The sequence below is a fragment of the Flavobacterium plurextorum genome (assembly GCF_002217395.1).
Classification (GTDB): domain Bacteria; phylum Bacteroidota; class Bacteroidia; order Flavobacteriales; family Flavobacteriaceae; genus Flavobacterium; species Flavobacterium plurextorum.
The window spans coordinates 115,343-173,013 of sequence record NZ_MUHD01000016.1 but is presented as its reverse complement, the minus strand read 5'-3'; the positions used below and the strand labels follow the sequence as shown (position 1 = coordinate 173,013).

59 protein-coding genes (1 of these 59 cut by a window edge) are annotated in these 57,671 nt (G+C 32.1%); 38 read left to right on the top strand and 21 right to left on the bottom strand.

The window, feature by feature from the left end:
• The first annotated feature begins 147 nt into the window (after window positions 1-147).
• Both B0A81_RS09455 and B0A81_RS09450 read left to right on the top strand, forming a co-directional pair.
• The gene (locus B0A81_RS09455) at window positions 148-1,059 is read left to right on the top strand and encodes an OmpA family protein (protein ID WP_089057795.1); all 912 of its coding nucleotides are present in this window, start codon (window positions 148-150) and stop codon (window positions 1,057-1,059) included.
• Window positions 1,060-1,078: 19 nt separating this feature from the next.
• A complete protein-coding gene (locus B0A81_RS09450) occupies window positions 1,079-1,630 on the top strand; it encodes a hypothetical protein (protein WP_089057794.1) in 552 nt (183 codons plus the stop codon).
• Between the two features lie 78 nt (window positions 1,631-1,708).
• On the opposite strand, the gene B0A81_RS09445 is transcribed toward B0A81_RS09450, so the two are convergent.
• The 8 genes from B0A81_RS09445 to B0A81_RS09410 all read right to left on the bottom strand — a co-directional run bounded on the left by B0A81_RS09445 (window position 1,709) and on the right by B0A81_RS09410 (window position 10,551).
• On the bottom strand, window positions 1,709-2,746 hold the full coding sequence (locus tag B0A81_RS09445) for an o-succinylbenzoate synthase (protein WP_089057923.1): 1,038 nt from the start codon (window positions 2,744-2,746) through the stop codon (window positions 1,709-1,711).
• Between the two features lie 95 nt (window positions 2,747-2,841).
• On the bottom strand, window positions 2,842-4,044 hold the full coding sequence (locus tag B0A81_RS09440) for a tetratricopeptide repeat protein (RefSeq protein WP_089057922.1): 1,203 nt from the start codon (window positions 4,042-4,044) through the stop codon (window positions 2,842-2,844).
• A gap of 16 nt (window positions 4,045-4,060) precedes the next feature.
• Window positions 4,061-5,512: a S41 family peptidase gene (locus B0A81_RS09435; RefSeq protein WP_089057793.1), complete on the bottom strand. Its 1,452-nt coding sequence runs from the start codon at window positions 5,510-5,512 to the stop codon at window positions 4,061-4,063.
• 40 nt (window positions 5,513-5,552) lie between these two features.
• Window positions 5,553-6,062 (bottom strand): DUF2199 domain-containing protein, encoded by a 510-nt coding sequence (locus B0A81_RS09430; protein WP_089057792.1) that lies wholly within the window; start codon window positions 6,060-6,062, stop codon window positions 5,553-5,555.
• 230 nt (window positions 6,063-6,292) lie between these two features.
• Window positions 6,293-6,970 (bottom strand): metal-dependent hydrolase, encoded by a 678-nt coding sequence (locus B0A81_RS09425; RefSeq protein ID WP_089057791.1) that lies wholly within the window; start codon window positions 6,968-6,970, stop codon window positions 6,293-6,295.
• 30 nt (window positions 6,971-7,000) lie between these two features.
• Entirely contained in the window at window positions 7,001-7,963 is a 963-nt protein-coding gene (menA, locus tag B0A81_RS09420; protein WP_089057790.1) for a 1,4-dihydroxy-2-naphthoate octaprenyltransferase, read from the bottom strand.
• 94 nt (window positions 7,964-8,057) lie between these two features.
• The gene (locus B0A81_RS09415; protein ID WP_017498510.1) at window positions 8,058-8,891 is read right to left on the bottom strand and encodes a 1,4-dihydroxy-2-naphthoyl-CoA synthase; all 834 of its coding nucleotides are present in this window, start codon (window positions 8,889-8,891) and stop codon (window positions 8,058-8,060) included.
• An 802-nt stretch (window positions 8,892-9,693) separates the two neighbouring features.
• Complete coding sequence (locus B0A81_RS09410) at window positions 9,694-10,551, bottom strand: CvfB family protein (RefSeq protein WP_089057789.1); 858 nt, start codon at window positions 10,549-10,551, stop codon at window positions 9,694-9,696.
• A gap of 142 nt (window positions 10,552-10,693) precedes the next feature.
• On the opposite strand from B0A81_RS09410, the gene B0A81_RS09405 reads away from it, so the two are divergent.
• Window positions 10,694-12,043 (top strand): M28 family metallopeptidase, encoded by a 1,350-nt coding sequence (locus tag B0A81_RS09405; protein WP_089057788.1) that lies wholly within the window; start codon window positions 10,694-10,696, stop codon window positions 12,041-12,043.
• Window positions 12,044-12,093: 50 nt separating this feature from the next.
• On the opposite strand, the gene B0A81_RS09400 is transcribed toward B0A81_RS09405, so the two are convergent.
• Window positions 12,094-12,435: a DUF2853 family protein gene (locus B0A81_RS09400; RefSeq protein ID WP_089057787.1), complete on the bottom strand. Its 342-nt coding sequence runs from the start codon at window positions 12,433-12,435 to the stop codon at window positions 12,094-12,096.
• Window positions 12,436-12,522: 87 nt separating this feature from the next.
• Window positions 12,523-14,184, bottom strand: coding sequence for a 2-succinyl-5-enolpyruvyl-6-hydroxy-3-cyclohexene-1-carboxylic-acid synthase (gene menD, locus B0A81_RS09395; RefSeq protein ID WP_089057786.1), 1,662 nt, complete (start codon window positions 14,182-14,184; stop codon window positions 12,523-12,525).
• A gap of 174 nt (window positions 14,185-14,358) precedes the next feature.
• Between menD and B0A81_RS09390 the strand changes: the two genes are divergently transcribed.
• The 3 genes from B0A81_RS09390 (at window position 14,359) to pip (ending at window position 17,048) form a co-directional block, all read left to right on the top strand.
• Entirely contained in the window at window positions 14,359-15,534 is a 1,176-nt protein-coding gene (locus B0A81_RS09390) for a thioredoxin family protein (RefSeq protein ID WP_089057785.1), read from the top strand.
• Between the two features lie 97 nt (window positions 15,535-15,631).
• Window positions 15,632-16,129 carry a GNAT family N-acetyltransferase gene (locus B0A81_RS09385; protein WP_089057784.1) on the top strand — a complete coding sequence of 166 codons (498 nt, stop codon included), beginning with the start codon at window positions 15,632-15,634 and terminating at the stop codon, window positions 16,127-16,129.
• Between the two features lie 7 nt (window positions 16,130-16,136).
• On the top strand, window positions 16,137-17,048 hold the full coding sequence (pip, locus tag B0A81_RS09380; RefSeq protein ID WP_089057783.1) for a prolyl aminopeptidase: 912 nt from the start codon (window positions 16,137-16,139) through the stop codon (window positions 17,046-17,048).
• A gap of 120 nt (window positions 17,049-17,168) precedes the next feature.
• Here the strand turns inward: pip and B0A81_RS09375 are convergent, their stop codons facing one another.
• Window positions 17,169-17,747, bottom strand: coding sequence for a glutathione peroxidase (locus tag B0A81_RS09375; RefSeq protein WP_089057782.1), 579 nt, complete (start codon window positions 17,745-17,747; stop codon window positions 17,169-17,171).
• 834 nt (window positions 17,748-18,581) lie between these two features.
• Here B0A81_RS09375 and B0A81_RS09370 point away from each other — a divergent pair.
• The 6 genes from B0A81_RS09370 to B0A81_RS09345 all read left to right on the top strand — a co-directional run bounded on the left by B0A81_RS09370 (window position 18,582) and on the right by B0A81_RS09345 (window position 22,079).
• Window positions 18,582-19,112: an RNA polymerase sigma factor gene (locus tag B0A81_RS09370; RefSeq protein WP_089055725.1), complete on the top strand. Its 531-nt coding sequence runs from the start codon at window positions 18,582-18,584 to the stop codon at window positions 19,110-19,112.
• Window positions 19,112-19,900: an anti-sigma factor gene (locus B0A81_RS09365; protein WP_089057781.1), complete on the top strand. Its 789-nt coding sequence runs from the start codon at window positions 19,112-19,114 to the stop codon at window positions 19,898-19,900. The genes B0A81_RS09370 and B0A81_RS09365 overlap by 1 nt, the downstream gene beginning before the upstream one ends.
• An 85-nt stretch (window positions 19,901-19,985) precedes the next feature.
• A complete protein-coding gene (locus B0A81_RS09360) occupies window positions 19,986-20,366 on the top strand; it encodes a DoxX family protein (protein ID WP_089057780.1) in 381 nt (126 codons plus the stop codon).
• 252 nt (window positions 20,367-20,618) lie between these two features.
• Window positions 20,619-20,951 carry an ArsR/SmtB family transcription factor gene (locus B0A81_RS09355; protein ID WP_089057779.1) on the top strand — a complete coding sequence of 111 codons (333 nt, stop codon included), beginning with the start codon at window positions 20,619-20,621 and terminating at the stop codon, window positions 20,949-20,951.
• A 20-nt stretch (window positions 20,952-20,971) separates the two neighbouring features.
• Entirely contained in the window at window positions 20,972-21,445 is a 474-nt protein-coding gene (locus B0A81_RS09350) for a DUF6428 family protein (protein ID WP_089057778.1), read from the top strand.
• A gap of 13 nt (window positions 21,446-21,458) precedes the next feature.
• Complete coding sequence (locus B0A81_RS09345; RefSeq protein WP_089057921.1) at window positions 21,459-22,079, top strand: arsenate-mycothiol transferase ArsC; 621 nt, start codon at window positions 21,459-21,461, stop codon at window positions 22,077-22,079.
• A gap of 63 nt (window positions 22,080-22,142) precedes the next feature.
• Here the strand turns inward: B0A81_RS09345 and ccsA are convergent, their stop codons facing one another.
• Window positions 22,143-25,355, bottom strand: a complete 3,213-nt coding sequence (gene ccsA / locus B0A81_RS09340; RefSeq protein WP_089057777.1) for a cytochrome c biogenesis protein CcsA — start codon at window positions 25,353-25,355, stop codon at window positions 22,143-22,145.
• Between the two features lie 317 nt (window positions 25,356-25,672).
• Here ccsA and B0A81_RS09335 point away from each other — a divergent pair, with 317 nt between their 5' ends.
• The 14 genes from B0A81_RS09335 (at window position 25,673) to B0A81_RS09270 (ending at window position 39,669) form a co-directional block, all read left to right on the top strand.
• Window positions 25,673-26,425, top strand: a complete 753-nt coding sequence (locus tag B0A81_RS09335; protein ID WP_089057776.1) for a Rossmann-like and DUF2520 domain-containing protein — start codon at window positions 25,673-25,675, stop codon at window positions 26,423-26,425.
• On the top strand, window positions 26,418-26,945 hold the full coding sequence (locus tag B0A81_RS09330; protein WP_089057775.1) for a KdsC family phosphatase: 528 nt from the start codon (window positions 26,418-26,420) through the stop codon (window positions 26,943-26,945). The genes B0A81_RS09335 and B0A81_RS09330 overlap by 8 nt, the downstream gene beginning before the upstream one ends.
• A 138-nt stretch (window positions 26,946-27,083) precedes the next feature.
• Window positions 27,084-28,010, top strand: coding sequence for a geranylgeranylglycerol-phosphate geranylgeranyltransferase (locus B0A81_RS09325; protein WP_089057774.1), 927 nt, complete (start codon window positions 27,084-27,086; stop codon window positions 28,008-28,010).
• Window positions 28,003-28,587: a Maf-like protein gene (locus tag B0A81_RS09320; protein ID WP_089057773.1), complete on the top strand. Its 585-nt coding sequence runs from the start codon at window positions 28,003-28,005 to the stop codon at window positions 28,585-28,587. The genes B0A81_RS09325 and B0A81_RS09320 overlap by 8 nt, the downstream gene beginning before the upstream one ends.
• Before the next feature lie 10 nt (window positions 28,588-28,597).
• Window positions 28,598-29,128, top strand: coding sequence for a mechanosensitive ion channel domain-containing protein (locus B0A81_RS09315; protein WP_089057772.1), 531 nt, complete (start codon window positions 28,598-28,600; stop codon window positions 29,126-29,128).
• Between the two features lie 110 nt (window positions 29,129-29,238).
• Window positions 29,239-30,339, top strand: a complete 1,101-nt coding sequence (locus B0A81_RS09310) for an AI-2E family transporter (protein ID WP_089057771.1) — start codon at window positions 29,239-29,241, stop codon at window positions 30,337-30,339.
• A gap of 87 nt (window positions 30,340-30,426) precedes the next feature.
• A complete protein-coding gene (locus tag B0A81_RS09305) occupies window positions 30,427-32,259 on the top strand; it encodes a BamA/TamA family outer membrane protein (protein ID WP_089057770.1) in 1,833 nt (610 codons plus the stop codon).
• A gap of 190 nt (window positions 32,260-32,449) precedes the next feature.
• A complete protein-coding gene (locus tag B0A81_RS09300; protein ID WP_089057769.1) occupies window positions 32,450-32,977 on the top strand; it encodes a hypothetical protein in 528 nt (175 codons plus the stop codon).
• Window positions 32,978-33,137: 160 nt separating this feature from the next.
• On the top strand, window positions 33,138-35,669 hold the full coding sequence (locus tag B0A81_RS09295) for a PIG-L family deacetylase (protein WP_089057768.1): 2,532 nt from the start codon (window positions 33,138-33,140) through the stop codon (window positions 35,667-35,669).
• 122 nt (window positions 35,670-35,791) lie between these two features.
• Window positions 35,792-37,519: a sodium:solute symporter gene (locus B0A81_RS09290; RefSeq protein WP_089057767.1), complete on the top strand. Its 1,728-nt coding sequence runs from the start codon at window positions 35,792-35,794 to the stop codon at window positions 37,517-37,519.
• Window positions 37,520-37,528: 9 nt separating this feature from the next.
• Window positions 37,529-37,894, top strand: coding sequence for a DUF805 domain-containing protein (locus B0A81_RS21980; protein WP_089057766.1), 366 nt, complete (start codon window positions 37,529-37,531; stop codon window positions 37,892-37,894).
• Complete coding sequence (locus tag B0A81_RS09280; protein ID WP_089057765.1) at window positions 37,875-38,375, top strand: hypothetical protein; 501 nt, start codon at window positions 37,875-37,877, stop codon at window positions 38,373-38,375. Before B0A81_RS21980 ends, B0A81_RS09280 begins: the two co-directional genes overlap by 20 nt.
• A gap of 103 nt (window positions 38,376-38,478) precedes the next feature.
• Window positions 38,479-38,931, top strand: a complete 453-nt coding sequence (locus B0A81_RS09275) for a DoxX family protein (protein ID WP_089057764.1) — start codon at window positions 38,479-38,481, stop codon at window positions 38,929-38,931.
• A gap of 108 nt (window positions 38,932-39,039) precedes the next feature.
• A complete protein-coding gene (locus tag B0A81_RS09270; protein ID WP_089057763.1) occupies window positions 39,040-39,669 on the top strand; it encodes an MCP four helix bundle domain-containing protein in 630 nt (209 codons plus the stop codon).
• Window positions 39,670-39,757: 88 nt separating this feature from the next.
• Here the strand turns inward: B0A81_RS09270 and B0A81_RS09265 are convergent, their stop codons facing one another.
• Window positions 39,758-39,919, bottom strand: coding sequence for a DUF1328 family protein (locus tag B0A81_RS09265; protein WP_089055742.1), 162 nt, complete (start codon window positions 39,917-39,919; stop codon window positions 39,758-39,760).
• A 298-nt stretch (window positions 39,920-40,217) separates the two neighbouring features.
• Between B0A81_RS09265 and B0A81_RS09260 the strand changes: the two genes are divergently transcribed.
• The 6 genes from B0A81_RS09260 (at window position 40,218) to B0A81_RS09235 (ending at window position 47,711) form a co-directional block, all read left to right on the top strand.
• Window positions 40,218-41,342, top strand: a complete 1,125-nt coding sequence (locus tag B0A81_RS09260) for a hypothetical protein (protein WP_089057762.1) — start codon at window positions 40,218-40,220, stop codon at window positions 41,340-41,342.
• A 19-nt stretch (window positions 41,343-41,361) separates the two neighbouring features.
• On the top strand, window positions 41,362-41,859 hold the full coding sequence (locus B0A81_RS09255; RefSeq protein WP_317044409.1) for a DUF4280 domain-containing protein: 498 nt from the start codon (window positions 41,362-41,364) through the stop codon (window positions 41,857-41,859).
• A complete protein-coding gene (locus B0A81_RS09250) occupies window positions 41,852-44,632 on the top strand; it encodes a T6SS phospholipase effector Tle1-like catalytic domain-containing protein (protein ID WP_089057761.1) in 2,781 nt (926 codons plus the stop codon). The genes B0A81_RS09255 and B0A81_RS09250 overlap by 8 nt, the downstream gene beginning before the upstream one ends.
• A gap of 80 nt (window positions 44,633-44,712) precedes the next feature.
• Window positions 44,713-45,648, top strand: coding sequence for a DUF2931 family protein (locus tag B0A81_RS09245; protein ID WP_244281348.1), 936 nt, complete (start codon window positions 44,713-44,715; stop codon window positions 45,646-45,648).
• Window positions 45,649-45,721: 73 nt separating this feature from the next.
• The gene (locus B0A81_RS09240; RefSeq protein ID WP_244281338.1) at window positions 45,722-46,678 is read left to right on the top strand and encodes a DUF2931 family protein; all 957 of its coding nucleotides are present in this window, start codon (window positions 45,722-45,724) and stop codon (window positions 46,676-46,678) included.
• A gap of 76 nt (window positions 46,679-46,754) precedes the next feature.
• Complete coding sequence (locus tag B0A81_RS09235; protein ID WP_244281336.1) at window positions 46,755-47,711, top strand: DUF2931 family protein; 957 nt, start codon at window positions 46,755-46,757, stop codon at window positions 47,709-47,711.
• Between the two features lie 58 nt (window positions 47,712-47,769).
• Here B0A81_RS09235 and B0A81_RS09230 read toward each other — a convergent pair whose 3' ends face one another.
• From B0A81_RS09230 to B0A81_RS09210, 5 genes are all read right to left on the bottom strand, one after another.
• On the bottom strand, window positions 47,770-49,134 hold the full coding sequence (locus tag B0A81_RS09230) for an amidohydrolase (RefSeq protein WP_089057757.1): 1,365 nt from the start codon (window positions 49,132-49,134) through the stop codon (window positions 47,770-47,772).
• Window positions 49,135-49,239: 105 nt separating this feature from the next.
• The gene (locus B0A81_RS09225; protein ID WP_089057756.1) at window positions 49,240-50,112 is read right to left on the bottom strand and encodes an AraC family transcriptional regulator; all 873 of its coding nucleotides are present in this window, start codon (window positions 50,110-50,112) and stop codon (window positions 49,240-49,242) included.
• 185 nt (window positions 50,113-50,297) lie between these two features.
• The gene (locus B0A81_RS09220) at window positions 50,298-50,711 is read right to left on the bottom strand and encodes a cupin domain-containing protein (RefSeq protein WP_089057755.1); all 414 of its coding nucleotides are present in this window, start codon (window positions 50,709-50,711) and stop codon (window positions 50,298-50,300) included.
• Window positions 50,712-50,734: 23 nt separating this feature from the next.
• Window positions 50,735-51,151: a (R)-mandelonitrile lyase gene (locus tag B0A81_RS09215; protein ID WP_089057754.1), complete on the bottom strand. Its 417-nt coding sequence runs from the start codon at window positions 51,149-51,151 to the stop codon at window positions 50,735-50,737.
• A gap of 190 nt (window positions 51,152-51,341) precedes the next feature.
• Window positions 51,342-52,211, bottom strand: a complete 870-nt coding sequence (locus tag B0A81_RS09210) for a helix-turn-helix domain-containing protein (RefSeq protein WP_089057753.1) — start codon at window positions 52,209-52,211, stop codon at window positions 51,342-51,344.
• A gap of 265 nt (window positions 52,212-52,476) precedes the next feature.
• Here B0A81_RS09210 and B0A81_RS09205 point away from each other — a divergent pair, with 265 nt between their 5' ends.
• From B0A81_RS09205 to B0A81_RS09195, 4 genes are read left to right on the top strand one after another with little or no spacing between them, the layout of a single operon-like run.
• A complete protein-coding gene (locus tag B0A81_RS09205) occupies window positions 52,477-52,860 on the top strand; it encodes a hypothetical protein (protein WP_089057752.1) in 384 nt (127 codons plus the stop codon).
• A 20-nt stretch (window positions 52,861-52,880) separates the two neighbouring features.
• Window positions 52,881-53,285, top strand: a complete 405-nt coding sequence (locus tag B0A81_RS21825; protein ID WP_244281334.1) for a chromate resistance protein ChrB domain-containing protein — start codon at window positions 52,881-52,883, stop codon at window positions 53,283-53,285.
• A gap of 51 nt (window positions 53,286-53,336) precedes the next feature.
• Complete coding sequence (locus B0A81_RS21820; protein ID WP_317044410.1) at window positions 53,337-53,747, top strand: helix-turn-helix domain-containing protein; 411 nt, start codon at window positions 53,337-53,339, stop codon at window positions 53,745-53,747.
• A gap of 60 nt (window positions 53,748-53,807) precedes the next feature.
• A complete protein-coding gene (locus B0A81_RS09195; protein ID WP_089057751.1) occupies window positions 53,808-54,308 on the top strand; it encodes a hypothetical protein in 501 nt (166 codons plus the stop codon).
• A gap of 49 nt (window positions 54,309-54,357) precedes the next feature.
• On the opposite strand, the gene B0A81_RS09190 is transcribed toward B0A81_RS09195, so the two are convergent.
• Both B0A81_RS09190 and B0A81_RS09185 read right to left on the bottom strand, forming a co-directional pair.
• Complete coding sequence (locus B0A81_RS09190; RefSeq protein WP_089057750.1) at window positions 54,358-54,828, bottom strand: hypothetical protein; 471 nt, start codon at window positions 54,826-54,828, stop codon at window positions 54,358-54,360.
• Between the two features lie 11 nt (window positions 54,829-54,839).
• Window positions 54,840-55,331 (bottom strand): TlpA family protein disulfide reductase, encoded by a 492-nt coding sequence (locus B0A81_RS09185; RefSeq protein ID WP_089057749.1) that lies wholly within the window; start codon window positions 55,329-55,331, stop codon window positions 54,840-54,842.
• 167 nt (window positions 55,332-55,498) lie between these two features.
• On the opposite strand from B0A81_RS09185, the gene B0A81_RS09180 reads away from it, so the two are divergent.
• Complete coding sequence (locus tag B0A81_RS09180) at window positions 55,499-55,801, top strand: ArsR/SmtB family transcription factor (protein ID WP_012025367.1); 303 nt, start codon at window positions 55,499-55,501, stop codon at window positions 55,799-55,801.
• A gap of 6 nt (window positions 55,802-55,807) precedes the next feature.
• On the top strand, window positions 55,808-56,914 hold the full coding sequence (locus tag B0A81_RS09175; RefSeq protein ID WP_089057748.1) for an NADH:flavin oxidoreductase: 1,107 nt from the start codon (window positions 55,808-55,810) through the stop codon (window positions 56,912-56,914).
• Between the two features lie 247 nt (window positions 56,915-57,161).
• Here B0A81_RS09175 and B0A81_RS09170 read toward each other — a convergent pair whose 3' ends face one another.
• Window positions 57,162-57,671 carry the final stretch of an acyltransferase family protein gene (locus B0A81_RS09170; RefSeq protein WP_089057747.1) on the bottom strand. Its footprint extends 639 nt past the window's final position, so only the last 510 of its 1,149 coding nucleotides appear in the window; its start codon lies off the right edge, out of view — the gene reads right to left on this strand; it ends in the stop codon at window positions 57,162-57,164.

Genomic DNA, 57,671 nt, shown 5'->3' with positions numbered 1-57,671 from the left:
TTGAGAATTTGCATTTTAGAAAAGCTCTTTTATTTGTTTGACAATTAAATTTTTAAAAAAGTGGAAAATGCAACCATGTTGATTGATTGTTAGTAGGTTACGTGTTTGTATTTTTCCTAAATTTGATAAAACCTTAACTTCATTACTATGTCTAAAAAAGCACTTTATCTATTGGGCATTGCAATAACAATCATTTTGGGGACTTTTTTATACCTGAAATTCTGTTGCAATTGTTGTACGAAAACAGCTGACGTTACTACTGAAACAGTAAGCGTTGTTGTGGCTCAGGACACTAATTTTGTTCCTTTTGTTTTAAGCGGTTCTGGAATTGATTATCGCACACACGGCAATCTTAAGTTCCTTAAAAACAATGCTGCAGTAATCATGCCTGTTCATGATTCGGTAGCTATAGGAATTGAAAATCTAAAAGGGTTTTTAATTAAAAATCCACAGCAAAAAATTACGATTACCGGTTACGCCACATCTGATGAAAAGAACACGACAACTTTTGAGAATCTTGGTTTAGCAAGAGCAAATGAAGTTAAGAATTATTTTGTGTCTAAAGGCTTAACAGCTTCTCAGTTTGATACAAAAGGTAAAATTATCGATCAGTGGAAAATGAGTTCTGATACGCTTCTTGGTCCTGTTGAGTATAATTTTGAGAGTGCTGATACCGCAACGGTGTCAACTGATGAATGGGTTATCTTAAAGAACAAAATTAATGGTGATGCATTAGTTCTTCATTTCAGCACTAATAAATCTCGCGAAGATTTAAGTGCTGCAGAGAAGCGAAAAGTTGCAGATATTGCCAAATACATGGATCATGTTAAAGAAGCCGTTGTATTGGTTGTTGGGCACAGCGACAATGTAGGAAATCGTGATTCGAATATTGTACTTGGACAAAAACGAGCTGATTTCTCTAAAAACTATTTGGTTAAAAAAGGTATTGAGACTTCCCGAATTGAAACACAATCAAAAGGACCAGATGAACCAATTGGAGAAAATACTACTGCAGAAGGTAAAGCAAATAATAGAAGAACTGTAATTACAATTAAATAACTAATTAAAATATACGATTATGAATATACCATGTATCTTAATACCGATTTTAGTGGGGTTAATCTGTGGAATTTTAGGTTACTTACTAGGAAAAATGAATTCTAAAGGAGATGATTCTCTTGCTGTATCTCTACAAGCTGATTTGGATGCCTGCAAAGCAAATACGAAAAGCTTAAATGCTAAAATTGCAGCATTAGAAACAGATTTGGCTGCAAAAGTAAAAAACTCTTCGTCTACAGCGCAGTCATTTGTGTCTCCAGCCGCAGTAATTGCATTTGATGCAGCTCTTGCGGCCACAGTTTTTGGTAAAAAAATAAAAGAGAATGATCTGAAAGTTGTTGAAGGAATAGGACCTAAAATTGAAGCATTATATCATGCGGCGGGAATATCAACTTGGCATCAATTATCAGAAACATCTACAGAAAAATCACAATCTATTCTAGATGCCGGCGGAGAAAATTACGCGATTCATAATCCAAGTACTTGGGCCAAACAAGCTTTATTGGCATATCAAGGAAAATGGCAGGAACTGAAAGACTGGCAGGATAATTTACGTGGAGGAAAAGAGTAAAAAAAAGTTGTAAAGATTCAAAGGTTCAAAGGTGCAAAGTAAAAACCTCTGAGCCTTTGCAACTCTGAACCTTTAAACCTAAAAACTGGCTTCTTGCCAGTTTTTTTCTGTATTATACCATAACTGTCCTTGTTTTACTTCAAGCGGACAATCAAAATTGTTGGTGTAAAGTGCTCCAGTTCCTAATCCTTGCGGCATTTTTGAGTTTAAAAGAAAAGTCCATTGGGCAATTGCATTTAAACCAATATTACTTTCTAATGCCGAAGTAATCCACCAGCCAATATTATATTTTTCGGCTAAAGTGATCCATTCTTGAGTTCCTCTAAGACCCCCAACAAAACTTGGTTTTAAAATGATGTATTGCGGTTTAATTTTTTGCAGTAATTCTTCTTTTTCTTGTAATGAAAATACACCTATCAATTCTTCATCCAAAGCAATTGGAAAAGGTGTTACATTACATAAATCTGCCATTACAGTAATGTTTCCTTTTTTTATAGGCTGTTCAATACTATGAAGCTGAAATTTATTAAGTTGATTAAGTTTATCTAAAGCTTCATTTAAAGCAAAAGCACCATTTGCATCGACTCTAATTTCGATTTGTTCTGCTGAAAAATAGCTTCTGATAAACTCAAGTAATTCTAGTTCTTTTTGAAAATCGATAGCACCAATTTTAAGTTTGATACAATTAAAACCATCTGCTAATTTCTCCTCAATTTGTTGTTTCATAAACGAAGCTTCGCCCATCCAAACTAAGCCATTTATAGGTATTGATTCAGAATGCGACGTAAAATTTGAAGGAAAAAGTAAATACGGATTTTCACTTTCTAATGATAAAAAAGCCATTTCGACACCAAACTGTATCGAAGGAAACTCTAATAAAGCTTCCCAAAGAGCGGTTTCACCTAAATGAATATTTTCACATGTCCATTTAAGTTTTTCCTCATAATCATCACGATCATCAGCGCTTAAACCTCGAAGAATACCACATTCTCCTATTCCTTTTCTGCCATTATCCTCCAGAACAATAAACCAGGTTTCTTTTTCGGTCATAATGCCGCGAGATGTCCCAGATGGGCGTTTAAACTCGAGCATATATTTATGGTAAGTCGCTTTCATTTTTTTTTTAACATATAAAATATAAAAGCTCATAAAAAAAAGACCAGGCTTAGTTAGTAAACTTAAATATTCTATATTACTTATATGGTGAAATTTTAATTGTATAGTTTTAAAACTTTTTCGAAATCTTTTGATGGTAAACCAGCTTTTTGAAAAATAGTAAAATCTTGTTTTGTTTTCTCTTTCCAGCTTACACTATCCGTTACATTTTGATTTTGGTATTTCTTGTAAATTGCTTTGGCTTCACTATAATCATCGCTTATCAAGTAAACATGAGCCAGATTAAGTTTAACTAACAATTCAGTATCATCAAGCTTTTCACCTTCTTTTAAAAATTTCAGCGCTTTTCCATATTGCTTAGTTAAAATAAAACAATAACCAATAGAGCTGTAATCTAAAGCACTAGCTTTTCCGTCGTTTATAATCGAATTTAGCTTAGGAATAGCTTCATTGTATTTTTGTTGTTTTATCAATAAAGAAGCTTGATTTCGTAAATCGCTGTAAACATTTTTAGAAATATCTTCATCTTTATAACAAGCACTTCCAAAATCTTTGTAAGCTTTGGTTTTTTCGACTGCTAATAACTTCTGAAACTCAGTATAGCGGTATTGTTTGATGATTTTGTTTAGAATACAAACGCAAAAATCATCAGAATTGGCCATTTTTTGTGCTAATGTAGATGTTTTACATAAGCTGATAATTTCATTTTTATTGTCTTTATCCCAACCACGACTAAGAACGGTATTTACCCATGGAACAACTTCTAATACTACTTTTTGATTCAAAAACCAGTTTTTACTCTGAAATGCAAACCAAATAGCATTTGAATTTTGCTTCAAACAAGAAGATTTATCTATAGATAAACGTTTAGCGTCTTTGCTTAAAGGTTCCGTTTGTGCGTAGCAAGCTTTATCGGTCTTGCCGTCTATAATATACCTTTTTGCATCGTCATTTGAAGTAAACAAGGCATATGTACAAGTATCATCTCCTGAAATTTTTGACATTAAAAAAACGGCTCCTGCAGATCCTTGACCAATTCCATATGGATCTGGAATTGCTTTTAGTACCGAAACTAAACTATTGGCCATTTGCTGATTTTCGTCTAAAAGAGTGATTCTATATACAATTTCGGTCGTGCCAAGCGGCAGATCTTCTATTTTAAAAGTAACTCTGTCTCCGGCAGAAACAATAAGTTCTTTAGTAGTAGCTCGTTCTTTATCCCAATAACCGTCTTTTTGTGCAAAAACACTGCAAGATACAATCATTAAAAAAAGAGATAATATTGGTCGTAGATTCATGATCTGACTTTTAAACTTAGTTAACATTTAATCTTTCTTCTGTGAAATTAGTCCATTGATAATCAGGGATATTTCTATCAATATAAAAATCTGGCTGAATACCTTTGCCGTCAATTTGCATATCTGGAATTCTAAAACTTTTGGTTAATGAATAACCTAATTTGAAATTTTTAGAAGGAGAATCAACAAAATACATATTAGAAATATCAAGTACACCTTCAGTAGTTCTGCCGAAGAGTTTAACCTTTTTACTTTGTTTTGCTACTAATAAAAATTGCTCTGTTGTACTCGCATTATTTTCGTTTATAATAATGGCTATATTTTTTGGGTTTTTATAAAACACATCTAGTTTGGTTTCTGTTACCAATTGTTCGTTAAGATTTACAAATTTCCCAATATTAGCATTTAGTTTTTCAAAACCCTTCTTAGCCCATTCTTTGTCTTCTGCAGACCAATCAGGATTACTCATGAATTCCAGCATTCGTTTGTTGTTTTGTACTGTTGACAAATATTCAACACCTACGTTTCTAATTGGGTTTGTGTATAAGTAAGGGATAATTTTTTGAAAAGCGGCATCAGATCCGCCTCCATTATTTCTGACATCAATTATTAAATTGTCTTTTGAGGTTATAAGATTATGATTTGCTGTCAAAAGACTATCAATTATTTTTTTATTAGAATAATCGAATGAAGGTATACGTAATACTAATGTTTGTTTTGAAATTTCCTTTAAGAAAGGTTTTTGAGTGGTATATAATTCGATGTAATCCTTTATTTCTTGACTGTCACTCAAATTATCAGGGAAACTTCTTTTTAAAGCAATAAATCCAATTTTTAAAATATTATTCCCAATGAATTCTACATTATTGAATCTCTGAGCAGAGTAATCGCCCATATAATATACAGCATCGTATGTTTTATCTGGTTTTTCGGTAATTTTAAACTTTACCTGATATTGTTTCCATTTGCTGTTTTTTACATCTAAAACAAATCCAATATATTGATTTTCCCTTTTTACAACACCAATTGTATAAGGCGGTGAAAGCCATATTCCTTCAAAAGTAGGATGTTTTATTTTAGAAGTGATTTCTTTTAATTCGGTTTCCGTTACTTCAATTTTCTCCCAATTATTTTCAGTTCCTGTTTTATTCCCCGTTTCTGTTTTATTAATTGGCTTCGAATTTACTGCTATAGATAAATGCGAAGGTCTAAAAAAAAGCATCCAATCAAAAAGTACGTTTCGACATTCGTTCAACTCTGTTACTTTTTTTACTTTATCTGCAAATAGTTTATTGTGATTTTGATAGACAGTTTCCCCTTTTTTATCAATAACATACTTAAAACCTGCGTCGTTGGTTTCAAAAGTTTCCTTTAGCCAATGAAACTCTTCTTTGCAGTTGCATTTTTGTGCAGCGATATTTATAGAAACACTAAATAAAGTAAATAAAAATATTTTTTTAAAATTCATTTTAGAAAATTTAGTTAAAGATTTCATGCAAATTTCGAGCCTATTTTTTAAGTATTGCTTTTATTCTCTTTTCAGCCTCAGCTTTTGTGATTCCTTCGTAATAATCTTTTACAAAAGGATGATCAAAATCTTTATGAGGAAATATTTCTGGTCTTTCGTTTCCAGTTTTTGTTACAACTGTTGTTGGGATACTGTTTGAAAATTCATATTGCGGAATATAATTTGAAAGCCAGCCAAAATACTGGTTTTCTTCCTTTTGATCATCAAAATTTTCTAAGTAGTTTTCAAAACTTTTTTCGCTCAACGAAACCCAGAAACCATATTCTAAATCTTCGCAGTGATCGTTAACTTTTTGAACTAAAACGCATCTAATAAATCTATCTACTTGATCTGAATGTTTTATAACGCAAAAATCTTCGTCGATTACGGCAATATCTTCCTTTTCCTGAGGGGACAGATTGCTGTAACTATTTGGAGAATTATAAGTAATTGCCGGCCAGCTTTCATGTTCTTCGCCGCAACAATCACAAGTAAATTTAATATCACTCATATTTTAATAAATGCTATACAATATTCTAGAGGTTAATTTATTGAATTATAAATAATAAACACATTGAAACATAGATTTTATACCTGAAAGAGACTGCAAAAAGAAACACGTTTCTTTCGCATATCTCTTTATGTGTATTTTAGATAAGTGAGATAACTTATAACTAATTCACAAATCTGTTGCAATTCCTATCGTAACTATGTGCAAAAAAATAAAAGAAGTATAAATTATTATAATTCAATTGATGCACCAATTTCTAAAAGCATTAGATCTTTTCCTTTATCAAAGAATTTACGAATTGATTCTTCGTGGTTAATTTCGATATAACCGAAAGTATCAAAATGGTAGCCAAGAATTTTATCGCATTCTACAAAGTCTGAAGCAATAATTGCATCTTCAACATCCATTGTAAAATTATTTCCAATTGGAAGAATGGCAAGATCAAGTTTAGTTCTGAACGGAATCAATTTCATGTCGTAAGTCAGTGCAGTATCTCCGGCAATGTAAATATTCTTGTGTTCGCCTTCAATTACAAATCCGCCAGGATTTCCTCCGTAAGTGCCGTCAGGAAAAGAACTTGAGTGAATTGCATTGACATATTTTACTTTTCCAAAATCAAAATTCCAGCTTCCACCGTGATTCATTGGATGTGAATTAAGACCATTTTTTGCATAATAACCTGCAATCTCAGCATTTGAAACAATGACTGCATTAGTTCTTTTTGCAATACTTTCGACATCAAGAACATGATCACCGTGAGCGTGCGTTAATAAAATATAGTCTGCTTTTAAGCTGTTGATATCGATGTGTGAAGCTTGCGGATTTCCTGTAATAAATGGATCAACAATAATGTGCTTTCCTCCAACTTCAATTCCTAAAGAAGCATGTCCGTAAAAAGTGATTTTCATTTTATGAGTGTTTTATAGTTGAACTTGATTTTATCTTCCGCCTAAAAATAGGTTAACAATTATATCTGAAATCAATGAAATCATACATACTGTTAGTAATATAGAAAGCAAAAATGTGCTTAGTGCTAATTTTTTTAATTCAGGATCTAAAAGCTTAGGGTTTTGATTTTTATAAACGGTAATTAAATGTTTAGTTAAAGGAATATACGCCAATAAAAATAAATATTGATCGAAATTATAATCGCTTAAAATGGCAAAAACGACAACTAAAATCATTGCTGTAATGATCAATGAGAAATGATATATTTTTGCTTTTGCGCCGCCAATTTGTACTACGATAGTGTTTTTTCCTGATTTTCGATCTGATTCTTCATCACGCATATTATTCAAGTTTAAAACGCCCACGCTTAATAATCCAATCGAAATTGCTGGAAGAATTAAAAGCGGATCAACTTCTTTTGAATATAAAAAGTTAACGCCCAATGTGCTTACCAGTCCAAAAAAGATGAAAACAAATACATCACCAAATCCTTTATAACCGTAAGCAGAATTACCAACTGTATAACGAATTGCTGAAACAATTGCTGCAACACCTAAAAGCAGAAAGAATATTGAATAGCCAAAGTTTGATTCTCCAAAAGCAAAATAAATTAAGATAATGGCAGATAATAATGTTAAAAGTGAAGTAATTATTATCGCTTTTTTCATTGCTTGCGGCGTAATAACACCACTCTGTATAGCACGCTGCGGCCCTACTCGATCAGCATTATCGGTACCTTTTACTCCATCTCCATAATCATTTGCAAAATTGGACAAAACCTGTAAACCAAGAGTTGTTAAAAGTGCAAAACCAAAGATTTTCCAACTAAAAACTTCTGTTGGTGTATTGATTGTTTCTGTAGGGTTTGAAAGCGCATAAATACTTCCAACTATAATTCCAGAAACGGATAAAGGTAATGTGCGCAGTCTAGCCGCTTCAATCCAATGTTTCATTATTTATTTTGTTTATTTTTAGTTTCAAGTTTTACGTTTCACGTTTCAGGTTTGTAACTTGAAACCTGAAACGTGAAACTATTTTATAACTTCTTTATGGCAGCCATTTATTTTCGCCGAAGTTTGGTTTTCTTTTTTCTAAGAAAGCATTTCTTCCCTCTTTTGCTTCTTCAGTCATATAAGCTAAACGAGTTGCTTCACCAGCAAAAACTTGCTGACCTACCATTCCGTCATCTGTCAAGTTCATCGCAAATTTCAGCATTTTGATAGATGTTGGTGATTTTTGCAAAATTTCCTGAGCCCATTCATATGCCGTAGCTTCAAGTTCGTCATGAGGAATTACAGCATTTACCATTCCCATATCCATAGCTTCTTGAGCAGAATAGTTTCTTCCTAAAAAGAAAATTTCTCTAGCTTTTTTCTGTCCAACCATTTTAGCCAAATAAGCAGATCCGTAACCACCATCAAAACTGGTAACATCAGCATCAGTTTGTTTAAAAATAGCGTGTTCTTTACTAGCCAAAGTCATGTCGCAAACCACATGTAAACTGTGTCCGCCACCAACTGCCCAACCTGGAACAACTGCAATAACCACTTTTGGCATAAAACGAATTAAACGCTGTACTTCTAGGATATTTAAACGGTGCTGACCATCTTCGCCAACATAACCTTGATGTCCGCGTGCATTTTGATCACCGCCGCTGCAAAATGAATAAACTCCGTCTTTTGTCGACGGTCCTTCAGCAGAAAGTAATACTACTCCAATCGAAGTGTCTTCCTGTGCATCGTAAAAAGCTTGGTATAATTCTGAAGTTGTTTTAGGTCTGAATGCATTTCTAACATTTGGTCTGTTAAAAGCAATTCTAGCAACTCCATTACATTTTTTATAAGTTATATCTTCAAATTCTCTGGCAGTAATCCAATCCATTTCTGTTTGTTTTATTTTAAAAATTTATAGTGTAAAAATAAGCCATTTTTTAGATTTTCACCCACTGATTTTGGTTTATATAGTGGTTAACAATTTGAAGTAATGTTAAGAATTAAGAGTTCCGTTCAAAAAATAACATTTTTTAACATTAGTTATAAAAAATAATAAGTAATTTTACATCCTAGAAATCAACGAGATACGATTTATTTTGTTGATGTAAGATTGATTTTCTTTCACTGATTTATTAACCTAAAAAATGATTTTTTTGAGAAAATTTAAAAAATTTGTCGCTCATTTTTTTATGGTTTTTATTAGTAAACCCTTGAATAATGAGCAAATGATTTATTCATTTGTCAAGACTTCGAAAAGAAGATAGTAACACCTAAGGTTAAACACTAGAATTGTTTAAGTAATTAGTATGAAATTGATTACGAAAAGAGGAAAAGATACTAACTAAAACTTTCTATAAATTATTTTCTAAAACCAATGGATTAGCCGTGAAATTAACGTTTCGCTCTTAAGATGGATGTATTGATTGTTTAAAGACATACCTTTTCAAGAAGTAACTTCAAAAATTTTTAAAGCTGTTATTTTTTGATCAGATTCGAATTTATTTTATTTCTGTTTTTTTTTAATTACAATTTTTTTTAAAACGAGAATAAAAAGGGAAAGGCTGCTTGTAATGAGCAGCCTTTCCTGTTATAATCAGTTTGTTAAACTCTAAAAAATAGAAATTCCAAATTCCAATTGAGCATTGAATGCCATTGGAATTTGGAATTTTTTTATTGGAAATTTAAAAAATCTAATTCTCTTTTACCAAATAGATTCCATCTTCTTTAATCTCGATAAGTTTTTCTTTGTATAAAGCTCCAATTGCTTTCTTAAAAGTTTTTTTACTCATTTTCAAGACCGTTTTAATGTCTTCAGGATGCGAATTGTCGTTTAAACGTAAAAAACCTCTATTTGCTCTTAATTCATCTAGAACTTTTTCTGCATTTGGCTCAATACTTTGATATCCTTGCACTTGCAATGCAACGTCAATTTTATTATCAGGACGAATATTTTTAATATATCCGCGCATTCTGTCGCCAGTTCTTATTGAATCGTCGTAAACTTCATCTTTATACAACAAACCTTTGTGTTGTTCATTGATAATTACATTTATTCCCAATTCAGTAATATGCGAAACTATTAAATCAACTTCTTCTCCTTTTTCAACTGTAAGCTGATCGTTGTTTAAAAATTGGTTTAATTTACTTGATGCTACTAAACGATTTGTTTTTTCGTCTTTATAAAGGTAAACCAAATAACGTTTTCCTTTTTCCATAGGACGCGCTTGCTCTTTAAACGGAACAAGAATGTCTTTTTCCATTCCCCAATCCATAAAAGCACCAACATTATTAATATAATTTACTCTTAAAAGAGCAAATTCATTCAATAAAATATAAGGTTCTAATGTTGTAGCAACTGGACGCTGTTCGTGATCTAAATAAACAAAGACAACAAGCTCCTCGCCTATTTCAAATTCATTTGGAACATATTTATTAGGTAATAAGATGTCGTGAATTCCTTCAGGATCTTTTTCAGGATTTCCTAAAAAAAGTCCCACTTTGGTATCACGTAATATAGTTAGTGTATTGTATTTTCCTATTTCAATCATATTCATAAAGTTCTAAGTTGCAAATGTACGAAGTTTGAAAATGGTAATTCGAAAAATATACGGGATAAAAAAAGAAGCAGCCATTTTATTGTAGTTTGCTGCTTTTGGTTAAATTTGAAAACATGTAATTAATCCCAAATCAATGAAAAAGAATTTTATTTGTACTGCTTTTGCATTTCTTCTTTTCACGCAGGTCTCCATCTCGCAAGTTTCTGAAGACTTAGAAATTAAAAAAATGATAAGCGAAATTAAAGCCGAAAATCTTGAAGCTGTCGTTCATAAATTAGTTTCATTTGGAACTAGACACACTTTGAGCGATGCAAAAAACAAAGCAAAAGGAATTGGGGCTGCGCAGCAATGGGTGAAATCTGAGTTTGATAAATTTGCACTGGAATCTAACGGACGATTAACTTCTGAAATTGATTATTTTACTGTTAAAGCAGATGGTAAGCGAATTAACGTCGACAGCCAGATTGGGAATGTAATGGCAACTTTAAAAGGAACTGATCCTACAGACAATCGTGTACTGATTATTAGCGGGCATCTTGATTCACGCGTCACAGATGTTATGAATACAAAAGCTAATGCGCCTGGAGCAAATGATGATGGTTCTGGCGTTGCAGCAGTTATTGAGTTGGCAAAAGTAATGAGCAAAAGATCATTTCCTGCTACTATTATATTTGTTGCTGTAACTGGTGAAGAACAAGGTTTGATTGGAGCTCGACATCTTGCAGAAAAAGCAAAAGCACAAAACTGGAATATAGTCGCAATGCTTAATAATGATATGATTGGAAACAGCTTATCAAGCGGTACTAATTTGAGAGACAATACCCAAATTCGTGTTTTCAGTGAAACAATTCCGTACTTAGAAACTGAAGAAGAAGCAAAAATGCGAAAAGCTGTAAGCCGAGATAATGATAGTCCGTCAAGACTTTTGGCACGATATATTAAAACCGTTACAGAACAGTACGTAGATCAGCTGAAAGTAAAATTAGTATATCGAAATGATCGTTTTTTACGCGGCGGTGATCATACTCCTTTTAGCCAGAATGGTTTTACCGCTGTTCGTTTTTGCGAAATGAATGAAAATTTTGATCATCAGCATCAAGATTTAAGAACTGAAAATAATATTAAATATGGGGATTTGCCAGAATTTATGGATTTTGAATATTTAAGAAAAAATACCTGTTCAAATTTAGCGACTTTAGCTAATCTAGCTTCATCACCAAAAGCACCGGAAAATGTTGGAATTGAAGTTAAAAAACTTTCTAATTCATCTACTTTAGTTTGGTCAGCACCAGCAGGAAAAGAACAATACGGTTATCAGATTTTAATGCGAGAAACTTCTTCTTCGCATTGGGAAAAAACTTTTTTTGTAAAAGATACTAGGGCTGAAATTCCTTATTCTAAAGATAATTACTTTTTTGCTGTGCAAACTGTTGATGCTTTAGGGCATGCAAGTTTACCTGTTTTTCCAATTCCAATTAAATAAAACTAAATCATATAAAGAAAAAAGCGCCAAGAAGGCGCTTTTTTTTAGTTCTATTTATAAACACTTTCTTTTTTAAAGTGAAGCGTTAATAAGTAATAAACAACAACTCTGTATTTGTGCTTGTTAGACTTACCATATTTTTCTAAAACAGTATTTATAGCTTCGTCTAAAGCCGGCGTATCAGCCACCCCAAGCTTTTTGATTAAAAAGTTATTTTTTACCGTATCTAATTCTGACTGCTGACTTCCTGCTACTGTTGCAGCATCATCGTTGTATATAGATGGACCGCAGCCTATTGTTACTTTGGTTAATAAATCCATGTTTGGAGTTACTCCGCATTTTTCTTTTAAATCTGCTGCATACTTTGCAATTAATTCTTCTCTTTTGTTCATTGTTATAGTTTTAAAATTGGTAATATGTCCAAATTTAAACTAAAAAACTGATATAAAAATTAATTTTAATAAAATTTAACCTACATACTAGATTAACTCTTTGAAGTATTGTTTTAAAACAATATCATTCTCTACTGTTGGTGTAAAGATTTCTAATATTCCAGGAGTATCATTTGCATCATAAAGCAATTTAAGATTTTGCTCTAATGAAGCTAAATCATCTGCTTTGAAATAATTACATTTATACATAGCAGCTAAATGTTCTGCAGTTAAATGATGTGAGGTTTCAAAATAGGTGTTAAACACAGGTTTTTCTTCGTGTCCAGGTAAAATCCTAAATATTCCGCCTCCTCCATTGTTGATCAAAATGATTTTAAAATTCTTAGGAATATACGAGTTCCATAAAGCGTTACTGTCATATAAAAAACTAATATCACCTGTAATAAATACATTTTGTTTCGTATTTCCAACAGCAGCACCAATTGCCGTTGAAGTACTTCCGTCAATACCGCTTGTACCACGGTTACAGAATACTTCGATACTTGAATCAATATCAATTAATTGTGCATATCGAATTGCAGAACTGTTACTGATTTGCAATTGGCTGTTTTTAGGAAGCGATTCAATAACCTTTTCAAAAACTTTAAAATCAGAAAAAGCAATTTTACTTAAATATTCTTGTTTTCGAACTTTCCTTAAATTATATATATCCGTAATCTTCGAAGAATAATCACTAATTGTATACTCGATTTTTGGCAGTAATGACTTGAAAAAATCATTTGGCTCCATAACAAAGTGATTTGTTAAAGCACTAAAAGTATCGTAAGCTCGCAATGTATCTATATGCCAATGATTTTGTGGCTTATACTTACGTAAAAAACCTTTAATTCGTTTAGATACAATCATTCCTCCAAAAGTCACTAAAATATCTGGTTGAAAAGCTTGAAAATCAGAATCATCAAACGGAGTAATTAAAGTATCAATACTATTGATAAAACTAGAATGATGCAAGTTTGAAGTAGTTTCTGTAAGAACAACAACTGAAGGATCAGCGGCTAAATTCTCAAGAATTTCAGTATCAATCGAATTGGCATCATTTACTCCAACAAGAACTAATTTTCGTTTAGCTGAATTCCAAATCGAAACAAATTCTGCCTCCTTTTCGATACTTTTTACATTTGGAACTTCTTCTATATTTGTAATTTTTGGCTGTACAGAAAGCGTTTCAACAGTTTCGTATAAAGGTTCTTCAAAAGGAGCGTTAATATGAACTGGTCCTTTTTTATGAATTGCAGTTTCTATGGCCTTGTTTATTTTCAAATCATTTTCAACAGAAGCTGCTTCCGTTAAATTAGCATTAAAAACAGAATGATTTTTAAAAACATTTTCCTGACGAATAGTTTGTCCGTCACCAATATCGATTTTGCTTTGCGGACGATCTGCAGAGATAATAATTAACGGAATCTGACTGTAAAAAGCTTCAGCAACAGCTGGATAATAATTAAGCAATGCTGAACCAGATGTACAAATAACCGCTGTGGGCTTTTTAGTTTGCTGCGCAATTCCCAATGCAAAAAATGCAGCACAACGCTCATCGGCAATGCTGTAACATTTGAAGTTAGAATTTTGGGCAAATCCGATAGTTAATGGAGCGTTTCGTGAACCGGGAGAAATTATAATATTGTGAATTCCTTTTGCTGAACAAATTTCGATAATGCTTTGTGCAAGCTCTATTTTGGGGTAAATCATTCTAAATAGTGTATTACTTTTTAAAGAAAACCTATCACTGAGAGTTTCTTTTACAATTACAAAGTTACAAACTTCATGCATGATTTAACTTATATTAGGAAGATATTATGACCCATTTTTAGAAAAAGGGAATATATTTGTAAATAGAACATTTTTTATTAAAACAGATCGTTTATGCGTTTCTTATATTTACTTTTTATTCTCATTTCAGTTCAGTCTATACAATCACAAAATCAGTTTACTGTTGATGAAACGCCGTACAAAACAGCGTTAGAAAGTGCTAAAACACAAAATAAACCACTGTTTGTTATGCTTTTTGCAGATTGGTGTCCACATTGCAATAAAATGAAAAAAGAAGTTTTCACTGATCCAAATGTGATGGCTTTTTTAAATAAAAATTATATCTGTGTTTGGAAAAACGTGGATAAAGAAGAGGGAACTGCGCTAAAGAATAAATTTAGAACGACTTCACTTCCTGCCTTTCTATTTTTAGATTCAAATGAAAATCTTCTATATGCTTTAAAAGGAGAAATGAAAACAGCCGAATTTTTAACTGAAGCTGCTAATGCTTTGAATCCAAAATTGCAATTACCTTATTTAGAAAAGCAGTTTCTTGCTGACCCAAGTAATTCTAATGCTTTTTTTGCTTATTTGAATAGCTTGAAAAAAGGAAGAGATAGAAATGAAATCGCAATTCCAACGCACATTTATCTTAACACACAATCAGATGCGCAATTAGTTAGTGAAACCAATTGGCGAATAATTGCAAATGGAGTTACTGATATTAATTCGAGAGAATTTCAATACGTTTTAAAACATCAAAATGAGTTTGCCGCTGTTGCTTCGCAAAAACGTGTTGATCGTAAAGTTGAAAGTATTGTAAGCGAATTACTTCGTCCTTTAGTTGATAATTTAGATACTGTAAACTACTATAAACAAAGAGAAGTTGCGAAATCGATTCGATTGCAAAAAACAGATTCTCTGGTGTTTAAGTTTGATTTAACGCTGGCTGAACGTACTGAAAAATGGAAGTTTTACAAAAAAGTGACGCTGGAAGATACTCAAAAGTTAGTATGGAATGATGCAAGTTTTTTGAAAGATATCGGACAAACTTATTTGAAACATATTTCTGATGCCGAAAGTTTAAAAAAATCTATTCTTTGGGTAAAACATTCTATAGAATTAAACGATTCTTATGATGGTAATTTGCTTCTCGCAAGACTTTATAATAAGATAAAAGATAAAAAAACAGCACTGAAATATGCCAAGGATGCAAAAGTAATTTGTACCGAAATGACTTGGAGTACCAAAGATGTTGATACTTTACTGGCTGAATTAAACTCAAAATAAATTAAAAAATAAAAGCAAATTGGTTTAGTCTGTTTGCTATCGATTAGATCACGTACTGCTTTTTTTGTGATTTAAACTTTCAAAAAATAACCAAAACATGGCACTTATTCTTAGACCTGCAACAACAAATGATTTAGAAAAAATTCTCGAAATTGTAAATCATTCTATCCTGCATACAACAGCAAATTATAGTTACGATATTCAAACTATTGAAGTACAAACAAAATGGTTTGAAGATAAAAAAACTAAAAAACTGCCAATTGTTGTGGCTGAGTTAGACAATGAAGTGGTTGGTTTTGGAAGCTACGGACAATTTCGCGAGAAAATTGGTTATCAATATACAGTTGAACATTCTGTATATGTAGTCGATAATGTGATTGGAAAAGGTGTAGGTTCAAAATTACTAACAGAACTTATTCGATTGGCAAAAGAGCAAGGATATCATGTAATGATTGGTGCGATTGACGCAGATAATGCCGGAAGTATTGCTTTTCATGAAAAATTTGGCTTTGTGGCAACCGGTACAATTCGCGAAGTTGGATATAAATTTGATCACTGGCTTGATTTGGTTTTTATGCAATTAATCTTAAAATAATTTTAGAATGAATTCACACCCTGAAATACAAAAAGGATATCTTCAAGTTAATAATTTACATGAAATCTATTATGAAGTTTGTGGTAGCGGAGAGCCCTATTTGTTTGTTCATGGAGGTCCAGGTGCTGGTTTTTCAGAAAAAGATAAACGTTTTTTTGATTTTAAAAAGCATAAAGTTGTTTTCTTTGATCAAAGAGGAGCTTCAAAAAGTAAACCATTTGCGAGTATAGAAGATAATACAACTCAAGATTTGGTTAATGATATAAATGCCCTTTTATCTCATCTTAATATTGAAAAAATAAACATTTTTGGTGGTTCATGGGGAACAGCGTTAAGTCTTGTATTTGCAATTCAGAATCCTGAGAAAGTAAAAAGTCTTTTGCTAAGAGGTGTTTTTCTAGCAGACCAAAAAACAATTAACCACTTTTTAGGAGGAGCTCTTAATAAGCAATATCCTGTAGAATGGCAAAGATTTAAAAAAAATGTTCCTGCTGATACTTCATTAAGTATTTCAGAATATTACTTAGATCAGATGCTAAACGGGACTCTCGAAAATAGAGATTTTTATTGTTATGAATGGGCTTACTATGAAATTTCAATTTTTATAAAAGGAATTAAAGCAAATGAAATCGATGCTATTATTCAACAATTTCCATATCAGTCTTTAAGTATTATGGAGGCTCATTATATGAGTAATAATTGTTTCTTAGTAGATGATTACATAGTTGACAACATGAGAATTATTGAAGATATTCCAATTACTATAATACATGGAGAACATGATGCAATTTGTCCTGTTGAGTTTGCACAGGAAATTCACAGTAACTTAAAAAAATCTGTTTTGTATATTGAAAATGCAGGTCATTCAGATTCTGAACCTGCTATTGAAAAAAGAATCATAAGTGTCCTAAATCAATAATTTTTAAAGAAAAAACAAAGAGAACTCTGCTCCTATACATCTTTGCCTCTTTATACCTTAAAAAAAGCACCAAATCTGAAGAATTCAAATTTGGTGCTTTTTTTATTTATACAGTTATCCTTAACTCTTAATCCATTTAATAATTTCAGGATCTGTTGGAAGTGTTTTTGGTTTAATAACCTTTACCAATTCTCCTTTTTCGTTAATTAAATACTTTTGAAAATTCCATTCTACTTCAGAATCTTGCAAACCATTTTTAGATTTCTGAGTCAGGAATTTATAAATTTCGCACATATCATCTCCTTTAACCGAAACTTTATTCATCATCGGAAAAGTTACGCCATAATTTTGCTGACAAAAAGTTTCGATTTCTTTATTTGTTCCTGGTTCTTGTGATGCAAAATTGTTTGCTGGAAAACCAACAATTACGAATCCTTTATCTTTATATTCTTTATAGATTGCTTCAAGATCCTTGTATTGCGGTGTTAATCCACATTTTGAAGCGGTGTTTACAATCATGACTTTTTTGCCTTTTAATGACGCAAAATCGAAGGTATCACCTGATAAATCTTCTACTTTAAATTGATAAATGTTTCCTTTTGCCATGACTTCTGTTTTAGGTTTATGGCTCGTTTGAGCCTGAATTTGCGAAGCGATCATAAATAAAGCGCTGCAAACTAAAATTGCTATATTTTTCATTGTTTAATTTTTTATAAAATTAGTTAAAATCTGTTTTGCAGTATATTTTTAAAGTCTTTATTTTTTATTAAACATGCGTTAAATAAAAAATTGAAGCCTAGCGTTAATCAGACGCTAGGCTTCCCCCCATACAAACAAATCAAACCATGAATTTATTTTTAAATGCTTTTATATGTTTCCAAAATTATAGTTGATGCTTCGGTTATGGTAAAAATTATTTTTTCAATTATAATCACTAAATTTTCTTTTCTATGGCGCTTATATGTAGATTGTTTTGTTTGATATTTTGTGATTACTCTTTTGTTTTAATAATTTTTGTTGGAAGTCCGAAGACATCAACTATTTTATTTCTTTATATTATCTCTTTAGTTTCTTTGTTCCAATGTTTTTCAATTTCTTTTCTAAAATCACTTTGACCGTAATTCTGTAAAGCCAACACTGTTGTTAAACCCACAATTAATATTTTAAATCTATTTATACTTAACATAGAATTTTCTTTTTGTAAGATTTACATTCGGTTTATTTCAGTGCGATAAATATTTATTTTGAACATTTGCACTTAAAAATTACTCCTAAGTACCTTAACAACAATTCAAAACAAATAAGGCTGCTATTTCACTTGAAATTTTTTACATGTTATAATAGCATTTACGTAATTGGTTCACTTTTGGTTTTAAAAAAATGAAAAAAAAATACTTTTTTTTGAAACCCCTTATTTTTCTAGGTTTAAGACTGTTAAAAAAAATATAATTTGACGAAAAAATAAATTATCTTTATCTCAGGTTACAGATAATATTTACTAATTTTTTGTTTAAACTTTAAAAATCCAAATCTATGAGTCAAGAAGAATTATTAGTTTTAATTTACAAGAAAGACGAAAGAGCTTTTACGCATTTGTACGATATGTACGCCAAAAGTTTATTCTCGGTCATACATGTTTTAATAAAAAACCGTGAAGAAGCAGAAGATGTCTTACAGGAAGTCTTTGTGAAAATCTGGAAAAACATCGATTCTTACAGTGAGAGTAAAGGCCGATTTTATACTTGGATTCTTAATATTGCTAGAAATGCATCTGTTGATCAGCTTCGTTCAAAGAATTTTAACAACACTCAAAAAAACCTTTCATCCGATAATTTCGTAAATCTGTTAGACGACAGTAATAAACTCCTTGATAAAATTGACACAATTGGAATTCAGGAATTTGTCAAAAAACTGAAACCAAAATGTATTGCAATCATCGATTTATTATTTTTTAAAGGATATACCCAACAAGAAGCTTCAGAAGAATTGGCACTGCCACTGGGAACTATCAAAACGCAAAACAGAAACTGTATTAATGACTTACGTAATTATCTAAAAATCTAATGGAAGCACAAGAATATATAGACTCAGGAATTCTAGAACTTTATGTTTATGGTTTATTAACCGAAACAGAGAATTTAGAAATAGCCGAAATGGCTAAAAAAAGCCCAGAAGTTGAACAGGAAATTATCTCGATAGAAAAAGCGATCGTTGCTTTATCGTCAAGCTTCTCTCCTTTCCATTCTGTTGCTAATTTTGAAAAAATAAAAGCACGTTTAGAGCTTAAACATGGCAAAGTAGTCGAAATGAAACCTGCATCAAACTGGACACAATACGTGGGCTGGGCTGCTGCCGTGTTGTTATTGTTAGGTTTAGGTTATCAGACTTTAGAACTTACAAAAACAAAAGAAGCGATTACTGCTGTTGGAACTGAGAAAAGTAAAATCGAAAAAGATTATGCTTTCTTAGGTGAGCAAAATAAAGAAATTACAAAGAGTTTAACTATTGTTAGAGATATTAAAAACACTGGTGTAACACTTGGAGGTCAAGCTGTTTCTCCAACATCTTTTGCAAAAGTATATTGGAATAAAGAAACTAAAACAACTTACATTGATGCCGCTGGACTGCCAAAACCGCCTAAAGGAATGGTATATCAAGTCTGGGCCTTAAAATTAAGTCCAGTTCTTACACCAACAAGTATTGGTTTATTGAGCGATTTTGAAGGAAATTCTCAAAAAATATTTTCTGTTGATCGTACAAATGAAGCCGAAGCTTTCGGAATTACTCTTGAGCCTGCCGGCGGAAGTTTAACACCAACAATGGAACAATTGTATACCCTAGGAAAAGTATAATTATTAATTCCTTTTAAAACTAGAAACGCATATTAGATTTAATATGCGTTTTTTTATTATTTTTAAATAAAATAAAACGAATTTTATGAATGGAATCCTGCTTTTAAGAATTGCTGTTGCTGTTATACTTTTAACTCATTCTGTTTTTGGAATTTTTGATAACGGAATCAATAACTTTGCAAATTTATATTTAAACCAAATTGGGTTTGCTCCATTTGGTGTTTTTCTTGCTTGGTCAATCAAACTGTCTCATATTGTCGCTGCTTTATTTTTGATTCTAAATAAATATGTAAAACTTGCTGGTTTTGTTACCATATTTATTTTCGTGATGGGAATTATTTTAGTCCATTTTAAAGATGGCTGGTTTGTTGTTGGCGGAGGAAGAAATGGTGTCGAATATAATTTCTTATTAATATGTGTTCTTTTGGCAATCATGTACCCAAATGGTTTGCAGAAGAAAATCTAGTTTTTTTTAAAATTTCTGTAAGAAGTCTTTTTTTTAAGATGAAGGTATTTTCTCTGAAATGTTAAAAAAACGGCTTCACTAAATTCGTTCTATTGATTTATTTTTAATTTTCCGATCTAGATTACCTAATTTGTTTTTTCATTCAAAAAATAAGCTATAAATAAGTTAAGTATTATTTTAAAGTTAAAAAGTGCTTAAATTGTGTTTTTATATAATTTTATATCGTAATATTGCAATATAAAAATATAAAGAATGGGAACAACTAAATCGGATCACTTCACAGAAAGTCAAAATGAGTTAGCAAGTTTAACAAAAGCTTTAGGACATCCCGCACGAATTGCAATTTTAGAATATCTTCTAAAAGTGAACTCTTGTATTTGTGGCGATATTGTAAATGAACTTCCTCTTTCGCAGCCCACAATATCACAACATTTAAAAGAACTAAAAAATGCAGGACTTATTAAAGGAAGTATTGAAGGTAACACAATTTGTTACTGCATTAATGAAGTTGGATTTGAAAAGATAAAAGGGTTTCTAAACATTGTGACATTGCATTTAGAGAAAAGAAAAAATGAATGTTGTTAAATAACAAAATATAAATTACTATGAAATTAGCAGAAATAAAAAAGGTACTCGACACATTAGAAAATGTAACATTTCAGCTGCCAAACGGAAATTTTGTCCCTGAACATTTTCACGTTACTGAAGTAGGCTTAATTACAAAAAACTTTATAGACTGCGGCGGTGTGGTTCGTAATGAAACTGTAATAAACTTTCAGCTTTGGGATGCAAACGATTTTGAACACAGATTGAAACCAAAGAAGTTAATCCATATTATTGAGCTTTCAGAAAAGGTTTTGAATATTCCGGATTTGGACATTGAAGTAGAATATCAAGACGCTACAATTGGAAAGTATGATTTAGGTTTTAATGGGAAAGATTTCTTGCTGTTGAATAAACAAACTGCTTGTCTGGCGCAGGATCAATGCGGGATTCCAGCAGAAAAAACGAAACTAAATTTGACTCAACTAAGTCCAGATAATTCAAACTCATGCACGCCAGGGAATGGATGCTGCTAAAAAAAAGATTAATATGAATAGTATATTTCCAGAAATTGGAAAACTGATTTCATCTTTTGATTTTCGATCTATTACAGAAGAACGTAAAATTGTTTTACAGCCATTAATTGACTTTATACAATTTAAAAATAAAAATAATCTTGAGATTAGATTAAACTTTATTTGTACGCACAATTCAAGAAGAAGTCATTTATCGCAAGTTTGGGCACAGACAGCGGCTCACTATTTTAATATTAAGAATGTAAATTGCTTTTCTGGTGGAACTGAAGCAACCGCTGTGTTTCCTAAAGTTGCTGAAACTCTTGTGAAATCAGGATTTAAGATCACGAAATTATCAGACGATAGTAATCCGGTATATGCAATAAAATTTGAAGAAAATGAAAATCCAATAATTGGTTTTTCAAAAACGTACGATCATGATTTTAATCCTGCAAATGATTTTGCTGCTATAATGACTTGTTCGCAAGCTGATGATGACTGCCCTTTTATTGCAGGTGCTGAAAAACGTTTTCCTTTTAATTTTGAAGATCCTAAAGTTTTTGATAATACAGTACAGCAGGATGAAAAGTACATGGAAAGAAATCTTCAAATTGCAAGTGAAATGTTTTATATTTTTTCTCAAATAAAAACATAGATCCTATTGTTTATTTTATGTCAAAAAAAAAGGTTCAACTATTAGTTGAACCTTTTTTGCTTATTATTTTTTCTTGGTTTTATAATACTTGCGGTATTTTGGATATGTTATTGCTCCAATTACAGAAATTGTACCTAAGCAATAATAAACCCAACTTAGTGAGTGCGCTTCTCCGCTTGCGTAAGAATGTAGACCAACTAAATGGAAGTTTACACCGTAATAAGTAAATAAAATAGAAACAAACGCAAACATACTCATCAAGTTAAAGAACCATTTTCCGCGTAAAGCTGGAACAAATCGAGCGTGAATTACAAAAGCATAAAGCATGATAGAAATTAAAGCCCAAGTTTCTTTTGGATCCCATCCCCAGTAACGTCCCCAACTTTCGTTTGCCCATTGTCCTCCAAGGAAGTTACCAATTGTTAACATAATCAAACCAATAGTCAATGCCATTTCGTTGATATAAGTTATTTCTTTAATGTTTAATTCCATTTTAGTTTTGTTTTTCTCAGTTGTAAAGAAAATCAATACTAATGATACAAAACCTAAAATCATTCCTAATGCAGTTGGACCATAACTACCTACAATGACTGCAACGTGAATCATTAACCAATACGAGTTAAGAACTGGTTGTAAGTTTGCAATTTCTGGATCAATCCAGTTCATATATGCCGCCATTAAAATCATAGCTGTAACAAATGCAGAAGAAGCAACAGTAAGTTTCGATTTTCTGTCAAAAGCCAAACCAAAGAACATTGTTGACCAAGCTACATATACAATAGATTCGTAAGCATTACTCCAAGGTGCGTGACCAGAAATATACCAACGTGCTATTAATCCTAATGTATGAAGTGCGAATAGCAAGCCAACCATGATATGGAATGCATTTATTGTAATACGAAGCCATTTTTTTTCAAAGAAAATATTGACAATAATAAATATAAACATAAAGCTTGCCACTGTGATGTACCAATAAGGCAATCCTTTAAAAACATCATATTTATTGTATGCAATTTCGGCATCAATTTTTTGTTCGCTTGGACGAACTTTAGCGCCAAATTTCTTTTGAAAGCCATTAAGACTTTCTACTAATTGATCGGCAGTATCCCAATTCTTAGAAATAGAAGCATTGTTTAATGCGCTAAAATAAAGTGGTAAAATTTGCTTTACATAAGTAGAATCCATTCCCTTTAAACCTGCGTTTTCACGTTCTAAATAAGAAACCCATTTATGGTTTGGATCATTAGGAACTGGGAAAATTTTAAGAATACTTCCGCTTAAAGCAGATTCCATTAAATTTACTTTTTTATCTGTTTCAATAAAATCTTTCTCGAACTGATTTGGATTTGCCGCTTTGTAAGCAGCATCTAAGTATGGAGAAAGTTTATAGTTTCCGTTTGCGTCAAAAAAGTTAACAAATGCAACCGCTTTGGCTTCTTTATCTACTCCAATAATTTTACGAATACTGTCATTTCCAGATTTGATATATATTATAGGAACCTGAATCCAAACTTGTGCATATTGTGTCATAGACAATAATACCTGATCAGAATTCATTCCGTTATAAGTATCGTCATGACTTACTTTTCTAAGTAATTCAGATGAAAAAGTATTAACAGGTTTCATTCTTCCTCCAGCATCTTGAATAATTAAACGGCCAAATTTTGCCGCATGAGCTGCTGGAGCTTTGTAAATAGACAATAAAGAGTCTAATTGTTTTTTACTTGGCGGAGCTGTTACGTGATTTGCGTGATCATTTGGATCTGCTGTATGATTATGATTGTGATTGTCACCTGGAGTATGAACATGAGGTGCTTGAGCAAAACCACTCAAACTAATCATTAAAACTAAGATCGTGATAAGTTTTTCTTTTTTCTTTTTTACAACTTCTAATTTGCGTTTCAAATCGGCAAAACGAGAATGTTTGGTAAACATAATTGCCATTAATCCTATATACAACATAAAGTAACCAAAATAAGTAATTGAAGTTCCCCAAAAGTCATGGTTTACAGATAAAACAGTTCCTTTTTCATCTGGATCAAATGAAGATTGGAAAAAACGATATCCTTTATGATCTAAAACGTGATTCATATAAATATCAGCATCAAAAGTTTCTGTAGAATCTAAAACTGTTACTTTACTTTCAAAAGCGGAATAACTTTTTTCTGTTCCTGGGTATTTCGTAGCGATAAAATCGTTCAATCTTACTTTAAAAGGTAAAACGTAAGCTTTACTACCGAAGAATAAACTGTACTCAATTTTTCCAATTTTTACGGTTTGAGGCTCCCCTACACTTCCTTTAGAACCTAAAAGTCTTACTTCTTTTTCTTCACCTTCAGCTTTTACTTTTACAATTAAAGCATCTGTATGAGATTTTGCTTTGTAGTCGTTGTTAGATTCATAATCAACAACACCTTTAATTGCAGGATCTGGAAACACAATTCTAATGTCGCCAATACTATATAAAGAACGCATCATTAAAGGCTGTACATTATCTTTAGTTACAGTACCCTTAAATTTATCGGCCATTCTCATAAACTCTCCTTCAAATGGAGTTTGAATGGTATATTGCTCACCTGTTGTATTAATATTGATTGCACCGTCAGTTGGTTTGTTTAAAGCAAATAATACGTTGTGAATATTTTGTACTTCACCATCTTTCAAGAAATGCTCTTCACGTCCACCCGCTCCAGCTTCAACTAACTTTAAATAAAGCGTTCCTTTAGGATCTGGTTTTATCATTTCTTTAGCTCCCATGATGTAGTTTACATAACTTACTTCAAAAGGAGTTTCATCAAACTTACCAGAAAGTGTAAAATTGTTATTGGTTACTGGAGATAACAAAAGATTTTTATCGAAAACCCTGCGTTTCATTTCACCTTTATATTCACCATCAGCAAAAACAGTAATAAATGTTTTGTCCGAATAAATTTGATTCTCAGCTGCGCCTTCACGAATTGGCATCATTCCTTCATAACTAATATATCGAGTAATAAAAGCACCTAAAAGGATAAAAATGAAAGCAAGATGAAGCAATAAAGTAGCCCATTTTTCTTTCTTTAATAATTGATAACGTTTTATATTTCCGAAGAAATTAATCACAAAAACAGCCATTATAGCTTCAAACCACCATGTGTTGTAAATTAAAATTCTGGCAGTATCGGTATTATACTTACTTTCGATAAAAGTTCCAATACCCATTGCGATTGCAAATGCTAAAAAAAGAACGGCCATTAATCGTGTAGAAAACAAAAAAGAGAATATTTTTTTATCCATTTTTAAGGAATTACATTGTATAAAAGTGCCACAAAAGTACTTAAAAATGTTGATTAGCAGCAGGGCTATTTTGTTAATAAAAACCAAATAAAGAGCGCTAAATTTAATCATATTGACAAAAATGTACGCTTAGTTTTACAAAACGGTAACTGCATATTATTTGAAACTTTTTTGCCACAGATTAAGCGATTTAAAAAGATTATTTGGTTTCTATTGTTAAAAATAGAAATGTTCGAAAATCATTCTATTCAGCATAATCTGTGGCAAAACTTTGTCAGGTGAATTAAGTTTAAAAAAAATAATACTAATTTTGCGATATGATTCGAATAACAATAATTGGTTCTGGAAATGTCGCTCAACATTTAATAAAAGCTTTCTCGGCAAGTAATCTTGTTGAAATTGTACAGGTATTTTCCAGAAAAAAAGAAGCTTTAAATTCTATTATTGATTTAGATAAAATTGTAACAGATTATGCAGCTTTAAAAGAAACAGATTTATGTATTATTTCAGTTTCAGATAATGCTATTGCTGAAGTTTCAATGCAATTACCTTTTAAGAATCAATTAGTTGTTCATACTTCCGGCACTACTTCAATTGATATTTTAGATTCAAAAAACAGAAAAGGTGTTTTTTATCCGCTGCAGACTTTTTCTAAAAGTAAAGAGGTCGATTTTTCTATAATTCCGATTTGTTTAGAATCTGAAAATCAGGAAGATTACGCGATATTAGAAACTACTGCAAAATGTATTTCAAAAGCTGTTTTTGCAATTAGTTCAGAACAGCGAAAGGCGCTGCATGTCGCGGCTGTTTTCGTTAATAATTTTACGAATCATCTCTACCAGCTCGGAAAAGAAATTTGTGATGAACATCAAGTTCCGTTTGAAGTTTTGAAACCTTTAATTCAGGAAACCGCGGATAAAATTAAAACTCTAGATCCAATCGATGCACAAACTGGTCCAGCAAAACGTCGTGATTTAGTTACTACAAATGCGCATTTGGAGTTTATAACAGATGAAAATCAAAAGAATATTTATAAAATACTAACACAATCTATAGAGAATAATGGCTAAAAGTTATAAAGAGATGATGAACGACATTACAACATTTATTTTTGATGTTGATGGCGTACTTACAGACAGTTCCGTTTTTGTAACCACTGAAGGAGAAATTCTTCGCACAATGAATATTCGTGATGGTTATGCGATGAAAGCAGCTGTAGAAAGCGGTTATAATGTTTGTATTATTTCTGGCGGAAGCAATGAAGGCGTTCGAGTAAGACTTCGTAATTTAGGTATTACAGATATACATTTAGGAACTCCAGATAAGGTTCAAACTTTTAAGGAATATACAGATACTTACAACATTAAACCTGAACAGGTTTTGTATATGGGAGATGATATTCCGGATTATCATGTAATGAAATTGGTTGGCTTACCTGCTTGTCCGCAAGATGCAAGCCCAGAAATCAAAAGTATTTGTCGTTACATTTCTCATGTAAAAGGCGGAAAAGGTGCTGCGCGCGATGTTATTGAGCAAGTTATGAAAGTGCAAGGTAAATGGATGGAGCATTTTAACGGAAAGCACGATTAAGAGATTTTAGATTTAAGATTTCTGACTTTAGAGTAATCAATATATTTCTTTGTCAAAGTTCAAAGCTTTGACAAAGAAAACATAAGAAAAGACCTTTGTCACTCTGTATCTTTGCCTCTTTGAACCTTAGAAGAAAAAATGAAATACCTAAAACTCATTCGATATAAAAATCTACTAATGCTTGCTTTTATGCAGGTTTTATTTCGTTATGCTTTTTTAAAACAACAGGATATTCCCTTGGCTTTATCAGACTGGCAATACGGACTTTTGATTTTAAGTACCGTTTTGTTAGCGGCAGCGGGTTATGTAATAAACAACATTTATGATGTTGCAACAGATTCGATAAACAAACCCGATGATGTGGTTATTGGAAAAGGAATTACTGAAACTGCAGCATACAATATTTATATCGGACTTAATATCAGCGGTGTTGCTATAGGTTTTCTGTTGTCAAATATTATTCTGCGTCCTAGTTTTGCATCACTTTTTATTTTAATTGCTGCACTGCTCTACTTTTATGCAACAACACTAAAACAGATTATGATTTTGGGGAATTTTGTTGTTGCTGCACTTCTTTCTATAAGCGTTCTTATTATTGGAATCTTTGATCTTTTTCCTGTTATAAATTCAGAGAATCAAGCACAAATGGCCAGTTTATTTTCGATTTTAATAGACTATGCCCTATTTGCTTTCATGATTAATTTTGTCCGTGAAATAGTTAAAGATATTGAAGATGTAAATGGTGATTATAATCAAGGAATGAATACTTTACCAATTGCAATTGGAATTAGCAGAGCGGCTAAAATTGCGTTAGGCTGTGCTATAATTCCCTTTGTTTTATCGTTACTTTATATCAATACTTATTTCGTTCAAAACCATCTTTATATTGTTACGATTTATGCATTTCTTTTTGTTTTAGCACCTTTACTTTATTTTATTGTAAAAGTATTCGGCGCCAAATCAAAAAAGGATTTTCAGCATTTAAGTACCGTTTTAAAATTGATTTTATTCTTCGGAATTTTATCTATTCTCATCATTAGTTTAAATATCAAATACAATGCTTAAAGAAAAGCTTAAAAAATATAGTTTAATTCTTGCCTCGGGATCGCCTCGCAGACAGCAGTTTTTTAAAGATTTAGATCTTGATTTTGAAATTCGTTTAAAAGAAATTGAAGAAATCTATCCGCCAGAGCTGAAAGCAGTTGAAATTACTGATTATCTGGCACAATTAAAGGCAGATGCTTTTGATGGAGAATTAAACGATAATGAGATCTTGGTAACAAGCGACACTATTGTTTGGCATAACAATAAAGCATTAGGAAAGCCAAAGAATGCTGAAGATGCTTTTCAAATGATAAAATCAATGTCGAATGCAACGCATGAAGTATTTACATCGGTTTGTTTTAAAACGAACTCCTCTTCTACTCTTATTAACGATGTTACAAAAGTAACTTTTGTAGATTTATCAGACGAAGCTATTCTATATTATATAGAAAACTATAAACCTTATGATAAAGCGGGTGCTTACGGAATTCAGGAATGGTTTGGTTTTATGGCAGTTGCAAAAGTCGAAGGTTCTTATACAAATGTTATGGGACTTCCAACAGCTAAAGTTTATGAATATTTGAGTACTTTAGTGTAAAAATTTAGATATGTTTTCTTTCAAAGAGTATAGCCAGGAAATTATTGCTACCGCAATTGTTCTTTTGATATTAATTGCAATGCGTGTTATTGTGGCAAAATTAATTCGTCGTTTTGCCAGCAGCAGTCAGTTATTAGAGCACAGAACAAACTTGGCAATTAAATATACTCACATACTAATGAATATACTTGTTGCTATAAGTTTAATAGTAATTTGGGGTGTTGAAACAAAAGATATACTTTTTACAGTTTCGTCTATTGCAACAGTAATTGGAGTTGCTTTTTTTGCGCAATGGTCTATTCTAAGCAACATTACTTCTGGAATGATTTTATTTTTTTCATTTCCATTCCGAATTGGAGATACTATAAAAATACACGATAAAGATTTTCCTATTGAAGCTGAAATCGAGGATATCAGCGCTTTTCACGTGAATCTAAAGACTAAAGAAGGGGAAAAAATCATTTTTCCTAACAACCTTCTTCTTCAAAAAGGTATTTCGATTATGCCAACTCATTACGAAGAAAAGGAATTTTTTGACTAAAATTTGAATGGGAATTTTATAAGGCTTAACTAAAAAGCTGGAACGCAAAACGTTAAATAAATCGCAATATTTGTTTAACTTATTAACGCGTCACTATAAAATCTCTCCAAATGATTCAAACAATAAAACTGCCATTCTACGCAAAACTCTCTTGTATATTAGTAAGTCTAATTGCACTTGCTTATATTTTTTGCATCGGAAAAGATATTCTTACACCAGTATTCATGGCATTTTTATTTGCTGTTTTACTGCTTCCTATATTTACACTATTAAATACTAAATTGAAGTTTCCGAGGCATTTTGCTGCTATAGTTTGTGTTTTAATATTTCTATTGTTTATAGTCGGAATTTTGGTCTTTATTTCCTATCAAGTTACGAATATGGCAAATGACTTTGATACGATTAAAAAGAATGCTAACTCTTTTCTAATTGAAATTCATAAGTTTATAAAAGAGAACTTTCATGTAAGTATTGGCGAGCAGAAAAAGTATTTAGATAACGTAACCAAAGATTCGGTTAAAAACGGAAATGCTACTTTAGGATCAGCTATAATTTCTATAAGTGATCTATTAGTAGACTGCACTATTATTCCAATTTACACGTTTCTATTTCTCTTATACAAAGATCATTTTATACTTTTTTTAGCCAAATTAATCAGCAAAGAAAATCACGCTGCATTAAAAGATATTCTTACGCAGATAAAAGTTTCAATCAATAATTATATTGTAAGTCTGATTCTTGAAATGATTGTAGTTTCGGTGCTTACCAGTTTAGGACTTTGGATTATTGGTGTAAAATATTTCATTCTTTTAGGATTAATAACAGGTATTTTAAACCTGATTCCTTACATCGGAATTGCAATTGCGGGTTTAATTTCGATTCTTGCCTCTTTAACCGGGTCTGCCGAAATATCCTTAGTTGTTGGAATTTTGATCGTAAACTTAATTGTTCAATTGATTGATAACAATTTGCTCGTGCCTTTAATAATTAATTCAAAAGTTGAAATAAATGCTTTTGTTTCTATTATTGGAATTATTATTGGCGGTACAGCGGCTGGAATTTCTGGAATGTTTTTAGCAATTCCGCTTCTGGCAATTTTAAAAATTATCTTCGATCGTATAGAATCCTTAGAACCTTGGGGATATGTTATGGGCAATCATATGCCTAAAAAATTTACATGGAGAGTTCGAAAAACAAAAGCTGTCAATTAAAATAAGCTGTCAATTTTAAAAATGTTCGTGTTATTTATCTTATATTCATATAAAAATCAGTAAAAAAGAAAGTTTAAAAATACCTGAATGTTGCTAAATAAAAAGATAATAGTTTTTATTTTGTTGTGCTTTAGTTTACAAAGCATTTATGCTCAGTCAGATACTTTAAAAGATAAAAGGAAAACTAGAAAAGACAGTACCGAAATATACAATCGGATTCGAAATTATTCTAAGAAGAACAAATTCACCAAAACCTTACATAAGCTTATATTCAGAGCGAAGAAACCTAGAAAAAAAGACGAAATTCATGTTTCTAATGATACCACAAATTTTGATGGTAAAATTATTCGAAAAATCAACATCATTACTTTAGATCCCTTTGGACATTCTGTGGTTGATTCTACGGTGATGCCAAAAAACTGGGGAGAACGAACAGGAAATCGACTTCATTTAAAAACAAAGAAAATTGCCATAAAAAACCTGCTGCTAATTAGAAAAAACACGGTTTATGACAGCTATAAAGTACAAGAAACAGAGCGTTTAATACGATCTCAGAGATATGTTACTGCCGTTAGAATTTCGAATAAGGTAGTTGGAATGGCAGCAGATTCTGTTGATGTTACCATTAGGGTTTTGGATTCGTGGAGTACCATACCAAGATTTTCAGTATCAAGTAATCAAATGTCGATAGGTTTTAAAGAAAAGGATTTTTTTGGTTCCGGTCAGCAATTAGAATATCGTTACACTAACCGTTTTGATGACGGCCGAAATGGTAATGATGCCACCTACACGATTCCTAATATTAAGAACACTTATATTGGAGCTGCCTTGCATTACAACATGGATCTCGATAACAATTACAGTAAATCGATCGATATTGAACGTGATTTCTATTCTCCTTTAACTAAATGGGCAGGCGGTGTTTATATTGGGCAGAACTTCAGGAAAGATACACTGCAAGCTCCTGATTTAACTTATACTTATCAGCCTTTTAAATATAATTTTCAAGATTTATGGGGTGGTCACGCCACGAAAGTTTTTGAAGATGATAATAAAGCAATAACAAATTTAATCGTAGCAGCACGTTTTTTAAATGTTGATTTTACCGAGACACCTTCAGAAGTTTATGATCCAACAAATTTTTATTCAGATCAAAAACTGCTTTTAACTGGTGTTGGATTGAATAGACGTAAATTTATAAAAGACAGTTATATTTTTAGAAATGGACAAACAGAGGATGTTCCCATTGGTCGTATTTATGGTATTACTTTGGGATATCAGTACAAAAATACCTTTTGGAGACCTTATGTTGGTGCACAATTTTCATTTGGAAACTACTACCGATTGGGGTTTTTAAGTATGAATTTTGAAGCCGGAACTTTCTTTCATCAATCAAAAACTTATGAAACAGCTTTTTTATTGGAGTCTAATTACTTCACTAAACTGTTTACTATAGGAAACTGGAAATTAAGACAGTTTGTGAATCCTAAGCTTGTTATTGGTGTAAACCGAGAGAATATTATTGGCGATGAACTAAATATAAATGAACAAAATGGCTTAGCAGGTTTTAATAGTGCAATTTACGGAACTAGCAAAGCTGTTTTATCGCTTCAAACTCAAACCTATTCACCGCATTCCATTTTAGGTTTCCGTTTAAATCCATTTTTTAATTATTCGATAGCGGTATTAGGAAGTCCAGATAATGCAATGTTAAGAAGTAAGCCTTATTCTAAAATTACTTTAGGGTTATTAATAAGCAATGATTATTTGGTTTTCAGTTCTTTTCAGCTCTCCTTATCCTATTATCCAAGTATTCCAAATCAAGGAGACAATGTTTTTAAAACAAATACATTTGAAACTAGTGATTATGGACTTCAAAGTTTTGAACTTGCAAAGCCTAGAATTGTCGATTATAAATAATAGAGCTTAATTTTTTTTTTTACTTTTTTTACGTTTTAATTTTGTTTTAAAAATCAATACATTACAGATTTTACAACACTAATTCACTCGTTAAAAAGTATATTTTATCCGACGAACGGTATCATGTTTTTATTTTTGGCACGGTATATGAAAATCCTTAAACAAGATTAACATTTAAACTTTAGAAAAGATGAAAACAATGAAAATAGCAATCGCGGGATTATTCCTTTTAATTGCAAATGCCACACAAGCTCAGGTATCAATAAACGTTAACATAGGTAATCCTCCAGCTTGGGGACCAGCCGGATATGCGGATATGGAATATTACTATTTGCCAGATATTGAGGCTTATTATGATGTTAGAGCTTCGCAGTTCATCTATTTTGGAGGCGGAAGATGGGTTAGAACAACTTATTTACCTAGACAATACAGAAACTATGATTTATATGGAGGTTACAAAGTAGTTTTAACAGATTATCACGGAAGAACCCCTTACACTTATTTTGATCGTCACAAAGTAAAATACTATAAAGGATATTGTGGTGCACCTCAAAGACCTTATAGACCAAGACCAGTTTATGGTTACAATGATCGTCGTAATGATAATAGAAATTACAAACACTACGACAAACATTATGATAAACATTACGACAAGCATCATGGAAAACATGATAGAGATGATGATGACGATCGTCATGAAGGTCGCGGAAGAAGATAAATAACTATAAAAGAGCGCATTAATTTTTATTAATACGCTCTTTTTGCATGTATAAACAGTATCTAATTAGTTTTCAATAACTAAACATTAACATTTCATTTAAATACTGTTCCATAATTTAATTACTATTTTTGAGTCTATTAAAAACCAACTTACCAGCATGATAAAAACTCCAGTTCAACTAATTCTGTTTTTTTTAATAAGTTTTAACATCGCATTCGGACAGCAGCCACAAAAACCAAATTCTGTAGAGATTTACAATCAAATCAAAAAATTAAACTTTTTAGGATCAGTTTTGTACGTTGCAGCACATCCTGATGATGAAAATACACGTTTGATCTCTTATTTTGCAAACGAAGTAAATGCTAGAACTGGATATTTGTCACTGACGAGAGGAGATGGCGGTCAAAATTTAATTGGCCCGCAATTACGTGAATTACTTGGCGTAATAAGAACTCAAGAACTTATTGAAGCCCGAAAAATAGATGGCGGCGAGCAGTTTTTTTCAAGAGCAAATGACTTTGGATTTTCAAAAACTCCCGATGAAACTTTACAAATTTGGGATAAGGATAAAGTCTTGGCCGATGTTATATGGACCATTAGAAAATTTCAGCCAGATGTAATAATTAATAGATTTGATCATCGTTCGCCGGGAACAACACACGGACATCACACTTCATCAGCAATTTTGAGTGTTGAGAGTTATAATCTTACAAACGATTCAAAAGTATATCCTGAACAATTAAAATTTGTTTCACCTTGGCAGGTAAAAAGACTTTATTTTAATCCGTCGTGGTGGTTTTATGGAAGTCAAGAGAAATTTGATGCTGCTAATAAATCTAATTTTGCAAAATTAGAAACAGGTGTTTATTATACTGGATTAGGAAAATCAAATCAGGAAATTGCTGCTTTGAGCAGAAGCCGTCATCAATCACAAGGTTTTGGAAGTACTGGTGTTCGTGGTGAAGAAACAGAGTATTTAGAAATAATTAAAGGCGAAAACGGAACTGAAAAAGATGATGTTTTTGATGGAATTGATACAACTTGGAATCGTGTTAAAAACGGAAAACCAATCGGCGATTTAATTTCTACAATTATTGCCAAGTACGATTTTAGCAATCCATCTGCGAGTATTCCAGAGTTAGTAAAAGTTTACACAATGATTGAAGCTTTAAACGACGATCATTGGAAGAATTTAAAATCAGAAGCTGTAAAAAATATCATAGCATCTTGTGCAGGTTTGTATTTAGAAGCTGTTGCAAGCGAGCAGGAAGCTACTCCGGGAAGTATAGTAAAACTTAGTTTAGAGGCAATAAACAGATCTCCAGTAAACATGCAGCTAACAAGTGTTACTTCATTGCCAGACAATAAAGTAACTATTCAGAATAGTGTTTTAAAAAACAACAGTAATCAAAAGTTTATCCTTCAAACAAAACTGCCGGAAAACATTGAATATACTCAGCCTTATTGGTTAAAAGAAAAGGCAACTGTTGGAATGTATACTGTTTCAAATCAAGAAAATATTGGGATTCCAGATATTATTAGAAATGTAAAAGTTGTTTTTACCATAAAAATTGAAAATGTCGAAATTCCGTTTGAGCGTACCGTTATTTACAAATACAACGACGGCGTAAAAGGCGAAATGTATAATTTTCTGGATATTGTGCCAGATGTTACGACTTCAATTTTAGAGAAAGTGCTTGTTTTTAGAGATACTAACAGTAAAATGGTTCCAGTAAAAGTTCGCGCAGGAAAAGACAATGTAAAAGGAAATTTACAATTAGAATTACCAAAAAGCTGGAATGTAGTTCCTAAACAAATTCCGTTTACTTTAGATCAAAAAGGAAACGAACATATCTTTTATTTTGAAGTTACACCTCCTGTAAATCCAGAAGAAACTATAGCGCAAAGTATTGTTACTATTGATAATAAACGTTTTGATAAAGCCGAAACAATTATTGATTTCAGCCATATTACGAAACAGATGGTTTTAAAATCAGCCGATTCAAAAGCAATACGAATTGACTTAAAAACCTCAGGCGATGCTATTGCTTATATAATGGGCGCTGGTGATGAAGTTCCTGAAAGTCTTTCTCAAATGGGGTACAAAGTAACGATCTTAAAACCTGAAGAAATCACACCAGAAAAGTTAGATTCATTTAATGTTGTTATTACTGGAGTCCGTGCTTATAATACTGTAAACGCTTTGGCTAACAAACAGAATATCTTATTTAATTTTGTAAAAAGCGGTAAAAATATGATTGTTCAATACAATACAAATGGACAATTGGTTACGGATAAAATTGCACCATATCCTTTAAAATTATCGTACGACCGAGTAACAGAAGAAAATGCAAAAGTTACATTCTTAGCACCAAATCATCCTGTTTTAAATACTCCAAACAAAATTTCATCAAAAGATTTTGAAGGCTGGACACAAGAACAAGGCTTGTATTATCCAAATCAATATGATCCTGCCTTCACTCCTATTATCTCTTCACACGATAAAGGCGAATCAGCCAAAGATGGCGCGTTATTAGTAGCGCCGTACGGAAAAGGATATTATATTTACACCGGTTTAAGTTTCTTTAGAGAACTACCTGAAGGTGTAGCAGGAGCATATAGATTATTATCTAACATGATTTCGCTGAAACAGCCAATAGAAGCTCCTAAACAAGATATAAAGCAATAAAAAACGAAAGTATGGAAGCTAAAAAAGTAAAAAAATGGAAAAAAAGCTACACCTATGTTTTGGTTGCTAATGCCATTTATATTTTAATATTTTTCTTAATCATGCAATTATACTCATAACCTATGCAGCTATTTGATTGGATCGTACTTATTGTAACACTTTTATTCATAGTTGGATATGGTTCTTGGAAAACCAAAGGAAGTAAAAATGTTGAAGACTTTATTCTTGGTAATAACGAAACTCCTTGGTATACTGTAGGACTTTCGGTAATGGCGACACAAGCAAGCGCCATCACTTTTTTATCGACTCCAGGACAAGCTTATCATGACGGAATGGGTTTTGTGCAGTTCTATTTTGGACTGCCAATTGCAATGATAGTAATCTGTGTTACTTTTATTCCGCTTTACCATAAAAATAAAGTTTTTACCGCTTATGAGTTTCTTGAAAAACGTTTTGATGTAAAAACGCGTTCACTTGCAGCAATTTTATTCCTTGTTCAAAGAGGATTAGGAACTGGACTTACCATTTATGCACCTGCAATTATCCTATCTGCACTTTTAGGTTGGAATCTAACAGTGATGAACATTATCATTGGTGTTCTCGTAATTATTTACACATTCTCGGGCGGAACAAAAGCCGTAAACGTTACTCAGAAACAGCAGATGTTTGTGATTATGTCGGGTATGTTTATTACATTTTTCCTGATTTTACATTATCTCCCAAATGATATGACGTTTAACAGCGCTATGCATATCGCTGGTGCAAATGATAAAATGAATATTGTTGATTTCTCGTTTGATCCTGAAGAAAAATACACTTTTTGGAGCGGTATTACTGGAGGTTTTTTCCTAGCCCTCGCCTATTTTGGTACCGATCAATCGCAGGTTGGAAGATATTTATCAGGGAAATCGGTTCGCGAAAGCCAAATGGGATTAATCATGAATGGTCTTTTAAAAGTACCAATGCAGTTTTTTATCTTGTTAACAGGAGTTATGGTTTTTGTGTTTTTTCAGTTCAACCCAGTTCCTTTAAATTTTAATCCAAATAACAAAACAGTAATTGAAAAATCGGTTTTTAAAGAAGAATATCATGTTCTTGAGAAAAAGCTGAGTAAACTTTCAGAAGACAAAAAAGTAATTAACTTATTGTACATCGATCAGTTGAATCAGGATTATGACAATCCAATTTTACGTAAAGAATTAGTTACCTTATCAAATAAAGAAAAGGATTTACGTGATCGTGCGAAAGAAATTATTTTGAGAGCAGACAGTCGCAGTGAAACAAACGATAAAGATTATGTGTTTTTTCATTTCATTTTAAACTATTTGCCAAAAGGATTAATTGGTTTATTGCTTGCCGTTATTTTATCTGCTGCAATGTCGTCAACAGCATCTGGTTTAACAGCATTGGCATCAACAACAGCAATAGATATTTACAAAAGAAATGTCAAAACCGAGAAATCCGAGAAGCATTATCTGAATGCGACTAAGTTTTTTACATTATTCTGGGGAATTGTAGCGATACTTTTTGCCTGTGTTGGAACTTTGTTTGAAAACTTAATACAGCTTGTAAATATGATTGGATCAATATTCTACGGAACCGTTCTAGGAATATTTTTAGTTGGATTCTATTTACGCCGCGTTCAGGCAAAACCTATGTTTTATAGTGCTATTATCAGCCAGATATGTATTTTTATCATTTATTATTTCATGATTTATACTCAGGAAAAACTAGGTTATTTATGGCTGAATTTTATTGGAGCAATTTTAACGATATTATTATCATTGATTATACAGTTTTTATTCTTTAGAGGGAAAACTACTTCTGATGATCAAATAGTTTTAGACTAGAGCAATTTTATGAATGAGAATGTATTTCTAAAACATTTTAAAAATAGTATGTTTTTCTGTACTTGTTTTAAAGATAAAGCAGGAAGAACAGAATATGGAATTTATATTTTTTGCTCTCTTTTAATTTATTATTTTGCTTTACATCTTAATCGTCAAGTTAATCTCGACGATGAAAGAATTCTAAATATATTCTATCAATGTCTAATAATACTTTTTAGTTTTGTTCCTATTCAAGCCGTGACAACAAGAAGATTAAGAGACTTGAATTCAAATCCAATTTTTGTAATTTTTAATTTTATTCCTGTTCTTAATATAGCTTTTGCATTTTTTCTGCTTTTAGCCAAAAGAAAAACAAATGATGACACAGTTAATTAGAAAATTATTCTTTTTACAATTAGTATTATTTGCTTTTCATGCTAATGGTCAAGTTAGTTCTAGTAACGAACTAAAAGAAGATCAATCCATATCAACACAACTTTATACTAAATGTTTTGAGAATCTGAATCAAGGATCTGAGATTTTGGAAAAATACCCAGCATTCAAAGACTCTAAATTATGTTCTCTATTGTATTGTACACTTTTACTATCTTATCAAGAAAACGAGATAAAACTGATAGCTGAACAAAGATTGCAAGGGATTGTGACACAGTTATTTCGAGAGGGAAATCCAGTTTACTTAATTTCTGGAATGGAAAGTTACGAGAAGGCTGTAGAAAATAATAAAAATCTAGAAGACGATAATCACATCGTTTATATAAGTATTGGAGCGTGTCAAATTTCGTCGTTTGAGTCAAAAGCTCGGGATATCGTAAACAAACAGACAATGCTTTTAATTAAGCAAGCTTCAAGTAAATGACTTTCAATATTATACGGTGGATTCGAATCGGTATTATTTATTGTGATTAAAAAGCATTTCAATAAAATCTTTTATCTTTGATGAAACCTTCAATTCTCTAAAAATGAAACCCTTAATTGTTTTAATTCTCGTTTTTTTAGTTTCAGTTTTCACTTTAAAATTCCTCACAAATCAATACGATATACTAATGGCGGCAAGAATCGCAATGTGTGTAATGTTGTGTTTTACAGCAATTGCACATTTTGTTTTTACCAAAGGAATGGTAATGATGATTTCCGAAAAAATCCCATTTAGAACAGAGTTGGTTTATGCAACTGGAATAATTGAGGTTATATTAGGGATATGTCTTTTGATTTCTTCAACGAAAGTTTATTCAGGCTGGATATTAATTATATTCTTTATCTTTTTACTTCCCGCCAATATTTACGCAGCAATAAAACATATAGATTATCAAAAAGGAACTTATAATGGAAATGGGACTTCATATTTGTGGTTTAGAATTCCGTTACAGGTCGTTTTTATTGTTTGGACGTTTTGGTGCGCAGTTTTATACTAAGTATATTTTTGATTTTTATTTGTAATCAAGAATGAGGAAACAAACTAATTGCAATATTGCTAAAAAAACATATTAAATTTTGTAAATTAGTCCATTAAAAGCTTTTTCATGAAAGACCTTAAGAAGTATAGCAATAAAACCAAAGCAGCCTTTGTTTTGCTGATCGTAATGCTGTTAATTTTACTTGGAAATTTTAATACTCTGCAAAATTCTAAAAATGTAAACAAACATATCAATGCAATCTACAATGACCGATTGGTTGTAGCGCACTATATTTTTCAATACTCAAAGGAACTTCATTTTATAAAAGCCGAAGCTGAAAAACTGGACTTAAGCGACAATATTAAAAAAGATGAAATTATACATACGCTGAATATCATTCATAATATTGATGATTTGTATGCTAAAACGGTTCTCACAAACATAGAGAAACAGCATTTTGATGCTTTTTTAAAATCCTGTAAAGAAATTAATAAACAAGTCGAAAATAAAGATTGGAGCAAAATTGCACTTTCTAGCACCGAAGCTTTAAAGACGCTTGAATCTTTATCGCAAATCCAGATACAAGAAGGAAAGTCGCAATTAGCAAATGCCAATGCAATGTATAGTAAAAACAATAGTCTTGGTCAGCTTCAAATTGCATTATTAATAGTTTTGGGTGGAGTTACCTGTTATCTTCTAATAGTAAAAAAAATCAAAAGAACAATTAAAATTCCTGAACCGCCAAGTTTAAACTAAGGCGTAAAAACTAGTTGTAATTTTAAAAATTAAATAAAAACCACTCTGTACTTTCATTCAGAGTGGTTTTGTTATTTAAGTTAAGCTGTTAAACGCTTTTTCTTCCGCTGACCAGCGAAATGACGAATAACACCAAAAATATAAAAAATAAAATTTTTGCTATACTAGCGGCTCCAGCGGCAATACCTCCAAAACCAAATATTCCTGCAATAATTGCCAGAATAATAAATATGACTGTCCATCGTAACATAATAAGTAATTTTAGTTAATATCGATTTTGTTTGTTTCTCAATTATTCTTCTCAAATAAATACATATGAGTTAATCAAACTGATTTACCAAAATTCATCAAAAAGAAAGATTTTTCTGTTATATAATTTTAAGAATAACTTTCATAATTAAGGTTTCACTTGTAAAAGTCTGATAATAAATATACAAAAGTAAGATTTTACATATTTATATATCACTTGTTTGTCTAATTTAACTACATTAGCTGTAAAGAAGATAAATCTTACTTAAATATTGTTTATAACCTATAAATCAGATAATATGAGTGATGGAAAAATACTATTTGATTCTAATTTTAATTTAGATCTAGGCGTATCAAGTCAAAGTAGATCCTATGGTTTTAGTTATGAAAATTTCGAAAACAATGTTTTGAAAACACAGTTATTCTATGAACTTGAAGTCACAATTATTGATACTAGTGATGCTGGTAATTATTTTTTTGAAATAGATCGAAAAACAATATACATCAACAATAAAACAGATTACTCACAAATAGAAAAAGTAGCAGACATTGCGGCTCAATCTATTTTCCCGCTTAAAATTAAGATAAAAAAAGACGGGCAAATAGATTATATCCTAAATAGAGAGCAAATTAAGGATCGACATTTAAGTGCACGAAAAAGAATTCTGGAATATTACAAAGGAGACAAAATTGATGTAATCATTCGTAGAATTGATTCTCTGTTCTTAAATGATAATCTGTTAGATAAATTTATCTCAATAAACTGGTTTTTCCACCTATATTTTAAACCTCTGTATGATGATTATACTGATAAACTAGTCAAAAAATATGTTTGGAAATCCCCTGTATTTGGAAATCAGATAATCGAATATGATGTTGTGCAAACCTTACAAGAAAAGTATTCAGATGATGACAAAGTAATTATTAACATCTGTGGAATTTCTATTGATGAAAGAACAGTTGACGAGATAATAGAAAAGTTTACTTATTCTAAACTAAAATTCTCAGAGGCTGAATTGACTCCTGTTGAATCTAAAATGAATGTTGGTTATAAATTATACAAAGAAGATCGAAGTATATTTTCAATAACAGGCACTTTTGAGACTAAAATCAACGAAACTAAACAGCAAAAAGTTCAGCTTGAGATTTATCATTTAAGTAACAGTTCATCTTACAGGCCTTTGGATGATTCAATACAAAAACAAAACTTTAAAATATTTCAATCCTGGCAGACTGCAGGAGATGAAGATATCATAGATATTTCTAAACGAAAATGGCAAGTTCCAAACCCTAATCCAGAACCTCCAAAAATATTAGGAACTCCAAAAGAAAAAATCGAATTTTTTGTAGATGTAGGACCTGAAATAAAAGCAAATCCTAGTTTTTGGGATTGGATAATATCAATTTTTAAAAAGAGAAAATAAGTCAACCTTAAAAATAAAAATGATGAGCGAAAAACATTATGTAGTTCAAGGAGCAGTTTGTCAATGTAAATATAGTGTGGCACCGCAAACTGATATTTTACAGGTAAAAACACATTCTAAACATTATGCCAATGACAACAGCGAAAAAGATAAATTCATTGCAACTGATAAAGAAATTGGGCAAACAATGAAGAAAAATACTTTTAGTAAGTGCAAAAAACAACCTAGAGGCAATGATTTTGAGATTTGCGTAGTAGATGTTACTGAATGGTCTGGTGTTTATGAAAAAGTTACCTACTCTAACAACGGCAAAGCCTTGCTTGAAGACAGCAAAGCAACCTGTAGTAAAGGCACACCTGATTGTATTTCGATTATAAATCATGGACAAACAGTAGAATTATCAGAAAAGAACATACAGAATAGTTCGCCTCAAATATTGGCTGAAATTCTGCCTGGAGTAAATTTTAGTGATTTTGAAGAGGAAGCATTGCTAATTAATAATACACAAAATGAGTAAGACATTACATATTATACCTAAAGAACCACTTGCGCAAGGTCAAAAATGGAATGCTGAAAAAGGGCATTTGGTACTCACTAATGCAGGAATATTTACCGTTGAAATCATTAAAACAGATGCGCTGCACAAAGATGCACCAAAAAAACTGCCTCCATTTAACAGACGTACTCAAGAAGAAGTTTGGAAAATAACAGATTATGACAGTCGATATTGGATCGTTCAGGCGCATAACCAAAGAGATAAGGATGAGGAAAAGTATAATAAAGATAAAGAAGCCTTTAACAAAAAACTTCAGGAAGAACTGAGTAATTTAAGCTGGTGCTGGGAAATTGTTGGCAAAGGCATGGCGGGAAGAAAAATCTCCCACAATAAATCTTTTTCAAAAGGGCTTCCAAGCGATTTTTATAAACAAATAAAGTTTCCTAAAATAATAGAGGGCGGCGCACCGGCATGGCTGGAAGTTTTTACAGACAAAGATCCCGCAACAGGAAAGTTCCCGCACGGAATGTTTGTGAGCGCAATAGGAACGCCTAAAGTTATTGCTGCAGAATGGCGTGATTATACAGGGAAACCAATTAGCCAAGAAATTGCATTTGGTTCTACTGTTTACCTGCATATTTATACCGAGGCATTGTTTGGGCAAAATATAGAAATACAATTAAGAGATACAAAATTTGCAAATGCCGATTTAACACCAACTCCAAGCGATGAAGACGGTGATCCTTTACAGAAACTCGATGCAAAACCTTTAACACGATTTACGCGCGAAGTAAAAACACATCAATATAATGCTGTAACTAAACCGCCTGCAGGTTCTGTTACAGATGCTTTGGTAACAGAAAAAGAAAAAGGACAGTTTTCTGTTTCAAATGTACAAAAATGTGTTTTTCCTGTTTTTGTAGAGCATGCTTGGCAGTTTCAGGGAGCGGGATTTTTAGACAGCGGTGAAAAATTATTGATTAACCCAATAGTATTTCACGCAAAAATAAAAAACAAGAAAATAAACCTAGACGATTGTGTGCTTAAAGTTTCCAGAGACGGAATCCAGATGCCAGGTGAATTAAAAGGCAATAATCCTTTGATGCTGGGTAAGGAAGACAAAACCGGCGCACCCGAAGACCAAAAGAAAATCGATTTTACGTTTGGAGTTTTTATTGATGGAACTTTAAACAATATGTACAATACTATTGCCAGACAAACTTGGGAAGAAGATCAAATTAAGAAAAAGCATGCTGATCTTTCTAACGAAGAACAGCAAAAACAGATAGAGAATCCCGAAGAACATTTAAAAGTGGCAGCATCCAGCCAGAAACAAATAGGAAAAGAAAAAGAGAGTCGATATAAATATTCAGACGATAATAGTTTTGAAAATGATTTAAGTAATCCAGCTATTATTTTTAAGAATTATTTAGATGATTCTACAAATAAATCACATCCTGTATTCAAAATTTACACAGAAGGAATGGGATCAAATACATTAAATGATGATGAGAACAATGTTGATACTGGAATTTTGCCTCTTAAAAATTATAAGGCAGATGATTTGGCGGAAGGTTCTGGATTTGGGCAGGGAAAAGCAGGAATACTTGACCGTGTAGAACGAGCTGTAAAACTCATGGCAGATAAAATTATTTCAATGAACCAGAATGAGGTGGGTACAATAACGGTCGACGTTTTTGGTTTCAGTCGTGGTGCTGCTTCTGCTCGTTGTTTTGTCCACGAGATTACAAGACAATCTTATAAGGCAACTGTTGTTTCTACAAGGGGAATGATTCATTATGAAGATGCTAATGGTTATGAAGTAAATAGTGATTACAAAGACAAGATGTTACGTACTAACGGACGATTAGGGTATTACCTGACAGAGCAGAAAATTACTTTTGATCGATTAATAATTCGATTTGCAGGCTTATATGATACAGTGCCTCATCATGGTTTTGTACAGTGGAATGATGTTAAAGATTTAGGACTTAATTCGATCAGTAAAGCCAAATATACAGTACATATGGTGGCGGCAGACGAGCATCGTGCTAATTTTGACTTGGTCGATATTTCGTGTATAACAGGAAAAAAAGGAGGAGGAAAAACCGATCGCGGTATAGAGCTGTATTTACCAGGAGTACATTGCGATGTGGGAGGCAGTTACGTAGAAGGTCGCAGTGAGGCTAACAGACGATTATTGGTTACGAATTCAATATTTGGCGATGAGCTTGAAAAAGAACAGGAACGCCTAATTACCGAAGGATGGTTTAAACCAAAAGAATTAACCATTCATTGGGACAATGCACAGCGAACGATACTAAATGGCGTAGCTCGAGTATTATCTTCAAACAGAGAAGCCATAAGTAATCAATATAGTTATATACCATTGCATTTGATGGTGAAGTTTTGTTTAAATAAAGGGTTAACTATTAATAATGATGGTATTACAAAAGGATATAACTTTAAGAATACAAAGTTTTCAGATAACGTTTTCTTAGAAAAAGTTAAAAAACGATTAGTAGAATATGCTTTTCATAATGGAAATCCTTTTGTCTATGAAACTGTACCTATGAGAACTATAGTGTATAGTACTGATGATCATACTGCGGTTGTGATAGAAGAAGAAAGACGAAAAAAGGAAGAAGACGTTCATAATGAAGTATTAAAAAAATTACGTCACGAGTATCTGCACTGGAATGCAGTTTATGGAGAGGGAATAACAAATAGTTTAGCGCAGCCCAATGAGCCTAATTTTAAAGATGGTAAGCGAAAAAGAGATGTAAACGGATAATAAAAATGAAGATAATAAATCAACTACTAGGATTAGGAATAATAGTATTGTTGTCCTGCAATAATTCAAATAAAAAAAATATGGAAAACAAAGATAGTTTTAGCTGGGGATCAACCATAACAGCTCCTCATAAGTACCCTGTTGAGATTCATAGAGGATATTTAGCTAATGATAAGGAAATGATTACTGCATATATTAATACAGGAATAAGCACTGGTGATTGGGGATTTGGTAATAATGCTTATGCCGGTGGAAAAACAATTCCAACAAATTTATCACTTACTTGGATAAGTTATGCCGATAAAAAATTCTATAAAATAGAAGCAGAATTGCCACACGATAGAATATTGGCCTTGTTTAAGGAAGGTTATAATGATAAAGATATGTCTCACATTACTTATAATGATATTACAATAGGGCTTGCCCCCGGAGGATTTGTTGTGGTATGGCTTACAGGAAAAAATCGCAGTATCGAAATAGCACATTATCAAGCGGTAGAGACATTTGTAAGTGTTAATGAATTTTATAGAAATCCAGATGAAGACACCCAGCAAGAGTTTTATAACTATTTCTATAACGCATATATACCTAAAGAAATTAAAGAATACATCAAAAAAAATGGAGTTCCTGTAAAGTTGTGGAACGAGTTTAGAATAAAATACAACTACCGTTTTAATATTCATTTTTACAAAACAGATAAAGAGAGTTCTGAGAGGGAAACAGAATATGTAAATGGCGAAAAAGAAATAGTAAAAATTGAAGATCTTAACGTGTATCAAAATAAACCTTTACCCTCTTATTGCAGGTTTTGGTTTAGCCAATACAATGCCGAAGCAGAATTTGATGGTGAAGAAATATTAGATGCCTTTAAAAAACTTACCATCGCTCATCCTGACAAAAAGATTGAAATAGAAGCTAAAGTGGCATTTATGTACAAAACGACAACATTTACAGTAAGGTGCGAGGGAGATGAAATTCCGCTTGAGAAAACGGTTGTAAGAATGTGGAAGAATTAAGGATATGAGGAAGTATTTACTCATAATAAGTAGTGTTCTTTTTGTTTGTTGCAATAATTCAAATAGCAAAAACATGAATGATAAACAAAACTTTAACTGGGCAGTTACAGTTACAGCGCCATTTAATTATCCAATAGAAATACACCGAGGATACTTAGGTAATGACAAAAAAATGATGGCAGCTTTTATAAGTACAGGCCTTACAGAAGATGGTTGGTCGTACGATGGAGATGCACTTTCAGGAGGTAACGAAATTCCAACACTTTTATCTCTTACTTGGATAAGTTATGCCGAAAAGAAATTTTGGAAAATTGAAACTGCAATAGACAAAACTACTCAGGACAAAATACAAAAATTGTTCGAGGAAGGCTATATACGCAAAGAACGAAATGGAGAATTATCTCATATTACTTATAAAAAAATTACTGTAGGATTAGCGCCTGGAGGCACGGTTGTGTTATGGTTGTCAGGGTTAAATAAAAAGGTTGAAATAACCCATTATCAAGCTGTAGAAACATTTGTAAGCGTAAACGATTTTTATAGAAATCCTCGCGAACATACTCAACAAGAGTTTTATGATTATTACTATGAAGCAAGTATGTCTAAAGAAACCCAAGCCTATATAGAAAAAAATGGAGTTCCTGTAAAGCTATGGAAAGAGTTTAGAACAAAATACAACTACCGTTTTAATATTCATTTTTACAAAACAGATAAAGAGAGTTCTGAGAGGGAAACAGAATATGTAAATGGTGAAAAAGAAATAGTAAAAGTTGAAGATCTAATTATTTACCAAAATAAACCTTTACCCTCTTATTGCAGGTTTTGGTTTAGCCAATACAATGCCGAAGCAGAATTTGATGGTGAAGAAATATTAAATGCCTTTAAAAAACTTACCATCGCTCATCCTGACAAAAAGATTGAAATAGAAGCAAAAGTGGCTTTTATGTACAAAACGACAACATTTACAGTAAGGTGCGAAGGAGATGAAATTCCGCTTGAGAAAACGGTGGTAAGAATGTGGAAGAATTAAGGATATGAGGAAGTATTTAATCATAATTATAAGTAGTGTTCTTTTTGTTTGTTGCAATAATTCAAATAGCAAAAACATGAAAGATAAACAAAACTTTAACTGGGGAGTTGGAGTAACCGCACCACGTGAATATCCTGTAGAAATTCACAGAGGATACTTAGGGAATGAAAATAAAATGATTGCAGAATTTATAAATATTGGACTTATACAATATGGCTGGGTCTACGACGGAGAGGCTCTTTCGGGAGGTAATGAAATACCTACACACTTATCTCTAACCTGGATAAGCTATGGAGAGAAGAAATTTTGGAAAATTGAAACTGCAATAGACAAAACTACTCAGGACAAAATACAAAAATTGTTCGAGGAAGGCTATATACGCAAAGAACGAAATGGAGAATTATCTCATATTACTTATAAAAAAATTACAGTAGGGTTAGCGCCTGGAGGCACGGTTGTGTTATGGTTGTCAGGGTTGAATAAAAAGGTTGAAATAGCACATTATCAAGCGGTAGAAACATTTGTAAGTGTTAATGAGTTTTGTAGAAATCCTGATGAATTTACTCAACAAGAATTTTATGAAGATCGTTTTGATGATTATTTACCACAAGAAACTAAAGAATACATAAAAAAGAATGGAGTTCCTGTAAACTTATGGAACGAGTTTAGAACAAAATACAATTATCGTTTTAATATTCATTTTTATAAAACAGATAAAGAAAGTTCTGAGAGGGAAACAGAATATGTAAATGGTGAAAAAGAAATAGTAAAAGTTGAAGATCTAATTATTTACCAAAATAAACCTTTACCCTCTTATTGCAGGTTTTGGTTTAGCCAATACAATGCCGAAGCAGAATTTGATGGTGAAGAAATATTAAATGCCTTTAAAAAACTTACCATCGCTCATCCTGACAAAAAGATTGAAATAGAAGCAAAAGTGGCTTTTATGTACAAAACGACAACATTTACAGTAAGGTGCGAAGGAGATGAAATTCCGCTTGAGAAAACGGTTGTAAGAATGTGGAAGAATTAAGAGTATACTAAGTTTCTAAGACTTTTACATAACTTAGAAACTTAGTATTTTCAGGACTTTAGCCTTTCGAAAACTCAGTCCCGCCATAAATCATTTTACCTTTATAAAATACACCTTCCCTTTTAGGTAAACGAGCTACAGCTTCGGCAGAGCAGCTTGCTTTTACCAGAATAAAATTAGCGTCATTATTTTCTGCAGGCCAAATGCGGGTTCCAGAATCGTTTAGAGGTAAAACTTCATCAGTTGTTGCAATATGCAGTGCACGACTTAAACCAAACTCATCTGTCCAGCCATATAATTGAGCGCATAATTTTGCCTTTTCAAGCATATCACACGTTCCAAAAGGCTGCCAATGGTCAACAATGCTATCCGTTCCAGTCATTAATTTTACACCATATTTTTTTAAAGTCGGAATTGGCATAATCGTTCTGCCAAATGGAATTGTCGACACTACTCCTATTCCAAGATTTCCCATTTGTTCTGCTATCTTTTCAAGATCTTTAGTATCCATTCTTGCAAGCGCAAAACCATGACTGATGTATGTTTTTCCTTGTAACTGCTTGTTTTCTTCCGTTTTCTTTATAATATATTCAATGGCTGCTTGACCAGACGGCGGTGATTCATGCAAATGTATGTCTATTCCTTTATTTGTATCAATTGCAATTTGAAACATAGCATCAAGCGATTTTTCCATATTGCCATCAACATTTGTAGGATCAAGACCACCAATAAAATCAACGCCCATTGCAGCAGCTTCTCTTAGCAAAGGCTCTGATTGCGAATACAAAATTCCGTGCTGTGGAAAAGCAACAATTTCCCAGCCAAAACTATCTTTATTATTGTTCAAAGCTGCTAGTAAATGCTCTAAACTTTTTAATCCGCTTACAGGATCGATATTACATTGGCAACGAGCAAAGAAACTTCCTTGACTTTGCATTAGTTTAATTGCTTCTTCGGCTTTACGCTGAGAGTCTGGAAGTAATTGCGGAATTATCTTCTGCTCCAGCGTTATCATATCTTTTACCGTATACCCTTTTCTTGGTGCAGCATTCCAAGTTCCTCCATAGTACGTTTTATCAATATGAATGTGCATATCTCGTAATCCAGGAAGCATTAACATACCTTTAGCATCAACATTTTTAAGCTTTAAAGCAGGTTTATCTAAAGTGATACTTTTAATCTTTCCATTCGCAATATGCAAATTATATAATCCCGTTTTAGTAGAAATAACTTCATTTTTTTCGTTGTAATTAAAGCCTTCTTCCAAACGTACATTTGTCAATAGGTATTCTCCTGAAACTTTTTCTTTACTTTCTTCAGGCAGCGGCGCCGCATTTCCTGCAATTCCAGAGAATAAAGCAGCTCCAGTTGCAGCAGCTCCTAATCCTAAAAATTTTTTCCTGCTGATTATATTTTCTTCCATAAACTATGTTTTGTTTTTTTAGTGCGATTTTAGAATATACTCTAACTGTGTTAAAATATATGGATATGCAAAAATCGTTTAGAAATTAAAACAGCAACTGTAATATTACTGATAAGGATGGTAAAAATTATAACTTTCTTTAAAATCACCTGGTGTTTTTCCAGTATATTTTTTAAAAACCTTGCTAAAATATCCATTGTCATTAAAGCCAAGCTGATAAGCAATTTCTTTAATAGATAAATCGGTACTCGTAAGTAAGCGTTTTGCTTCTAGTATTGTTCGCTCTTTTATAATATCTCCTGCCGGTGATTTTAAATATCGCTGAGAAAGTATATTAAGATAATTGGGAGTGATATTTAATTTATCCGCATAAAAGTTAACCGAGAATTCTTCATTGAAATGATTGTCTATCAAAGAATTGAATTTTTTAATCATTTTTTCAGGTTTGGTAGAAGAATCGTGCTGTGGAAACTGAATTAAATAATCCCTTTGCAATACTTTAAGTAATAAATGTAATCGAAGCAGCACAATTTCTTTTGTACTTAATTCATTATCAGGCAGAATTAGTTCAATTTCATTCAACTGATTCTTTAATTCCTCAAACTGTTCCTTAGTTACAGAAAGACAGGAAGGAATATTTTGTTCAAAAAAGGGAAATGGCGACAAATTAGAAAATGCATTAACAATTTCTGGTGAAAGCATAAGCTGAAAACCTGTAGTATCAACATTTAAGAGCCAATTATGAACTTGTCCTTGTCGAACAAAATACACTTGATAATCATTGACTTTATATTGTGTAAAATCGACATTGTGCATTCCTGATCCTTTTTCTACAAAGAAAACAAGATGAAAATCGTGTTTATGAGGTTGTTCAAATGCATTTCGTCCTTTTACACTATGACGAAACAAAGTAATACCTAAAGTTTCTTCTCCAAGTATATTGCCAACGGATAAAACGGGAATTGAATGTTTGGTCAAAAGATAATGCAGTTAGTAATAGATTTTCAAAAATATAGAATTTAAGGACATAAAAGCTATTTTTAAATGTCTGTTTCCGTATTAAATAAAAAAGAGTTCTGCTTTATTTAAACAGAACTCTTTTGGTATTTGAAATAGCATAAAATATAAACATCTAATAATTTGTATTTTAAAACTTTAGAATTTTAAATATTATAATTTGAAGTTCCATAATATTCTTCATCATTTACGCTTTCTAGCCAAACCCCGGTACCTTTATCAATTTCAGTAATAATGGTGATATAAGAGAATTTACTAAAAGGTGTTGCGCCGTACCAATGCTCAATTCCGGGCAAAATTGTAACCACTTCATCTTTATGAAGCGTTCTTATTTCCCCTCCTTTTTCTTGATAAAAACCTACTCCATTTGTTGCTATAAGCAAATGCAGACTTGCATTACTGTGCCATTTACTTCGTGCGCAAGGCTCAAAAGTTACTTCTTTAATAATGGTATTTTTTGGATGAATTTCGCTTGTTTGCTTTTTATAAGATACTTCGCCCGTCATATACGTATTCGGTACTTTTCCTTCTTCAATTACGGCTGTATAATTTGTTGACATAAGTTATTTTTTGAGATTAATTTTTATTTAAAACTGTTGTATTCTTCATCCGTTACAGGTTCAAGCCAGTCTACAATTCCTGTTTCAGTATTAGTACTGATGGCGATATGTGTAAATTCACGGTCTGGTGATGCGCCGTGCCAATGTTTTACTTCTGGCTGAATATTCACTACATCACCCGCCTGAAGTAATTGAATCGGTTTTCCTGCCTCCTGATAATATCCTGTTCCGTGTGTTACAATTAAAATTTGTCCGCCTGGATGTGTATGCCAGTTATTTCGAGCGCCAGCCTCAAATACTACATTTCCAACAGCAGTATTTAAAACAGGATCATTTGGAACAAGCATTTTTACCCATGCTTTTCCAGTAAAATAATCTGCAGAAGCTAAATCTCCTTTTGGAAAAACAGCGGAACTAAATTGACTATCTGATGCTTTCATAATTTTCTTGTTTGGAATTATCAGAATCAGAAAACTAAATCGAGAAAGCTAGAGTGCGCTTTATGAAGTATTATTTAGTCTATTAAAAACTGATAAAAGATTAATACTATAATTTCAAGGCAAAAGTAGTTCAAGCCGGCTTTTATAAAATAACAATATTCAAACAAAAAATTAAGAAATTGAAACAATTTTAAGTTCTCAATGATTTTGGAACTGTTCCCGTAAGTCTTTTGAAATAATTATTAAAATAACTAGGATATTCAAACCCAAGCGAATAACCAATATCTGATATACTCCAGTCTGTATGCAGTAGTAAAGCTTTTGCTTCGCCAATAATACGCTCTGTAATGTGAGCTGTAGTTGGTTTTCCTGTAACTTCTTTTACAGACCGATTTAAATGATTTACGTGTACAGCAAGACTTTGTGCGTAATCCTGAGGTGTTTTTAGAATTAACGGTTCATTTTTCGTCTCGATAGGAAATTGTCTTTCTAATAATTCTAAAAATAAAGACGTAATTCTTGAAGATGCATTTTTATGCTTGAAGAAGTTCTCTGACGGCTGCATTTTCATCGATTCGTGAATAATCAAGTTGACATAACTGCGCATTAAATCGTCTTTAAAAACATAATCCGTTTCATATTCCTTAATCATTTTTTGAAACAAAGAGTCTATAAAAATCTTCTGTTCAGCGTTTAAAGAAAATATTGGCGTTCCTCCTATTTTAAATAAAGGCGATTCGTGAAGTGTTTCTGAACGGTCTTTTGATTTCAGAAATTCTTCTGTAAAAACGCAGGCGTAACCTTCGTAACCTTCAGAAATAGTTTCCCATGAGTAAGGAATAATTGGATTGCCAAAGAACAAAATAGTCCCATCAGTTTCTATTCCGCGATCAGCATATTGTATAATACTTTTACTCGTATTAATACATATTTTATAAAAATCCCTGCGGCTGTAAACAGGAATTTTACTTTGATCTCCATTTATTTGATACACTTTAAAACCTTTTAGCTTTAAATCTGAAGTAAAATCGCAACTCTGAGTTTCTATTTGATTATTCATTTTGCAAAGTTATGAAAATCAAATATATTTTTTAATCATTTTATTTTTGATGGACATTGTTTCAAAATTCTCTAAATCTTTGTTTTTTATTCAAAATAGAATATAACTGAAAAGTGTCCAAGTTTGTTTCATCACATTATATTAATATATATAAGACAGTATGAAAAAGGCCTTTAAAAATTTAGAATCATTCTATTGGCTATACTTTTTAAAATGATTTTGATTTGATGTAATTTTATATAAAAATTAAACAAACAAAGATTATATGAGTGTTATTAAAGATGAAAAAAAGCTTCTTAACGCCATTAAACGTATCGATGAAAAAATCGATAAGAATAATGACCAAAAGATACTTGCCTTTTTTGAATCTCTTGGATTAACTGAAAGAGAGGATGTACCCAAGAATTTTCTAGATTGGGATACAATTCTTATTGTCGTGCCCGATCGTCACATTTCGCATGAATTAAAATACTATAAATTCTCTATTTCAAGACTTTTCTTTGTTACAAATCCGTATGCTGATCAAATTCATATTTATGATTTTGATGAATGGAAAAGTGTTACCCGAAACAAAACACAATTCCAGATTAGAGAAATGATGAAAACAAGTTTTGGCGGAGTTAAAAAATCCGGAGCAGATAACGACTAGTTTTAATTCTCTGAACAGTAATGAAATGGATCACTCGCGAAAGACCAAAAATTGACAGGATCGCCAGTCCGTGGCTGATTAGAAAATTTGTTGACAGTGATGCCGAATTTGTTTACGTGCCTTTTAATGAAGTTTTAGAAAAAGCAAAAGAACTAGATGCGATTCCGTTTGACATTCCCGAAGTAGAATTTACTCATTATAATGAAGAATGCACTTTTGATTACATTATAAAAAAGTATCAAATTGTTGATCCTGCGGTTTTAATTATGGCTAAAATTGTTCGCGGCGCCGATACTGACCGCCACGATCTTGCAAAAGAAGCCGCTGGACTTTGGGCAATTTCTGCTGGACTTTCTCATAATATTACTAACGATCCTGAATTATTAGAAACAGGATTAAAGCTTTATGATGCGCTTTACAGCTAGGCAAAACATTTATATAAACAGAATCATCTTCAAAACAGTCCGTTTGAAAATCTGCTTCATGAAGTATATAAAAAGTTTTTAATCGAGAAAAAAACAAATCAAAAAACACCTTTATGGGTTAAAGATTTAAAAAACATAATTCAAGATCAAATCGATGCACAATTTACTTTTGATCTAAAGAAAATTTCAAATGATTTAGAACTTAATCCTTCCTACTTATCAAGAGAATTTTCTAAGTATTTTGAAGATTTAAACTTTGGAGAATATGTCCGAAAACTTAGAATTGAGAAAGCTATAAGCCTTATTGAAAGTTCAAGTTATACTTTAACTGAAATAGCATATATGACCGGATTTTCAGATCAAAGTCATTTTACTAGAATATTTAAACTGCAAACAGGTAAGAATCCTTCGTCGTATCGTAAAAACGCACTCAAAAGTAATTCAAATACAAAAGGTAAATAGCGTACTATTTGTAAAATCACATAGTTTATAGTTTTGTTTTTTTAAATTAACAAAACTAATATGATTTCATTCAAACACCTTTTTCCAGCTGTTTTATTTTCTTTAAGTTTCAATGCCTTCTCGCAAACTGTTTATCCAAAAATTACTGGTTATTTTGGAATTCTTCATCCGATTGTGACTTTTAGCGATGAACAAACTAATGTAAACTTTAGAGATTATTATGCCGTTGGTTTTCCAACAGGAATCAATATTTGGAAAAATCAAAAAATAGGATTTTCATTTGAAGTTGTTCCTAATATAAAAGTACAAGGAAACAGCGATAAAGTAACCAATTTATTGTTTCATCCCGGCGTTTTGGTTGCCTTAGGACATGGTTACACTTTTGCAGGAAGAGCCGCTTTTGAAAGCAGCGGCAGATACGGTATAACTCCTGTAATTAATAAAACCATCATAAAAAGCGACAATTGCAGTTATTTTGCTGCTATTCCACTGCCTGTTCGATTTGGTAATAATCATCCCGCTTCTTTTACGATTGGTTTTCAATTTGGAATTGCTTTTTAGAATCTTCTGTAAAAACAGGACCTGAAACAGTTTTATCCGTTCTTTTAACTCATTTAATTTCAAAAACTTTGATGAATTTTTGCTCTAATTTTTTTCTCTTTCTTTCTTCTTTCCATCTTGAATAGAAAATAGCAATAAGAAGAAACAAACTCACAAGTGTAGTTGCCCGCCTAAGGCCTCTGCCAATGAAAAGAAAAAATATATTAATGAATACTAGAAAAACTAATGGAGAGTATTTTGTCCAAAGCAATTGAAATTTGCTGTTTTCTTCAACAACATAATTTACATTAACTCTATTGCCAATATTTTTATAATTTCCTCTTACAATAAAAATGGTTGGAGATGCTGGTGAATTTATTGTTAACCGAAAACTGGTGTCATCAAAAAGACCATAAAAAGGTTTTACTCCACCAAATATGGGAAACAGTCTAAAACGATTAAAATTAACTTTTAAAGAGCCGATTTCGATATTATTCTGCAATCTTGTACGAAAGTCTGATAAAGAAAGGTTTGATTCCATTTTGTGAAGTATCATGGCGCTAACAAACTTTTAATTTTATCTTCTAAAGCCTGTCCATGAATATTTTTTGCCAATATAATTCCGTTTTTATCAATTAAAAAATTCAAGGGAACAGATTGCAGCATATAAGCGCCAACAACTGGAGACTGCCAGTATTTTAAATCACTGACATTTGTCCAAGGCAATTTTCCTTTTGCAATTGCGGCTGTCCACAATGCCTTTTTAGTATCCATAGAAACGCCGTAAATGGATAGTTTTTCAGGATAAGTATTGTGTAATTTAAGTAATGATGGTTGTTCTTTGATACAAGGTCCGCACCAAGAAGCCCAAAAATCTACTAATACCAAAGAACCTCTTAAAGAAGAAAGCGCCACAAGATTACCTTTTAAATCTGGAAGATCAATTTCTGGAGCAATATCACCAACATCAGTACCTACGACCTGTGCTTTTGAACCCGTTATTATGCAAAATAGAAATATGGAAACGAGTAAAGTTTTTTTCATAGCTGATTAAGTTTATTAGTTTGGGGCTTTTAAAACTAAAAGCAAATATAAATTTTCTAATTATTCTTTTAGTTCTTTTTATTGCACTTTCCTCTCCTCTGTCATAAAATTTTGCTAAAAACATTTTACTTAATTGGTATATCGGGAAAAGTCGATATATTTGCATCATGGAAAATATAGAAATATTTAAGGCACTCTCTAACAAGTCTAGACTGCAAATGCTGGAATGGCTGAAGGAACCCGAAATAAACTTTCCGGGACAGCTTGAGCATGGTGGATTTGAACACGGAGTTTGTGTGGGACAAATTCAAGCCAAAGCTGGCTTAACACAATCTACAGTATCTGAATACTTGTCTATTTTACAACGCGCCGGATTTATCGAAGCCAAACGTGTTGGACAATGGACTTATTATAAACGCAACGAAGGTGCCTTTGAAGCACTTAGTAAATTAATTCAATCTAATTTGTAAATTACTATGAGTACAAACAACCTGTTTTCACCATTTAACTTAAAAACGTTAAATCTGAAGAACCGAATCGTAATGGCGCCAATGACGCGCTCTTTTTCTCCAAATGGAGTTCCAACTGACGAAGTAGCTTCTTACTACCAAAAAAGAGCTGAAGGTGAAGTTGGTTTAATATTATCTGAAGGAACTGTAATTGACAGACCTTCATCTTCAAATGATGCAAATGTACCTCACTTTTACGGTGAGCAGGCTTTAAACGGCTGGAAAAAAGTGATTGATGAAGTTCATGCTGCCGGCGGACAAATGGGACCGCAAATTTGGCATATGGGAGTTATGGATAATCACCATTCTGGATGGGTTCCTCCGGTTCCTTTTGAAGGACCATCTGGATTGAATCGTCCTGATTTTAAAAATGGAATTTCCATGTCTGAAAAAGATATTGAAGATACAATTCTAGCTTTTGGTAAAGCCGCTGCTGATGCTAAAAGATTAGGTTTTGATACGATCGAAATTCATGGCGCGCATGGTTATTTAATAGACCAGTTCTTTAGAGCCGAAACTAATTTGCGTACCGATATTTATGGCGGTAAAACATTACCAGAGCGTAATCGTTTTGCTATTGAAGTAGTGAAAGAAATTAGAAAACAAGTTGGTGAAGATTTCGCTGTTATTATGAGATTTTCTCAATTTAAACCTTCTGATTACAATTATAAATTGGCTAAAAATCCACAGGAATTAGAAGCTTGGCTTACTCCTCTTGTTGATGCTGGTGTGGATATTTTACACTGTTCTCAACGCAGATTCTGGGAGCCTGAATTTGAAGGTTCTGATTTGAATTTTGCAGGATGGGCTAAAAAGGTAACTGGAACACCAACTATTACAGTAGGTTCTGTTGGACTTTCTAGTGATTTCTTTGGTGCATTTGCAGGAGAAAGCTCTGAACCAACTTCTTTAGAGGAATTAAACAGACGTTTCGATAGAGGTGATTTTGATTTAGTTGCCGTTGGAAGACCTCTTTTATCTGATCCAAACTGGGTTGCTAAAATTAAAGAAGGAAAATTAGACCAATTAAAAGGTTTCAGTAAAGAAGCTTTAGGAGCATTGGTTTTAGAATAAGTTTTTTATTTAGGTTCAAAGTTACAAAGGTTCAAAGGGGCAGAGTTTTTTTACTTTGTCCCTTTTTTTTTAGGTTCAAAGTTGCAAAGGTTCAGAAGGACAGAGTTTTTTACTTTGTCCCTTTTTTTAGGTTCAAAGTTGCAAAGGTTCAGAGGGACAGAGTTTTTTTTACTTTGCCCTTTGAACCTTTTTTATAGTTTCTTTACTTTGAACCTTTGCCCCTCTGAGCCTTTGTTCCTAACAAAAACTAATTATTAGCTACGGCAACTTTAAGTTTTTGATATTTATTTGTAAGCCAATTACGAACTGGCTCATCATAGAATTTCAAACATAATATTGCAATTACAATACTTGCAAATAAAACTCCAATTCCTAATGGATATCCTTCTTTCAAAGTAACTTTGTTATCGGCAACCCAAGCCATATACCAGTAAATTAATGGATAATGTATGATGTAAATTGGATATGAAATATCTCCTAAAGCTTTACAAACTTTAAGGGATACAAGATTTGTGATCTGCCCTCCTGCTCCAATTGCAACAATTATTGGAAACAAAACAATGATACAAAATGATTCGTATAAACCGTTCATCCACAAGCTGTTTTCATCTCCAAGTCTTGGAATACTGAAAATAATGATGATTAAAAGGCTGCAAACCCAGAAAGCACCTTTGATATGAATTAGTTTTCCTAATCGTGACAATAAAACTCCTGCAAAGAATGGATACAACAAACGTGTAAAACCAATATTCATTTG

Bases quoted from the DNA above. Each gene is read 5' to 3' on its own strand.
- B0A81_RS09455 (WP_089057795.1), top strand. From the start codon at position 148: ATGTCTAAAAAAGCACTTTATCTATTGGGCATTGCAATAACAATCATT.
- B0A81_RS09450 (WP_089057794.1), top strand. From the start codon at position 1,079: ATGAATATACCATGTATCTTAATACCGATTTTAGTGGGGTTAATCTGT.
- B0A81_RS09445 (WP_089057923.1), bottom strand. From the start codon at position 2,746: ATGAAAGCGACTTACCATAAATATATGCTCGAGTTTAAACGCCCATCT.
- B0A81_RS09440 (WP_089057922.1), bottom strand. From the start codon at position 4,044: ATGAATCTACGACCAATATTATCTCTTTTTTTAATGATTGTATCTTGC.
- B0A81_RS09435 (WP_089057793.1), bottom strand. From the start codon at position 5,512: ATGAATTTTAAAAAAATATTTTTATTTACTTTATTTAGTGTTTCTATA.
- B0A81_RS09430 (WP_089057792.1), bottom strand. From the start codon at position 6,062: ATGAGTGATATTAAATTTACTTGTGATTGTTGCGGCGAAGAACATGAA.
- B0A81_RS09425 (WP_089057791.1), bottom strand. From the start codon at position 6,970: ATGAAAATCACTTTTTACGGACATGCTTCTTTAGGAATTGAAGTTGGA.
- menA (WP_089057790.1), bottom strand. From the start codon at position 7,963: ATGAAACATTGGATTGAAGCGGCTAGACTGCGCACATTACCTTTATCC.
- B0A81_RS09415 (WP_017498510.1), bottom strand. From the start codon at position 8,891: ATGGATTGGATTACTGCCAGAGAATTTGAAGATATAACTTATAAAAAA.
- B0A81_RS09410 (WP_089057789.1), bottom strand. From the start codon at position 10,551: ATGATTGAAATAGGAAAATACAATACACTAACTATATTACGTGATACC.
- B0A81_RS09405 (WP_089057788.1), top strand. From the start codon at position 10,694: ATGAAAAAGAATTTTATTTGTACTGCTTTTGCATTTCTTCTTTTCACG.
- B0A81_RS09400 (WP_089057787.1), bottom strand. From the start codon at position 12,435: ATGAACAAAAGAGAAGAATTAATTGCAAAGTATGCAGCAGATTTAAAA.
- menD (WP_089057786.1), bottom strand. From the start codon at position 14,184: ATGATTTACCCCAAAATAGAGCTTGCACAAAGCATTATCGAAATTTGT.
- B0A81_RS09390 (WP_089057785.1), top strand. From the start codon at position 14,359: ATGCGTTTCTTATATTTACTTTTTATTCTCATTTCAGTTCAGTCTATA.
- B0A81_RS09385 (WP_089057784.1), top strand. From the start codon at position 15,632: ATGGCACTTATTCTTAGACCTGCAACAACAAATGATTTAGAAAAAATT.
- pip (WP_089057783.1), top strand. From the start codon at position 16,137: ATGAATTCACACCCTGAAATACAAAAAGGATATCTTCAAGTTAATAAT.
- B0A81_RS09375 (WP_089057782.1), bottom strand. From the start codon at position 17,747: ATGAAAAATATAGCAATTTTAGTTTGCAGCGCTTTATTTATGATCGCT.
- B0A81_RS09370 (WP_089055725.1), top strand. From the start codon at position 18,582: ATGAGTCAAGAAGAATTATTAGTTTTAATTTACAAGAAAGACGAAAGA.
- B0A81_RS09365 (WP_089057781.1), top strand. From the start codon at position 19,112: ATGGAAGCACAAGAATATATAGACTCAGGAATTCTAGAACTTTATGTT.
- B0A81_RS09360 (WP_089057780.1), top strand. From the start codon at position 19,986: ATGAATGGAATCCTGCTTTTAAGAATTGCTGTTGCTGTTATACTTTTA.
- B0A81_RS09355 (WP_089057779.1), top strand. From the start codon at position 20,619: ATGGGAACAACTAAATCGGATCACTTCACAGAAAGTCAAAATGAGTTA.
- B0A81_RS09350 (WP_089057778.1), top strand. From the start codon at position 20,972: ATGAAATTAGCAGAAATAAAAAAGGTACTCGACACATTAGAAAATGTA.
- B0A81_RS09345 (WP_089057921.1), top strand. From the start codon at position 21,459: ATGAATAGTATATTTCCAGAAATTGGAAAACTGATTTCATCTTTTGAT.
- ccsA (WP_089057777.1), bottom strand. From the start codon at position 25,355: ATGGATAAAAAAATATTCTCTTTTTTGTTTTCTACACGATTAATGGCC.
- B0A81_RS09335 (WP_089057776.1), top strand. From the start codon at position 25,673: ATGATTCGAATAACAATAATTGGTTCTGGAAATGTCGCTCAACATTTA.
- B0A81_RS09330 (WP_089057775.1), top strand. From the start codon at position 26,418: ATGGCTAAAAGTTATAAAGAGATGATGAACGACATTACAACATTTATT.
- B0A81_RS09325 (WP_089057774.1), top strand. From the start codon at position 27,084: ATGAAATACCTAAAACTCATTCGATATAAAAATCTACTAATGCTTGCT.
- B0A81_RS09320 (WP_089057773.1), top strand. From the start codon at position 28,003: ATGCTTAAAGAAAAGCTTAAAAAATATAGTTTAATTCTTGCCTCGGGA.
- B0A81_RS09315 (WP_089057772.1), top strand. From the start codon at position 28,598: ATGTTTTCTTTCAAAGAGTATAGCCAGGAAATTATTGCTACCGCAATT.
- B0A81_RS09310 (WP_089057771.1), top strand. From the start codon at position 29,239: ATGATTCAAACAATAAAACTGCCATTCTACGCAAAACTCTCTTGTATA.
- B0A81_RS09305 (WP_089057770.1), top strand. From the start codon at position 30,427: ATGTTGCTAAATAAAAAGATAATAGTTTTTATTTTGTTGTGCTTTAGT.
- B0A81_RS09300 (WP_089057769.1), top strand. From the start codon at position 32,450: ATGAAAACAATGAAAATAGCAATCGCGGGATTATTCCTTTTAATTGCA.
- B0A81_RS09295 (WP_089057768.1), top strand. From the start codon at position 33,138: ATGATAAAAACTCCAGTTCAACTAATTCTGTTTTTTTTAATAAGTTTT.
- B0A81_RS09290 (WP_089057767.1), top strand. From the start codon at position 35,792: ATGCAGCTATTTGATTGGATCGTACTTATTGTAACACTTTTATTCATA.
- B0A81_RS21980 (WP_089057766.1), top strand. From the start codon at position 37,529: ATGAATGAGAATGTATTTCTAAAACATTTTAAAAATAGTATGTTTTTC.
- B0A81_RS09280 (WP_089057765.1), top strand. From the start codon at position 37,875: ATGATGACACAGTTAATTAGAAAATTATTCTTTTTACAATTAGTATTA.
- B0A81_RS09275 (WP_089057764.1), top strand. From the start codon at position 38,479: ATGAAACCCTTAATTGTTTTAATTCTCGTTTTTTTAGTTTCAGTTTTC.
- B0A81_RS09270 (WP_089057763.1), top strand. From the start codon at position 39,040: ATGAAAGACCTTAAGAAGTATAGCAATAAAACCAAAGCAGCCTTTGTT.
- B0A81_RS09265 (WP_089055742.1), bottom strand. From the start codon at position 39,919: ATGTTACGATGGACAGTCATATTTATTATTCTGGCAATTATTGCAGGA.
- B0A81_RS09260 (WP_089057762.1), top strand. From the start codon at position 40,218: ATGAGTGATGGAAAAATACTATTTGATTCTAATTTTAATTTAGATCTA.
- B0A81_RS09255 (WP_317044409.1), top strand. From the start codon at position 41,362: ATGATGAGCGAAAAACATTATGTAGTTCAAGGAGCAGTTTGTCAATGT.
- B0A81_RS09250 (WP_089057761.1), top strand. From the start codon at position 41,852: ATGAGTAAGACATTACATATTATACCTAAAGAACCACTTGCGCAAGGT.
- B0A81_RS09245 (WP_244281348.1), top strand. From the start codon at position 44,713: ATGGAAAACAAAGATAGTTTTAGCTGGGGATCAACCATAACAGCTCCT.
- B0A81_RS09240 (WP_244281338.1), top strand. From the start codon at position 45,722: ATGAATGATAAACAAAACTTTAACTGGGCAGTTACAGTTACAGCGCCA.
- B0A81_RS09235 (WP_244281336.1), top strand. From the start codon at position 46,755: ATGAAAGATAAACAAAACTTTAACTGGGGAGTTGGAGTAACCGCACCA.
- B0A81_RS09230 (WP_089057757.1), bottom strand. From the start codon at position 49,134: ATGGAAGAAAATATAATCAGCAGGAAAAAATTTTTAGGATTAGGAGCT.
- B0A81_RS09220 (WP_089057755.1), bottom strand. From the start codon at position 50,711: ATGTCAACAAATTATACAGCCGTAATTGAAGAAGGAAAAGTACCGAAT.
- B0A81_RS09215 (WP_089057754.1), bottom strand. From the start codon at position 51,151: ATGAAAGCATCAGATAGTCAATTTAGTTCCGCTGTTTTTCCAAAAGGA.
- B0A81_RS09210 (WP_089057753.1), bottom strand. From the start codon at position 52,211: ATGAATAATCAAATAGAAACTCAGAGTTGCGATTTTACTTCAGATTTA.
- B0A81_RS09205 (WP_089057752.1), top strand. From the start codon at position 52,477: ATGAGTGTTATTAAAGATGAAAAAAAGCTTCTTAACGCCATTAAACGT.
- B0A81_RS21825 (WP_244281334.1), top strand. From the start codon at position 52,881: ATGAAATGGATCACTCGCGAAAGACCAAAAATTGACAGGATCGCCAGT.
- B0A81_RS09195 (WP_089057751.1), top strand. From the start codon at position 53,808: ATGATTTCATTCAAACACCTTTTTCCAGCTGTTTTATTTTCTTTAAGT.
- B0A81_RS09190 (WP_089057750.1), bottom strand. From the start codon at position 54,828: ATGGAATCAAACCTTTCTTTATCAGACTTTCGTACAAGATTGCAGAAT.
- B0A81_RS09185 (WP_089057749.1), bottom strand. From the start codon at position 55,331: ATGAAAAAAACTTTACTCGTTTCCATATTTCTATTTTGCATAATAACG.
- B0A81_RS09180 (WP_012025367.1), top strand. From the start codon at position 55,499: ATGGAAAATATAGAAATATTTAAGGCACTCTCTAACAAGTCTAGACTG.
- B0A81_RS09175 (WP_089057748.1), top strand. From the start codon at position 55,808: ATGAGTACAAACAACCTGTTTTCACCATTTAACTTAAAAACGTTAAAT.